The following is a 57,671-nucleotide window of genomic DNA, read 5'->3' as shown; positions in this document are numbered from 1 at the left end:
TGCAAAGCTTAGATTATTATTTCCTAGTGGGTCTTATATGCAAGGAAATATGCCAAATATTAAAGCAATTACTCAAGTTTTAAAAATGAATTCTTTATTAACTTATGCTTATTCAAACGCTACAAATATGCAAATTAAATTTAGCGCAAAGGCAAAAGCAGGGATATTTTTAAAGGCTATTACAAAAGCTTATGAGCAAATAGGAATTAATTATTATTTAGTTAGTGAATATGTAAAAAATAATGATGAAATTAGTGTTGCTTTTACGATTAATTCAAAATTTAGTATAGACCCAGGTGCTTTATACGAAGCTTTAAAAAAGACAGGAGTATATATAATAGACGCTAGAAGAAATCAGAATGAATTTAGTTATGAACTTGATTTTAGTAGAGCAAATATACAAGCTGATTTTGAATTAAATAAAGGCGATTTATTAGAGCTTACTAAACCACTTGATGCGTATTTTATAAAAGTGAATAATATTTCCAAGCTCGTAATTGATAGAAATTTAAATAATATTTGGTATCCAAAGATTGAATTTTTAGATAAGAATTTAAATCTTATTTCAACTTATAAAAGTGAAAATAATTTTAAAGAACTAAATGTAGCAGTTCCTAAAATGTGTGCTTATATGATAGTAGGAGATGCTTTTACGCTAGAAAATATTAGATTAGGATTAAATATAAAGGGAATGTAATGAAAATAGCTTTATTAGGGTATGGAACGGTTGCTAGTGGTGTAGCAAAATTAATCAAAACAAATTCTGAATTAATTCAAAAAAGACTAGGCAAAAAATTAGAAATTTCTTTAGTTTATACAAGAGAGCATAAGGCAAATTGTCCTTATACTCAAACAAGTAATTTTGAAGATATTTTAAATAGCGATTGTGATGTAGTTTGTGAATTAATGGGTGGGACTACATTTGCTTATGAGTGCATTAAAAAAGCTCTTGAAAAAGGAAAACATGTAATAACAGCTAATAAAGCTTTACTTGCTTATTATCGTTATGATATTGAAAATATGCTAAAGCCTAATCAATATTTTGGCTATGAAGCAAGTGTTGCTGGTGGTGTGCCTATTATTAAAATTATCAAAGAAGGTTTAAGTGCGAATAAATTTAATTGTATTAAAGGTATATTAAACGGCACTTCAAATTACATTCTTACAAAAATGCAAAATGAAGGCTTAAGTTATGAAATAGCTTTAAAACAAGCTCAAGAATTAGGCTATGCAGAAGCTGATCCTACATTAGATATTAACGGAATGGACGCAGCACATAAACTAACCATTTTAGCAAGTCTTGCTTATGGAGTTAATATAAAACCTGAAGATATTTTGGTTCAAGGAATTGATAAGATTAGTAATGATGATTTTTATTTTGCTAAAGAATTTGAATTTGGAATTAAGCTTTTAGCAATTGCAAAACAAAATAATGATAAGGTAGAAATTAGAGTTCATCCAACATTAATAGATAAAAATCATATCTTAGCTAGTGTAAATAATTCTATGAATGCTATTTTACTTAATGATAATGCTTTAGGGGAGAGTTTGTATTATGGAGCAGGTGCAGGAAGTCTTGAGACTGCTAGTGCTGTTTTAAGCGATTTAATGCAAATAGCTGATAATAAAACTCGTAAAATGCTAGGATATAATGAATTACCAGTGGTATCTTTAGTATCAACTTGCGATATAACTTCTAAATATTATTTAAGATTAAGTGTAGATGATAAGATAGGTGTTTTAAATAAAATTACAAGTTTAATGAGCAATAATGAAATTAGCATAGATAGTCTAATGCAACGCCCATCAAAAAATCAATCAAGAACGATTTTTATTACAACTCATCTTGCAAATGAAGCAAAAATCAATAAATTATTGCAAGAATTACAAGTTCAAGAATTTGTAAAAGATGAAATTAATTTAATAAGAATAGAAGAATAGTAATTCATTTAATAATTTGGAATATTATTTATAAAAGATAATTTTTATCCCATTTTAAAAAATGGATAAAAAAGCTTTAGGAAAAGGAAAGGTTATGAAAGAAATTTATTTAGACAATAACGCTACTACTATGATAGACCCAAGCGTTTTTGAATTAATGAAGCCGTATTTAGAAAATATATATGGTAATCCAAATTCACTTCATCGCTATGGTCAAGCTACTCATAAAGCATTAAATGATGCTTTAAATAAATTATATAGCGGATTAGGAGCGAGTGATTTAGATGATGTGATTATTACATCTTGTGCTACTGAAAGCATAAACTGGGTTTTAAAAGGAATTTATTTTGATGAGATTTTAAATAAAGATAAAAACGAAATCATTATAAGTGGAGTTGAACACCCAGCAGTTGGTGCAGCCTGTGCTTTTTTAGAAGCTAGATTAGGTGTTAAGGTTAAAACTTTACCTGTAAATAGCGAAGGCACTTGCAATGTTGATGATTTAAAAGCAATGATAAGCGATAAAACAGCACTTGTGAATGTTATGTGGGCAAATAATGAAACAGGAATGATTTTCCCTATTAAAGAATTAGCTCAAGTTGCACATGAGCATGGAGCTTTATTTCACACTGATGCAACCCAAGCAGTTGGTAAAATAAAAGTTGATTTTAGAAGTGCAGGAGTTGATTTTGCGTCATTTTCAGCACACAAATTCCACGGGCCAAAAGGCGTTGGTGGTCTTTATATAAAACAAGGTTTAAAACTTACTTCATTACTTCACGGCGGAGAGCATATGGGTGGTCGTAGAAGTGGGACATTAAATGTAGCTGGAATAGTTGGAATGGCAGAAGCATTAAGACTTGCTAATTTAATGCTTGATTACGAAAACTCTCATATAAGAAGATTAAGAGATAAATTAGAAGATGAGATTTTAACAATTCCTGATGTTAGTGTAGTAGGAATTAGGGCAAATAGAGTTCCTAATACTATTTTAGCAAGTATTAAGGGTGTTGAAGGTGAAGCGATGCTATGGGATTTAAATAAGGCTGGAATTGCAGCAAGTACAGGAAGTGCTTGTGCTTCTGAAACTCTTGAGAGTAATCCTATTATGGAAGCAATAGGAGCTGAAGCTGATTTAGCTCATACGGCTTTAAGATTAAGTCTTAGTCGTTTTAATACAGAAAGTGAAATTGATTACGCAGCAGAACAAATTAAAGCAGCAGCTAAGCGTTTAAGAGCAATTTCTAGCACTTACGCTTATTCTCCAAGCTGGCTTAAAAAGGATAAATAATGGCAAAAAATAATTTAATAAGTGGTTCAATTTGGGATGAATATTCACAAAAGGTTCAAGATTTAATGAATAATCCAATTCATATGGGTGAGCTTACAGAAGAAGACGCAAAAGCTACTAATACAAGATTAATAGTTGCAGATTTTGGAGCTGAAAGTTGTGGCGATGCTGTTAGGCTTTATTGGTTAGTAGATGAAGCTACTAATATTATTAAGGACGCAAAATTTAAAAGCTTTGGCTGTGGGACTGCAATTGCTAGTAGTGATACAATGGCAGGACTTTGTATAGGTAAAAGTGTTGATGAAGCTGTAAAAATTACAAATATAGATGTGGAATTTGCAATGCGTGATAATCCTGATACTCCTGCAGTTCCACCTCAAAAAATGCACTGCAGTGTAATGGCGTATGATGTTATAAAAGCTGCAGCAGCTCAATATAAAGGTATTAACCCTGAAGATTTTGAAGATGAGATTATAGTTTGTGAATGTGCTAGAGTAAGCCTAAAAACTATTAAAGAAGTAATAAAATTAAATGATTTAAAATCAGTTGAGCAAATTACTCAATATACTAAAGCAGGTGGCTTTTGCAAATCTTGTGTAAGACCTGGTGGTCATGAAAAAAGAGAGTATTATTTGGTTGATATATTGGCTGAAACTAGAGCTGAAATGGATAAAGAACGCTTGAAAAAAGCTAATTTAAGTGATAATTTTGATGATTTAACCGTTGTAAAACAAATTAAAGCAGTTGAAGAATTATTAGATACTGAAATTCGCCCAATGCTACATATGGATGGTGGAGATTTAGAAGTAATTGATATTCAAAAAAGTAGCGATGGAATGTGTGATTTATATATTAGATATCTAGGCGCATGTAGTGGCTGTTCTAGTGGAAGCACTGGGACATTATATGCTATTGAAAATATTCTTCAAGAAAATCTTAGTCCAAACATTAGAGTAATTCCAGTGTGATTAAAAAATAGGAAATATTTTTATTTCCTATTTTAATTTTTCTTATTATATATCACTCATAATATTGCTAAAGAATTTAAAATCAAGTATTTTAAGAAGTAGATATATTGCATATAAGTAGCAATTTTTTAAAAATTTACTTGATTATAAAATAGATTAAAGTTTTATATATGGGACTTTAAATAACTTTTAAAAGTATAAAAACTAATATATAAAATTACTTAGAATAACACATATAATTTTTATAAAACTTCATAAAACACACGAAATTAAATTAGCATTGAAAGTAATTTAAGGTTTTAACTAAATAAACTTAAAAAATATATTTTATAAAAACTTCTTATAGCTCTAATATAACGAAGTTTTAAATTAATTTCTAAAAATAATCTTAATTAAAACCTATAGACTAAATCTAATATCATATTTAATTATTAAACAAAAATATTAGATAAACCGAATTTATAAGAAAATAGATTAATTTTGTAATTTATTTTCACTTAATAATCTTGTTAATTCTCCTGCTTTTGCTGGGGTCATTTTTGCTAGTATTGATGATATTTTTTTAGCTTCAAGACTTAAAAATATTTTTATAACTTCTTTTTCATCCATTGTTTCTAAAATAGCCGCCGCCGCTGCATCTTTCATCTTAGCATAAGCATTTGATACCTTACTCATTTTAGTTTCTGTAATTTCATTTTTTAATTGTCTAATTTCGGCTAAAATTTTTGCATTATTGTTTCTAATTTCATCTAATTTATCTTGTTCTTTTTTTATCTCTTCTAACATTGCTAAGTTTTTTTCTTCTTTTTCTTTTTGAATAGCTAAAAAAGCAGCTTTATAGCTTTCTAATGCTTGTTTTGCTTCGTCTAGCTCTTCTATTTTTCTATCCATTTGTAATTGCTGACTATTAAAATAAGCACTGCAATCTTGTGCATAAGTAAAAGAGATTAAACTCATAAGAATTAATAATTTTTTCAAGATTTTTCCTTTTTTAACATTGTTATTAAAATACCAATCATAATTAAAGCAAATCCAATTATTTGAACGATTAATAAGCTTGTCCCTAACCATAAATATCCAATAATTGCAGCAGCTAATGGTTCGTTTGATGATATTAAACTAGCTTTACTTGCTCCTATTTCTTGCAAACCAACCATAAAAAAACCAAAAGCCATAGTAGTTCCAACTACAATTACTCCTAACATAGCAAGTATTAATTCTAAATCAATTTGCACTTCAAATTCCCAAATCTTTTGATATACACAAAAAGCAATTCCTGCAATAATCATAGCAAAACCTAAATTAGGCAAAGGAGAATAAATCATATTAATTTTTCTAGGAATAATTGCATAGCAAACTGCTCCAATTGATGATAAAAAGCATATAATTAAAGCCTTAGTAGAGATTACAAATTTATTAAAATCACCATTAGTTGATAGCAAAAAAGCTCCACATAATACACAAATTAAAGCTAGAATTTCATATATGTTAGGAAATCTTTTTTGTTCAAAACATACGATTAGCACTATAAAAACAGGAGCTGTATATTGAATTACGGTAGCAATTGCAGCATTGCTTAATTCAATTCCGTAAAAGTATGTATATTGACACATAAAAATGCCGAAAAATGAAAATATTAATAATGTAAATAGGTGCTTTGTGTTTTTAAAAATTAAAAAATTAATTTTGATTTTTCTTACTAAACAAAATAAAAGCATTAATATTCCAGCAAATAATAATCTTAATGGCACTAAAAAATCAGCATTTAAGCCTTTTTTTAAGAATATAAATTCTCCACAAACACCACTAAATCCCCAGCAAATTCCACCTAAAAAAACTAAAATTACCCCATAATTTTTATTCATATTAATCCTTTAAGTAATTATAGTTTAATTATTGCTTTATTTTCTTAATTTTTATAATTAATTAATTTATTTTAAAAAATGCTTAAAATACCATAAATTTAAATAAAAATTATAATTTATATAATAATTATTATTAGAATTTAAAATAATTTTTCAGTTTATTTTAAAACTAAATAATTAAAATAAAAATATAATTTTAATTTAAGGAGGATAAAGATGAAAATCTTTAAAAAAGTTTCAAGTTCATTGGTTTTAGCTACTATGCTAATGGGGGGGGGTAATTTATTTGCTTTAAGCGAAGGTAATGAATATATTACATTAAGCACTCCTATTCCAAATGCTCAAAATTCAGTTTATGAAATATGGTCTTATAGATGCACACATTGTTATTCACATCATAAAGCAAAAACTATGGAAAAAATCCAAGTTGCATTTCCTAATGTAAAAGTTGGATATTTATTAGTAAAAACTATGGGAGATTATGGCAAACAAGCTGCTGAAGTTTTAGCTTATGCGCAAAATGAAGATGAAAAAGCAGGAAGAAAAGTTGCTGACGCACATAGCTTACATCATAAAGTAAGTGATGCTTATTTTTCAGCTTATTTTAAGAAAAATCAAAGATGGGGAAATGGTGCTGAGCCAGATAAATTTTATGAAACAGGTCTAAAAGCTTTAGGAATTGATAAAGCAAAATTAGATGAGTTTTTGGCTACTCCTAAGGCTCAAGAAATCATTGCTTCTTATGAAATCGCTGATCCTATTTCAAAGAATTTCGGAACTCCAGGTTTTGTAGTTAATGGGAAATATGAAGTAAATATTTCAAAAATTGGCTCACCTGAAGCTTTAGTTGAGGTTATTAAAGAATTACTTAGTATGTAAGGAGTTTTGCTATGAAGCTTCTTAATAAATTAACAAGCCTACAAGAAGGTAGGCTTTTATGGATATTAATGGTTATTGTTACACTAGGTCTTACTTGTGTAGCACATTATTTCTTTCAAGATTATTTATATATGCAGCCTTGCGAACAATGCGTATATATTAGATATGCAATGATAGTAATGGCAATAGGTGGCATAATAGCAGCTATTTATCCACATCAACTAACTAGAATTATTGGATATACTTTAGGTTTTTATGGTTGTTTAATAGGTTTTGGATTTTGTATAACTTTAAATGAAATTCACGAAGCAGTGCATAATGCAAATGCTTTTGGTGGAGTGCAAGGTTGTAGAGAAATTCCAATATATCCTTTTGCATTGCCTTTACACGAATTAGCACCAGGCTGGTTTTTACCTACTGGAGAATGTGGTCTTGATAATCCTATCGTGCCTGAAGATGCTTATGCTACTTTAAGTTCTTTTCAGCAATTTTTTGTAGGAACTGAAGCGGGTGATTTTGAAGATGGATTTTATTCGCAAGGTTGGTATTTAATACCTAGTTTACATTTTATGAATATGGCAATTGCATGTTTATTATGCTTTGTATGTTGTTTTATTGCACTTTTAGCAATGTTTATAGGTTTTATATCAAAACCTTGCAAATGTGCAAAAATTGGTGCTATTATTGTAATAGCTATTACTTTGATTTTATTTTTTAGTGGAAATGCTATTAAAGCAGCAAAAATTGCTTCAATGGCAGCTGGAATTTGAATATATTAATTTTTTAAAGGAGATTAAAATGAAAAAGGTATTGAGTTTATTTGCAGCGGCTGCAATTCTTTCAACAAGTGCTTATGCTATAGGTGGTGCTAGTGGTGCTAAGACTGATTATCACAAACAAGGCAAAATCGGTGAATTAGTAATGAACCCTTATAAAATCGCTCCCCTTACTGCAGTTATTAAAAATGGTGGTTATAAATTAAGCGATGTTAGCGTTGAAATTGTTCCTAAGGAAAACGGAGTTCCTTTAAAATATAATGTTGCTAATAAATTTTTATTAACTCACGGCGGAATTCCAGTTTTTGGACTATATCCTAATTATTACAATACAGTTAAGGTTAGCTATACAAAAGAAGCAAATGGCAAAAAAGAAAGAGTAGAAAACGAAGTTTATGAAATGTATGCTAGTGCTATTTATGTAGAAGCTAGTGGAATTAAATTTCAAAAAGCTGCATTATTTAGTGAAGCTAAAGTAAGTAAAGTTGACCCAGAATTTAAAGATAGACTTTATTTTGTAAATAATATTGAAGAAAAAAGTGGAGCAGGAACTAAAGTAGTATGGAATAACCCAACAGGTGGGGCATTAGAATGGAATTACTATCCACAAAACTTTATCATTGATACAACAGGAGAAGTTAGATGGTATATGTTAGCTACTCCAATTTATGACCTTGATAGCTCAACTATGGCTGGTGTTATGATGGGCTTTAAACAAGATACTGATGGTGCTTTAGTTTGGGGATATGGTCAAAGATATGCAAAATATGACATAATGGGAAGAGAGATTTTCAATCGTCGCTTACCTGCAAACTATATTGACTATTCACACCAACTTGATGTTGCAGCTAATGGAAATTATTTTTTAAGAGTTGCTAGTGCAAATACACTTCGCCCTGATGGTAAAAATGTAAGAACGGTAAGAGATGTTATCGTAGAAATTGATAGAGATGGTAATGTGGTTGATGATTGGAGATTATACGAAATACTTGACCCATATAGAGATATAGCATTAAAAGTTCTTGACCAAGGTGCAGTATGTTTAAATATTGATGCAAATAAAGCAGGTCAAACTTTAAGTGCTGAAGAATTAGCAAAACTTGATAGTAGTGATAAGTTTGGAGATATTGTTGGAACTGGAGCAGGTCGCAACTGGGCTCATGTAAATAGTGTTAGTTATGATCCAAGTGATGATAGTATTATCATTTCATCTCGCCATCAAAATGCGGTTGTAAAAATTGGTCGTGATAAAAAAATCAAGTGGATTTTAGGTGCTCACAAAGGTTGGAAAGATGAGTTTAAAAAATACTTATTACAACCTGTAGATAATAAAGGTAAAAAAATTGAGTGTGATGATGAATATAGTAAATGTCCAGGATATGAAAATCCTGAAGGTGGATTTGACTTCACTTGGACTCAACACACAGCTTATAGAATTCATGAATTAAGTAAAAAAGGTGTTACTTATATAACCGTATTTGATAACGGAGATAGTCGTGGTATGGAACAACCTGCGTTTCCAACTGATAAATACTCTCGTGCAGTTGTTTATAAAATAGATGAGAAAAAAATGAGCGTTGAACAAGTTTGGGAATACGGCAAACAAAGAGGTCATGAATGGTATAGCCCTGTAACTTCTCTAGCTCAATATAATGCAGATAAAAACTCAATTTTTGCATATTCGGCTACTGCGGGGGCTAATTTTGATTTAGCAAATGGAGCATTCACTTCAGCACCAAATCCATACATTATGGAATTTAAATATGGCTCAACCACTCCTAGCGTTGAAATCCAATTAAAAGATACAACAGGCTATCAAGCGTGGCCGTTTGATTTAGGCAAAGCACTTAGTAAATAAGTAAAAAAGAACTAGAATCATTTCTAGTTCTTTAAATTCTTAATAAAATATATAACAATACCTAAGGCTTTTTTGCAATCTTCTTGCTCTCCTAAGCCGCAAGATTTTTTAAAATATTTAAACGCTTTAAATAAATTATTATGTTTTACATACAAAATAGCTATATTTTTACAAGAAATCGCATTATCCATATTACAAGCTTTTAAATGATTTTCAAAACCTAATTTTTCGTTTTTCATCTTATCATTATATAAATATAATTGCCCTAAATTAAAGCAAGAATTTTGGTCATTTAACTTGCAATAATGTTCAAATATTTTAGCGGTTCTATCTAAGTTAGTATTTGTATTTATATACACAAAAGCTAATTGCATACAAGCATCTTTTATATTTGCTTTACAACCTTTAAATAAATATGGTTCTGCTTTAATATCATCTTTTAAAGTATTAGAATAAAATATACCTAAATTCCCACAAGAAATTCCATCATTGTTATTATACTCACAAGATAATTTATAATAATATTCAGCCTTTTGTAAGCTATCTGGATTGTTTTCTTCATTATAAATAGTTGCTAAATTATTACAAGCTTTATATGATTTTTCATTACAAGAGATTATGTATAGTTCTTTTGCTTTTTCTAAATCACATTCAACGCCTAAGCATTTGTGATATTTTAAAGCTTCTTTATAATAATCTTGCGAAAAAGCAATCACGCTAATTAATGCGATTAATAATATTTTTTTCATTTTTTCTCCTTTTTTTCAAGTGTCTTATTTTATTATAATTAAATATCATTTAGCAATTTAGTATTATTGATAGTAATTTTTAATTTATTTAAAAATAAAAATAATAATTGTTATAAATTTCTTGCTAATATTTCAATACTTTAAAATATTATTTAAGGAGAAAAATTGAAAAAGTTAGCTTTAACAATTCTAGCAAGTAGTGTGCTTTTGGCAAATGGTGTGGTGAATGTCTATACTTCAAGGCATTATGATTCGGATAAAATCGTATTTGACGCATTTACAGCAAAAACAGGTATCAAGGTTAATTTAGTTCAGGATAAAATTGACCCACTTATAACTAAATTAGAGCAAGAAGGCAAAGATACTCAAGCTGATTTGTTTATGACAGTTGGAGCTGGGGATTTATACAAAGCAAAATCAAAAGGCTTATTACAACCTTACTCATCAAAAATAGTTGATGAAAAAGTTCCTGCAAAATTTAGTGATAAAGACAAAACTTGGGCAGGAGTAACCTATAGAGCTAGAGTATTTGTGTATGACCCAAAACAAATTAGTGAAAAAGACCTTAGCACTTATGAAGCATTAGCTGATGAGAAGTTTAAGGGTAAGGTTTTAACTCGCTCTTCAACAGCTTCATATAACCGCCATTTAATCGCATTTATGATAGCAAAAGATGGGCTTAACCAAACTCAAGATTGGGCTAAAAAATTAGTTGCTAATTTTGCAAGAGAGCCAAAAGGCAATGATAGAGACCAAGCAAAAGCAATTGTAAGTGGCACAGGGGCAATTGCTATTATGAATAGCTATTATCTAGGTAGAATGTCTGTATCAAAAGATCCAATTGAACAAGAAGTATTTAAAAATCTTAAAATATTCTTCCCAAATCAAAACGATGGTGGAACGCATATAAATATAAGTGGAGCAGGTATTACAAAATATGCTAAAAATGTAAAAGAAGCAACCGCTTTAATGGAGTTTTTAGTAAGTAAAGAAGCTCAAGAGATTTTAGCTCAAACAAATTATGAATTCCCAGTAAATAGCGAAGCAAGTCCTGCTGATGTGGTTAAATCATGGGGTGAGTTTAAAGCAAGTGAAATTGATTTTAACGAAATAGCAAAAAATCTTGAAACCGCTCAAGTAGTAGCTGATAAGGCTTTATGGAAGTGAGAAGATTAAGCGATTTTTTAGCTTATTTGATATTATTTATAATATTAATTCCTATTTTTTATATTATATTTTTTATAACACAGCCGATGAAAGAAAATACGGCTGTGTTATTTGATAGCTACTTAGTAGAATATCTAAAAAATACAGGAATTATTGTGCTATTTACCCTGATTTTTTCTACGATTATTGGGGTGTTCTTAGCTTATTTTGAGAGTTTTTATGAGTTTAGATTTAGGAAATTTTTTAAGTTTTGCTTGGTTTTACCTTTTGCAATTCCTAGCTATTTGTTTGCCTATGTTTATGCTGATTTTTTCTCTTATTTTTCTTGGTTTAATATATTTTTAAGGGATACATTTAATATTAAAATCCATTTTGATATGATGAATATTTATGGAGTTATTTTTGTATTTTCAATATCGTTTTTTCCTTATACTTACATACTTACAAGGGGATTTTTAGCTAGATTTGCTTCTAGTTTAATTTATAGTGCAAGAAGTCTAGGTAAAAATGAATTTGAGATATTTTTTAAAGTCATTTTGCCTTTATCAAGACCTGTTATTGTAGCTGGTGCAAGTTTGTGTGCTATGGAGACACTTAATGCTTATGGAGCGCCGAATTATTATGGTCTGCATGTATTTAGCACAGGTATTTACAAAGCTTGGATTGGATATGGGGATTTAAATGCTGCTATTAAATTAGCTGTGATTTTATTATTAATAGTATTTTTTATCTTATTTATTGAGAAAATCACTCAAAGACCTTATGAATTAGGCTCAAAACAATACGCATTAACAAGGACAAAACTTAGCAAAAAAGCCGAAATAATTGTGCTTAGCTTGTTTTTTATAATTTTATTTATTAGCTTTATTTTGCCTGTTATTCACATTTTAATATGGTTTAAGAGAAGTTATTTTGATGTTGATTATGCTAATTTATTTGCACTTAGTAAAAATAGCTTTTTTTTAAGTGTAGTTTCTAGTGTGATTATTTTGATAATTGCTTTATTTTTAGCAGCAAATCAACGCTTTAAAAACAATAAATCAAAATTAATAATAAGCTCTTTAGCAAATATGGGCTATAGTATTCCTGGTTCTGTTGTAGCTGTTTGTATGCTTGTTATGTTTATTTTTATAGATAGAAGTTTGGCTTCTTTTTATTCTTACTTAGGAATTAATAAGAGTTTATTTTTAACTTTAAGTCCTGTGATTTTGATATTTGCTTATGTTGTTAGATTTTTATCATTAGGTTTTAATTCAATTAATTCAGGGCTTAATAGACTGCCTAGCTCACTAACTAATGCAAGGCATAGCTTGGGGATAAATCCTTTTAAAGGCTTTTTTAAGATTGAGTTTGTTTTGATAATCCCTAGTTTGCTTAGTTCATTTATATTGATTTTTATTGAAGTGATTAAAGAATTGCCTTTAGCAAGTTTGCTTGCTACGAGTGATTTTAAAACCCTTTCGTTTGAGATGGATAGATATGCAAGTGATGAGCAGCTTGCTATGGTTAGTGCTCCTGCACTTGTGGTTGTATTAACTTGCTTTATATTATTAGTTATATTTAATTTGATTAAGGAAAGAAAATGAATTATTTTGAGTTTAAAAATGTGAGTTTTGGATACGAAAAGCCACTTTTTACAAATCTTAGCTTTAGTCTAAAACAAGGAGAAAAATTAGCCATACTAGGAGAAAGTGGCAGTGGTAAAAGCACAATTTTAAAGCTAATTGCAGGATTTAACGAGCTAAAACAAGGAGAAATCTTTTTAGATAATGAAAATATTAGCAAAATTCCAGCTTATAAAAGAAATATAGGATTTTTATTCCAAGATTATGCTTTATTCCCTCATTTAAATGTATTAGAAAATGTTATGTTTGGTATAAAAGATAAAGATAAAAAACAAATTGCCTTAGATATTTTAAATTCTTTAGATATAAAAAATCTTTTTAATTCTTATCCTAAGACTTTAAGCGGTGGTCAACAACAACGCGTTGCACTTGCAAGGTGTATTGCTCAAAAGCCTAAATTATTGCTTTTAGATGAGCCTTTTTGTGCATTAGATGCTAATTTACGCTCTAGTGTTAGGACATTTGTTTTGGATTTTTTGAATAATTTAAATCTAACTTGCATTATGGTAACTCACGATTTAGCTGATGTGAATGCTTTTAAATCTTCGGTTTTAACATTAAAATGTGTATAAACTACACACTTTTTGAATTTTTTTACAAAAAGTTATTAAAAATGTTAAAAATTATTTTAAAATGAGCTTTTTAAAATTAATCAAAGGATTATTATGAGAACGCAAAACAACTCATTTTCGCTTGTTATTTTAACAGCGTTATTTTTTATGATGGGCTTTTTAACCGTTTTAAACGATATTTTAATCCCACATCTTAAAGAACTTTTTGAATTAACTTATTTTCAATCATCTTTAGTTCAATTTTGCTTTTTTGGAGCGTATTTTATAACTTCTGCATTTTTTGGTAAGCTAATTCAAAAAATTGGCTATCAAAATGGTGTTGTAGGTGGATTTTTATTAGCCACATTAGGTGCTATTTTATTCTATCCTGCAGCAGGAACTCATAGTTATGCTATATTTTTAGGTGCTTTATTTGTTTTAGCTAGTGGGGTAGTGTTACTTCAAGTTACAGGAAATCCGTTCGTTACTTTATTATCACCTAGTGGTAAAGAAGCAAGAAATTTAGCTTTAGTTCAAGCATTTAATTCACTTGGAACAACCGTTGGACCATTTTTTGGTAGCTTATTTATCTTAAGTTCAACTACAAATTTAAGCTTAGAAGAAAAAATAAGCTCAGTTCAATTACCTTATTTAGGAATTGCAGTTGCACTAATTGTTTTAGGAATTTTTGTGAAGTTTTTCATAAAATTACCTGATGTAAGAATTACAGCAGAAGAAATCAGCGAAAACGCACACGATACAAGAACAAGTGCTTGGCAATATAAACACTTGGTTTTAGGTGCTATTGGGATTTTTTGCTATGTTGGTGCTGAAGTTGCTATCGGCTCATTTTTAATTCTTTATTTAATGCCTATTTTAAATATCACTCAAGTAGAAGGTGCTAGTATGATAGCTTATTATTGGGGTGGAGCTATGGTAGGTCGCTTTATTGGAAGTTATATAATGAATTATATTAAACCTGCTTATTGTTTAGCATTCAATGCAGTTATTGCTATGACGCTTTTATTGTGTGCTATTTTAATTGGTGGAGAATTGGGCGCTTACGCAGTTTTAGGTGTTGGATTTTTTAACTCTATTATGTTTCCAACTATTTTTTCACTTGCTACAAATGGACTTGGTCGCTGCACTTCTCAAGCTTCAGGAATTATTTGTATAGCAATCGTTGGTGGAGCTATTATCCCTCCTATTCAAGGAATACTTGCTGATATTGTTAATTTACATATATCTTTCATTATTCCTGCGATTTGCTATTTATATATTTTATTCTTTGCAGTTAAAGGCTATAAATGCAAATAAGAATTTGAATTCAGATTTTTCTGAATTCAAATCTTAAATCTTAACCATAAAAATCCAAGCACAGCAGAACAACAACTAGCACTTAAAACTGCTAATTTTGCACTATTAAAAATTGCTTCATTTCCTTCAAAAACTAATGTATTTATAAAAAAGCTCATTGTAAAGCCAATTCCTGTTAATATACTAGCTCCGTATAAAATCTTTTTGCTAGATGGTAATGTTGCACCTAGTTTATTAGCAAGTAAGCAAAAACTAAATACTCCTAATTGCTTTCCAATAAATAAACCAAAAAATATTCCAAAAAATACACTATTTAAATTGTCTAAATTAAACTCAAGCAATACCCCAGCATTAAATAAAGCAAATATAGGCAATATTGCATAATTTACATAAGGGGTTAAATCGTGCATAATTTGCTCTAAAAATTCTTTATTGTCTTTAGTATGTAAAGGGATAAAAAATGCACAAAGCATTCCAGCTAAAGTAGTATGAACCCCACTTTCTAAAACACAAACCCAAATAAAAGCACCTACTATTAAATAAAACATTTTGTAAGTACAATGGAAAATATTTAATATAAATAATAACCCAACACCAATAGAGCCTAAAACAAGAGAAATATATAAAAGGTCATTTGTATAAAATATCGCAATTATAATAATTGCAGCAATATCATCAAATATTGCAAGGCTTAATAAAAATACTCTTACACTATTTGGAACATAGTTTTTTAGCATTAATAAAATAGCAATAGCAAACGCTGTATCAGTTCCTGTTGGAATTGCAAATCCACTTAATCTATAAGTATCAAAAAAATTAAATATAGAATATATTAAAGCAGGAACCATAATTCCACCTAAAGCACCAGCAAGCGGTAATAATCTTTTGCTATTTGTATTTAGTTCTCCGCATAGAATTTCTTTTTTTACTTCAAGTCCAATCCAAAAGAAAAATATAGCAACCAATCCATCATTTACCCATAAAAACAATGGTTTGCTTAAAGAATAATCTAAAAAGCTAATAGATGCTCTAGCTTCTAAACAAGCATTGTAAAATTCACTAAATGAAGAATTTTTTAAAAATATTGCTAAAAATGTCATAAATAATAATAAAAATGCAGGTAAAAGTTCGTTGTTTTTTATTTTTGATAACATTTCTCTCCTTTTAAATAAATTAAATAAAACATTCTTAGTAAAAAATGCTTGATTTAAAGAATTGTAAAGGTTTTAAAAGCGATATTTACTCTGATAATAATTAAAAAAAATAAATAAAAGTTTATAAAAAATAATAATTTTTATTATTTAATAATTTAAAAATAAAATTAAAATTCCTATTTTAAATTCTTGAATTTAAAATAGGATATTTGAATTATTTTGTTGTATCTGGAAGTTTTTCAATATAAAGGCTAGTTGAAGGGAAAGCAAAACTTAGACCATTTTTCTCAACTATTTTCATAATTTCCATTAATATTTTGCTTTTTTCATCATAATATTGTTTAGCACTAACGCTTTTTATATAAAAGTATAGCTCTACATTGATACTACTTGCAGCAAAATCATCTAGCCAAACATAAATTGATGATTTAAAGCCTTCTAAATCATTGACAGAAATTAAATTTTGTTTGTAATAATTTTTGTTTTTGTGTTGAAATACATCATCGTTTTCGTTAGCAATTATATTATTGCTTGTCAGCAATTCTTTTATATCGTTTATAAAATTTTGTATTTGCTCTGTGCTTGCGTCGTATGTCAAGCCAACGCTCATTCTTACTCTTCTACCATATTTTCTTTTTGAATAATTTTTTATGTTTCCATTTAATATCGTAGAATTTGGGATAAATACTAAGCAGTTATCAAAAGTTCTTATGGTTGTTTTCCTAAGACCTGTTTCAACTATTGTTCCTTCTATTCCGTTAATTTCTACCCAATCACTTTGAGAAAATGAATTATCAAATAACATTAAAACAGAAGCAAAAAAGTTAGCGATAATATCTTTTGCAGCAAGTGCAACTGCTAAACCACCAATACCTAATGAAGCAATAATTGCTGAAATATCAAAACCTAATTTAGCAAGTATGATTAATATAGCTATGAAGACTATTATAAAATATAGTATTTTTAGCATAAGATTTATTATTTCTTTTTTACCGCTTCTTTTAGCAATTTTTGAAATAATTATTACTCCGTATCCATCTAAGATAGTTATTAATAACCAAGTAAATGCCATAGTATTAATAATGCCAAATAGCGTTAGTATAAGTGTCATAATTGGAGCAGGATAGAACGCTATTAGAAAACATAACCATAAACCATATATATAAAATAAAGCAATTAATGGTTTTGTTGATTTTTGCAATAATTGCAATGAATGATCATCATGGTTTTTCTTAAATACTCTTAAAATTATTGTAAAAATTATTTTAAGAACTAATTTTTTTAATAAAAATATAAATAGCATTATAAGAGTGCATATTATCACTTTACCAGGATTTATATAATTATTTACTTCTTCTGGAAAATATGAATTAAATTTACTTAAAAATTTATTAGTATCTAGTTGCTTAAAAATATCATTAGTAGTAAATATATCTGTATTTAGTCTAAGATATGTTAAAAGTTCTACATAAGAATTAATTTTAATTTTTACTTCTTGATTATCACTTGTATAATTACTAATCGTTTTTATGCGTTCATCTATTAGATTTTTTAAATCTGTTTTATGCTCTTCTTTAGAATTTAGATAAGAAATAATTTCTAATAAACATTCATAAAAATTTTGTTCTACTGCTTGTAAAATTTTATCATTATTAGTTTTTTTAATATCTTTTAATATGTTTTTGTCTAAATTCTCTGGTGTAATTAGGGTTGGAAATACTGCTAGTATTTGATTTTTTTCATTTTTTAATTCTTTGATTTCAGAATTTATTTTGAGTTTATTTTGGCTGTTTTCATCTTTTTCATCAGCTAAAAATTTATTTAATTCTTCTATTTTTATGTTTTTAGTAGAAAAATTATCAATATTATTTAATAGCTCATTAGAATATAAAAAAACCCCAAATAATAGTATAAATAAAATTCTCATTTAATATCCTTTAATGGTTTAAAGTGTCCGTCATTAGGGCAGTATTCATAGATTTCTCCTGTTTCTATTAAAAAATACCAAGCTCTAATTTTTAATTTATTCTCATCAATTCTTTTTTGAACTTCAGGATAGCCTAATAAATTTTCATAGCTATTTAAAATATTTGCTTTTTCTATCATCCAAGACCTTAATGCGTATTGACCTTCGTAGTGGTTTAGTTCTAATGTAAAATCAACTTGTTGTTTAATATCATCAATTAAAGAAACCCATTTTTTTACGTTAGGTAAAAGTTCTGCTTTTTTACTAGGAATATCTTTACATCCACCGCAGTTGCTATGCCCACATATTATTACATTTTCAACATTTAACGCATATAAAGCATATTCAATAGCTGAAGTTGTTGCTAAATATTCATCTTTTACACGATATGGTGGGATAATATTTGCTATATTTCTTACAACAAATAATTCTCCTGGAACTGTTGAAGTTATTAGATTAGGAATTACTCTTGAATCAGCACAACCTATAAATAATGTATGTGGATTTTGCTCTTCTTTTAAATCTTTAAATAAGTCTTTATGTTCTAAAAACCCTTCTTGCATAAATTGCAATGCGCCTTTTATTAATTTATCCATTTTTTATCCTTGTTAAAAAGCGAAATTATATAAAAAAATTTCAATGAGATATTAACTAACTTAGTTATAATCAAGTGCATTTAATAATAACAAGGAGACAATTATGAGTTTATACGAAAGAACTCGTGCTAGTTCAGCAATTCGCTCAGATGCTGCTATTTTTGTAAGAGATACATATATGTATTTTGCACTTTCACTAGTTGCAGCTACTTTAGGAGCTTATTTAGGTGCTACTTATTTAGCTAGTTTTTTAGTTGGCAATATTTGGGCTAGTATAGGAACGCTTATAGTAGAAATTGCCTTAATTATGATATTAAATAGAAAAAGTGAGGTAACTAATGGTGCTATTGCTATGTTATTTGCATTTGCATTTATTAGTGGATTAAGCCTTACTGGAATTATTTATATTACTTTACAAAGTCAAGCAGGTGCTACAATTATTGCTCAAGCTTTATTTTTAACAACTTTAGCTTTTGCAGGTCTTAGTGTTTTTGCATTCACAACTAAAAGAGATTTTAGCGTTTTTGCTAAAGGATTTTTTATAGTTTTATTAATTATGATAGGTGCGTCTTTATTAAACCTATTTTTCCAAAGCCACCTTTTACATTTAATAGTTTCTTGTGTTGGAGCAATAGTATTTAGCTTCTTTATCATTTATGATACTCAAATGATAATTCGTGGAGCTTATCAAACACCAATTCAAGGTGCAATTGCTTTATACCTTGACTTTATTAATTTATTTATATCTTTATTAAATATCTTAAGAAGCATTAGAGACTAATTTTTAAGCCTTCAATTTTGAAGGCTTTAACTTATTTTAAATTTTATAACATATAATACAAACTTTATTTTTAAACGAAAGAAGTAATATGAACACAATTTTTATCGCAATTCAATTTATTTTAGTAGTTATTATTTGTGCTTGCGTTCTTATGCAAAAAAGCTCAAGTATAGGCTTAGGTGCTTATAGTGGTTCTAATGAGAGCTTATTTGGAGCTAAAGGTCCTGCTGGTTTTTTAGCAAAATTTACTTTTATTATAGGAGTTTTGCTAGTAGCTAATACTATTTATTTAAGCTATAGTTATAACACTAAAACTGGTGAAAGTCTAGTAAATAAACTAGAAAATGCTAGCAAACAACTTAATGACACTAATCAGCCTAAAGCATTACCAGAATCAATTAAATAAAAGGAATACTAATGTTAAATGATATTTATTCAAAACAAAAAGAACAAAATGAAAAAGCTCATAATTCTTTAAAAAAAGATTTTATGACTTTAAGAACAGGTAAAGTAAATATTTCTATATTAGATAATGTTTTTGTAGATTATTATGGAACTCCAACTCCATTAAATCAAGTTGCAACCGTGTTGGCAACTGATGCAACGACAATTACTATTAGTCCTTGGGAAAAATCTATGATTAAGGCTATAGATACTGCTATAAAAGCAGCAAATATCGGTGTAAATCCTAATGCTGATGCTGATGGAGTTAAATTATTTTTCCCACCAATGACTAAAGAGCAAAGAGAAGAAAATGCTAAAGCTGCAAAAGCAATGGGAGAAAAATGCAAAGTAGCTATTAGAAATATTAGAAAAGACGCTAATGACGCTGTAAAAAAATTAGAAAAAGATAAAGCAGTAAGCGAAGATGAAGCCAAAAAAGCTTACGATGAAGTTCAAAAATTAACAGATGCGGCAATAGCTAAGACTGATGAATTAGTTAAAGAAAAAGAAACACAATTACTTAAAGTTTAAAAATGGCAAAGGCTAAGGTAAGTTTAGCTAGCCTTTATGATAAATTAAAAGCTGGCATTGTTGATATGTTTATGATAATGATGCCAATACAATACTTCACTACCTATATCTTAGTAGGTAGTGCTAGTGAGTATAGACAAAATCAATCTTTTATATTATTTGCAACCATTACTTATCTTTTAGTTTTATTTTTACTTTTATTTTTTAAAGGTCAGAGTTTAGGGTATAAATATTTAGGTTTGCATTTAAGAAATAAAAATGGTAAAAAAGCAAGTTTATTTCAAGTTTTTATTAGATTGGTATTGTTTGTGCTTACATTTTCTTTATTATTTGGTATTTTATTTCCATTTTTTAGAAAAGATAGGCAATATATACACGATTTATTTTCAAACACAATAGTCCTTAAGGAGAACAAATGATGGATAGAAAAAGAATTTATAATCCACAAAGTAATGAAGATTTAACATCAAGAAGAGTATTTGGTGGAAATCCACAAGGTATATTAAATTTTACAAAAGCAAAATATGAGTGGGCTTTAAAATTATGGGATTTAATGGAAGCTAATACTTGGTTTCCTAGAGAAGTTGATACTACAAAAGATGCACTTGATTATAAATGTAATTTAACTTCAAGTGAAAAAAGAATGTATGATTTAGTATGGAGCCAACTAATTTCTATGGATAGTTTTCAAACCAATAACCTTGCCGATAATATCAACCCTTATATAACAGCTCCAGAGATTAATGCAGTATTAGCAAGACAAGCTTACGAAGAAGCAAATCATTCAAAAAGTTATGCGGTAATGGTTGAAGCTATTTGTGATGACACTGATTTAATATATGAAATGGAAAAGCACGACGCTACTTTAAGAAAGAAAAATGATTTTATTTCAAGTTTATATGAAGAACTTGCAGGAGATGTAACTGATGAAAAGTTACTATATGCAATGGTTGCGAATCAAATTCTAGAAGGAATTTATTTTTATAGTGGCTTTACTGCAATTTACGCACTAGCTCGTGCAGGTAAAATGCTAGGTTCTGCTCAAATGGTAAGATTTATTCAAAGAGATGAAATCACTCACTTATTGTTGTTTCAAAATATGATTAATTCAGTTAGAAAAGAAAGACCTGATTTATTTAATGAAAAAACAATTGCTAAAATTTATGAAATGTTTGAAAGAGCTGCAGAGCTTGAAATTGAATGGGGTAAATACATTACTCAAAATCAAATTATGGGCTTTACTGACGATATAATTACTGAATATATTCATTATTTAGTAGATTTAAGACTTAGCTCAATCGGACTTGATAAAAAATATAATGCAAAACATCCTATTAAATGGGTTGATGACTTTTCTAAATTTAACGACCAAAAGAGTAACTTTTTTGAAAGTAAAGTTACAAATTATAGTAAAGGAAGCTTGAGTTTTGATGATTTTTAAGGATATTTACGAACAGCAAAAATGTGCTAGACTTGCTGAGAATATTGCAAATGAAGTTAATATTAGCAATGAGATTAAACAAGCATTTGCTAATACACCAAGAGAAATTTTTATGCCTATGAGTAATTTTGCTTATGAGCTTCACGCAATGCCGCTTAGCTCAAATCAATGGATTAGCTCACCAATAACAGTAGCAAAGATGACAGCAGCACTAGAGCCTGTTGGTGCTGATAGTGTGCTTGAGATTGGTTGTGGTAGCGGGTATCAAGCTGCACTTTTGAGTAATCTTATTAGAAGAGTTTTTTCTCTTGAGAGAATAAAGGAATTATCAAATAAAGCAATAAAAAATCTTGATACAATCAAGGCAAATGTATATGTTCGCCACGCTGATGGAAATAATGGGCTTAAAAATTATGCACCTTATGAGAGAATTTTACTATCTGCATATACAAATAAAGTTCCTGATGTATTATTTACTCAACTTGAAGTTGGTGGAATTTTAGTAGCTCCTGTTGGAAATGAAAATAAACAATATATTACTAAATATATTAAGCATAAAGATAGAATAGAAGAAATCATTCTTGATTCTTGCATTTTTGTTCCTATGTTAAGTGGTGTTGAATAGTAATTTAACATCACTTTTTAATCTTTATTTTTACTCAAAATATTTTTAATCTACATTTATTTGTATAATTAGCTTAATAAGGTAAAAATTATCCTTTGTAAAGAAAAATTAATTTTAAAAATATATAATCGAAACTTTATTTAAAAATTAAGGACAAATTGAGTCAATGAATAAGGTTTTCTTATCATTTGTTGTTAGTGGTAGCTTACTAGCATCAAATTATAAGCTAGTTCCATTGAGTGCTGATGGAGTAGCTTTATCTAGCTCAAATTTAGCAAAGAGTTTTAGTGCCGATGCGGCTTTTATAAATCCAGCAAATATGGGATTTTTAGGACAAAATCCACAATTGCATTTTAGTTCAAATTTTTACAATGCTGCTGGCTCAAGATTTACAAATGAATTGGTAAATGGTTTAGATGGCGAACCATATTATAACGCCACTGATGCACACGGAAAAGAGTTTTCGTTCTTTATACCAACACTTGCATTTGTTTATCCTATTAACGAGCAACATTTTGTTGGATTTGCAGGTTATACTGATTTTGCTGCTGTTTATGGATGGAATAGTGATTATGCAAAAGCACTTGCTAATAATATGGATATTCGTGGTGGAACTGCAGCTATTTCCTATGCTTATAAGCCTATTGATGAATTAAGTTTGGGTGCAAGTTTAACATTAAATCATACTAGAATCAAATTTAATATTTTAAAAGATAATGCAAAAAATCCTAGATATATTCCAGCAGATATTAGTAGTGTAAATAGAGTTTGGGTTGATGAAAAAGGTAATGCACATCCTTATTCTTGGGTATATGAAGGAGATGCTAGGGTAGATAATGGTTATAAATTTGGATACAAATTATCTTTAACTTATGTTCCTAAATATTTTGATGATAAATTAAGATTTTCATTACTTTACAATTCTTCTTATAAAAATAAGTTTGAAGGTAATATTGATTTTAAAATGTCAAAGTTTGGAATGTTTGATTTTGCAAATAATTTATCTCCAAAAAATCAAGAACAATTTAATTCTATGCAAATGTCTATTCAAGAGTTAGCAGCTATGAGTATTGGATTGGCTGGTCTTATGAGTGAAGTATATAAAATAGACCCTAACACTGGTTCTATAGTTGGAACTTTACCTACTCAAGATAGTAAAGTTGGTTATAATGGTTATGTGAGTGCTAATTTCTTATATCCTGCTAATGCTAATTTTGGTATTGCCTATGAATATGGTAAACACGAGTTTATGTTTAATATGGGAAGAACATTTTGGAGTAAAGCAAAAACATTGGATTTAAAAATAAATTCACCAGAAATTCCACAATCATTAAAGCTCGCAACAATGCAATTTATGCAAAAGTGTGCAGCATCTGGTAATGATTGTAATACTATTGAAGGTTTTCAAAAAGTTGCTATGAGTATAGGTGCTACTTTAGACCCTAAAGATAAGCAAGCTATTGAAGAGTATTTTTTATCATCATTTTTACAAAGTAGTTTAGAACAAGGTTGGAGAGATACAACATTACTTAGCTTTGGTTATAGATATAACTATGATAAAGAATTATCGCTTATGCTAGGTTTTTCTACAGAAGATAGTCCAGTAAGACGCGAGAAAATAAGCTTTTTAGCAAAAGATAGTAGAATGTATATGTATTCTTTAGGACTTGAATATAGATTAAACAAAAACTTAAAAGTAACAGGAGCGGGAGCATATCAACACTATGCTGATGTTAAAGTAAATAATGTTACTGATAATATTTTGATACAGACTAAAGGTAAGTTTTCAAATCAATCAAATCAGATTGTAAATGTTGGTATCAATTATGAGTTTTAATTAAAGGATGTAAATGCAAAATTATTATGAATACTTAGAACATTATTCTAATTTAAGTAGAGTTGCTATTTTTGATGCAAATGGAAAAATAAGCTTTAAAGAGTTAAAAACTCATGTAGATAAAATGATAGCTTTTTTGCAAAATCAAGGCGTTAAAAGTGGTGATAATGTAGCTTTTATTATGAGTAATTGTAAAGAATTTATGATTTTATATTTTGCAATAGCATCTTTAAAAGCAGTCGCAGTTCCTATTAATACTATGCTAAAATGTGAAGAATATGAGTATATTATTAAAGACTGCGATGCAAAATTATTAATAGTTTCAAAAGATATTAAAGAAGCTGCTGAATTAGCTAATGAATTTAAAGATATTTTAATATACCATTCTTTTGATGATAATTTAAAAGATGGATATTTAGCGAGTTATTTAGATTATGCACCTGTTTATAATTTTAAGTGTGAAGCTAGTATTGATGATAGCGTTCATATAATTTATACTTCAGGAACAACAGGTCTTCCTAAAGGAGTTTTATTAAGCTATAAAAATATTTTATCAAATATCAAATCAGCTCAACACGATTTTAAAATAAAATCATCAGATAGAGCCATAGCGTATTTGCCTATGTTTCATAGTTTTACTTTAACAGCAGTTTGTTTATTACCTTTACTTTCGGGTTGTTCGCTTGTAATTGAGCGTTCTGTTTTACCTTTTTCAAATGTTATAAAACAAATTCTATTAAAAAGAGTTACGATATTATTTTCAGTTCCTGTGATACTAAATGCTTTATTAAAGGCAAAGTTACCTTGGTATTTTATGTGGTTTCATAAAATTAGAATTATAGTATCAGGCTCTAGTGCCTTAAGTGAAGGAACTCTTAAAGCCTATAAGGAAAAATTTAAAAGAACCGCAGTTTTAGAAGGCTATGGATTAAGCGAATGTTCTCCAGTAGTTGCGGTAAATCGCCTAGATAAGCAAAAGGTTAATTCAGTAGGTTTGCCATTACACGGGTATCAAGTAAAAGTAGTAGATGATGATTTAAAAGAATTACCTATCGGAGAAGTAGGGGAGTTAATCGTAAAGGGTGATTGTGTAATGCAAGGCTATTACAATAAACCTGAATTAACCAATGAAGTAATAGAAGGCGAGTGGCTTAAAACAGGTGATATTGCAAGACTTGATGAAGATGGATTTATTTATATAGTAGATAGGAAAAAAGACATAATAATTGCAAAGGGGATTAATATATATCCAAGAGAAATTGAAGATATTATTATGCAATTAGATGAAATTGATTCTTGTGCTGTTATAGGTGTTAAGGATAGTGATTTAGATGAAAGCGTTGTTGCTTATGTTTGTTTAAAAGAAGGTGCTAAACTAAGTGCTCAAGAAATTCAAAAGTATCTTAAAAAGTATTTAGCAAATTATAAAGTTCCTAAAACTATAATTTTTAAGTGCGAATTACCAAAAAATGCTGCTGGAAAAGTATTGAAAAAAGAATTAAAAAAAGAGTTAGAAATTGGAAAAAATTAAAGAGTTTTTAAGTAATAATTACGAAGAGAGTTTTTTATATTTAAAGTTATTAAATCAAGGTCTATCTAAAGAAGCGTGCATTATATTAAGAACAATGCTAAATAAAACTATAAAATCTCGTTTCGGGATAAAGTTTCATAGTATTGTAGAAGATGCTTTTAATGCTAATACTACCGCTCAAATGGTTTCATATTTACCAAATTTCGTTGAGTTATATGAGAAAAAATTTATTCAAGAAGCAAGCGGAAAGCAGTTTAATTATAAAGATAATGCAGGGCTTATTTTATTTCAATCAATAGCACTTACAAGATATGCTCATGTATTTTTTAACCTTGCTAATGAATTTGATGGGGCAAGATTAATTAGTGATAATGAATTAGAAGAATATAAACATAAGCCTTATACTGATTTAAGCGTTTATTTAAATGATTGCTTTGATATGATTGATGCTAGGATTAAATTAGAGTTTTTAACTTCGGATTTAAGACTTGATTTGATTAATACAAGGCTTAAAAATAGCCCAAAATTTCATAATCCTTTTAATGAAATTATGAAAGATTATGATTTGAGTGCTGAAGAAACTCTTATATTAATGGCTTTATTAAAAGAAGAATTAACAGGCTCTAAAAAACCACTTCATTATGAAGAATTATTAAGCATAATCAACCCTTATCAATTAGAAAAGATTAGAAATTATGAATTGTTAAGTGATGATTCTAAGTTGCTTAGCAATGAATTAATTGAATATGTTGGTAATGATAATAGATTTATTATAAGTGATAATGCGTTAAAATACTTTTTCCCAAATAAAGGCGAAAATATTAAAGCTATTGTAGAAGAATTAAATTTCTTTGAATATTTAGAAATAAATGAAATAGATTTAATAGTTAGTAAAGATATTAGCGATTTGGCAACAAGTCTTAAAAAACGCTCAACCAAAAGTGTGGCAAAAAGATTGAAAGATTGGGGCATAGTAAAAGATGATGTTTTAAGAGCTAATATAATTTTTTATGGACCTCCAGGCACTGGTAAGACTATGAGTGCTAGTTATTTAGCAAAAACTTTAAAAAGAGAAATTATCACACTAGATTGTTCTAAAGTATTAGATAAGTATGTAGGAGAGAGTGAGAAAAATGTTCGTGCTATTTTTGATAATTATAAAATAATTAGCAAAAGCGTTAAAACTCCGCCTATTTTATTATTAAACGAGGCTGATCAATTCTTAAGCACTAGAAGTGTAGCAAGTCACGGAAGTGAATTAATGCATAATCAAATGCAAAATATTTTCTTAGAACAACTAGAAAAATTTGATGGCATTGTAATAGCTACAACTAACTTTTTAGATAGTTTAGACCCAGCATTTTCAAGGAGATTTGAGTATAAAATCAAATTCTCAAATCCAACAGAAATAGAGCGTGAGAAGATTTGGAAATTACACTTACCAAAAAATGCGGAATTTGAATCAGGATTTAAAGTAGAAGATTTAAAAAGTTATGAATTAAGTGGAGCACAGATTAAAATGGTTGTTAAAAATACTGCTATAAAAGTTGCTCAAGGCGATGGAATTTTTAGATTAGATGATTTTAAAGAAAGTATTCAAAAAGAACTAAATAGCGATTTTTCTAAAGAAATTAAAATGGGCTTTAATTAATCAATAGCCCTTATAATAAAATAAACTACGAAAGGAAAATCCAGTGAATATTATTAAAAAAGCTCTAACATTTGAAGATGTATTATTGGTTCCGCAATATTCAGAAGTTTTACCAAAAGAAGTTGATATTAGCACAAAACTTACTAAAAATATTAATTTAAATATGCCTTTAATTTCGGCTGCTATGGATACGGTTACAGAGCATAGGGCTGCAATAATGATGGCAAGGCTTGGTGGAATTGGAATAATTCATAAAAATATGGATATTGAAAGCCAAGTAAGAGAAATAATCAGGGTTAAAAAAAGTGAAAGTGGTATTATATATGACCCTGTTTATGTTAATACTAAAGCAAAGGTAAGTGATGCTTTAGCTATTATGAATGAATATAGTATTTCAGGTGTTCCTGTTGTAGATAATGATAAAAAATTATTAGGAATTTTAACTAATCGTGATTTGAGATTTGAGACTGATTTTTCAAAAATAGTTGATGAAGTAATGACAAAAATGCCTTTAATTACTGCTAAAAAAGGCTGCACCTTAGATGAAGCTGAAGTAATTTTTAGTAAAAATAAAATAGAAAAATTGCCTTTAGTAGATGAGAGTAATACTCTTTGTGGTCTTATTACTATAAAGGATTTAAAAAAGCGTAAAGAATATCCAAATGCAAATAAGGATAAATTAGGAAGATTAGTAGTAGGTGCTGCTATTGGAGTAGGGCAACTTGATAGGGCTAGAGCTTTAGTAAATGCAGGTGTTGATGTCTTGGTTATGGATAGTGCTCACGGACATAGTAAAGGCATAATTGATACTTTAAAAGAAATCAAAAAAGAATTAAATATAGATGTAATAGTAGGCAATATCGCTAATCCTAAGGCGGTTAGGGATTTAGCATTAGCAGGAGCAGATGCTATAAAGGTTGGTATTGGACCAGGTAGTATTTGCACTACTCGTATAGTAAGTGGAGTTGGAGTGCCGCAAATTACTGCTATTAGTGATTGTGCTGAAGCTGCTAAAGAGTTTAATGTGCCTATAATTGCTGATGGTGGGATAAAGTATTCAGGAGATATTGCAAAGGCTCTTGCAGCAGGTGCAAGTAGTGTAATGATAGGCTCGCTTTTAGCAGGGACTGATGAAAGTCCAGGAGAATTTATCACATATCAAGGAAGACAATATAAATCGTATCGCGGTATGGGTAGCTTAGGGGCTATGGCAAAGGGTAGTTCTGATAGATATTTTCAAGAAGGAACAGCAAAAGAAAAGCTAGTGCCAGAAGGAATTGAAGGAAGAGTTCCACATACTGGAAGTATTAAAAATGTAGTGTTTCAATTACTTGGTGGTCTTAGAAGCTCAATGGGTTATAACGGAGCTATAAATATAAAAGATTTTCAAGAAAAAGCCGAGTTTGTAGAAATTACTAGTGCAGGGCTTAAAGAAAGCCATGTTCATGATGTAACAATCACTGCAGAAGCACCAAATTATAAGGTAAATCAATGAAAAAAACTTACGAACAAATCTGTGAAATTTTAGATGAAAAATTAAAAATAATTGAAGATGAGCAAACGCCTTTGTTTGATTTAGTAGATGCGTATAAAGATGGTATGAAACTAATAAATGAAGCTAGAGAATTGTTAGATAAGGCTAGTAAAGATATTGAAGAATTTGAACAAACTAAACAAAATAATTCTTTAAGTATTGATACAGAAAGATTGCCATTTTGAAAATAGCAGCACTTCAACTAAGCACTCAAGCTTTAAGTAATGCAAGGCTTGATTATTATTTAAGAATTTGCGAGCAAAAAGATGTTAGATTAGTAGCGTTAGGCGAGTATGTTTTAAATAATTTTTTTACTGAATTAAAGCAAATGCCAGTTGATTTAGTAAAAGAGCAAAGCAAGGTAAAACTAGAAGCCTTAAAAGAATATAGTGCTAAATATAATTTATGTATAGTTGCTCCTATAATTCTTAGCACTAATAAAGGTTTTAATAAAACTTGCTTAGTAGCAAATAAAGGTAAAATCAAATATATAAATCAGCAAGTTTTTATGCCGTATTCACATTGGAATGAAAAGGATTTTTTTATAAATTCAACAAAAGCTATTAAATTGCATACTTTTAAATGTGATAATTTTAAAATAGGTGTTTTATTTGGCTATGAAATACATTTTGATGAGTTTTTTAAAAAGGCAAATGAATTAGATTTATTGATAATTCCTACGGCAAATACTTATAATTCAAATTCTAGATGGTGCGAACTTATTAAAATGAGAGCATTTTTAAATAATACTAATATTTTAAGAGTAAATCGTATTGGTGTTAGCGAAGTAGATGAATTAGAGTGGAATTTTTATGGTAATAGTTTTTTATGCAATGCTTATGGAGATATAGTTCAAGAATTAAGCGACGCTGAAGAAGTATTAATTTCTGAAATTAGCAAACCTAGTGAAGCTGCTAAATTTTGGCAATTTAAGGAAGTAAGAAATGAAATCAACAAGCGACTTTTATGAAAGACAAACTTTATTATTAAAAGATAAGCAAAAGAATTTAGAAAACAAAGAAATCATAATAATAGGTGCAGGCGGTCTTGGCTCAAGTATAGCATACGCACTTGCTAGTAGTGGTATAAAGAGTATTAGTGTAGTTGATTTTGATATAGTTAGCTTTAGCAATATTCAAAGGCAAATTATGTTTAATTTTAACGATGAAGGTAAAGCTAAGGTTGATTGTTTTAATAAATTAAAAGAGCGTTCATTTTGTGATATAAAAACTTATAAAATGAGTGCGGCAGAATTTTTTGCTACTAAACCTAGTGCTGATTTGATTATGGATGCGACCGATAATTTATCAGTTAGAGCTGAAATTGATAATTACGCTAAAGCTAATAATATTCCTTGGATTTTTGCTAGTGTTGAAGAGTTTTTCATAAGTGCTAGTATTGTAAAAAATAAAAAAATAGCATTCAAAAATGAAATAAAAAGGATAAAACCTCAAGCAACTCCATTTGTTATGTTTAGTGCTACTTTTGCAAGTATTTTGGCATTAAAATATCTAGCAGGTTATGAAGTAAAACTTGATTATTTATATTATTTTGATTTTTCAAAAGATATTTTAAATCTTAATAAGTTTAATTTATGAACCATCAAGAAAAATCATTTTTTTTATTAATATTTGCTGTAGTTATCTGGGGAGCATCGTTTTTACCTACTAAGTGGGTATTAAACTATATAAATAGCTATGAATTATTATTTTATAGATTTTTATTAGCTTCTATTGTGTTTTTTTTCTTGGTTAAAAATGATATTTTAAAACATTACAAAACTACTTATTTATATGGATTAATCACTGGTTTTTGTATGGCGTTTGCCTTTATTTTTCAAACCCAAGCACTAAGCTTTACTCAAAGCTCTAATGTGGCTTTTCTAACTGGTTTAGAAGGAATTATTGCTCCATTTTTATGCTTTTTTATAAGCAAAGCAAAGCTTAGTTTTAAGATATTTTTCCTAGCTTTACTTGCTTGTTTTGGTATGTTTTTATTTAGTGATGCGAATTTTGATAATTTTGGAAAAGGCGAATATTTAGCGATAATTTGTGCTGTGTTTTTTGCACTTTTAGTGGCTTTAAATGATAAATTTTTAAAATCAAATGATTTAAATACCTTTATATTTTTTCAATTTGTAGGTAGCACGATAATGTATTTATTATCGGCTTTAATTTTTGCTGATTTAAGTTTAACTCCTATTTTAAATTCTAAGGTTTTTATACTTATTTTAGTATCAGCATTGGTATTTACAATATTTTGTTTTTTTGCTCAAAATTACGCTCAAAAGCACCTTCATCCAAGTAAAGTCGCATTGATTTTACTACTTGAGCCAATTTCGGCTGGAATTTTAGGAAGTTTTTATGGAGAAGTATTTACAATTTTACAATTATTAGGAGCAGGGTTAATTTTGATTGCTCTAGCATTTTCTTAAAGGATTTTTATGAAAAAAATATTTTTTATTGGTATTGGTGGCATTGGTCTTAGTGCGTTGGCTAGATTTTTAAATGAGCGTGGAATTAGTGTTTTAGGAAGCGATGTTTATGAGAGTGAATTAGTAAAAGAATTAAGAGCAGAAGGAATTGCGGTTTTTATAGGTCATAGTGCATCAAATTTAAGCAACGATATTGATTTGGTAGTGCATTCAGCAGTAATTCGTGAAAACAATCCTGAAATAAAAAAAGCAAAAGAACTAGGCATAAGAGTTCTATCAAGAAAAGAAGCCTTGCCACTTATTTTAGAAAACAAAATGCTTTTTGCAGTTGCAGGTGCACACGGCAAAAGCACTACAAGTAGTATCCTAGCAAATATTTTGCAAAGCTCTTTTATAATCGGTGCAGTGGATAAAAGAGCTGGTAAAAATATGGTGTATAAAACTAGTGAAAAATTAGTTTTTGAAGCTGATGAGAGTGATAGTTCGTTTTTGAATTTAAATCCTGCTTTAAGTATAGTAACTAATGCTGAACCTGAACATTTAGAGCATTATAATCACGATTTAAACGCTTTTTATAAAGCTTATACAGACTTTTTAAAACAAAGCAAAATTAGAGTAATTAATGCTGAAGATGAGTTTTTAGCTACAATTGATTTAGATTGTGAAAGACTAGTGCCTAGCGAAGATATTAAAAACTTAGAATTTGAAGTTAAGGATTATTTGCCTTTTATATCTTTTGATTTAAGAGATTTTGGTCGTTTTAGCGTGCAAGGTCATAGCGAATGTATAGCTATTGATACTGCTTTAGCAATACTTGCTGCTAGGTGTGTTGGACTAAGCCTAAGTGAGATTAAGCAAAATTTAAAAGATTTTTGTGGTATTAAAAAGCGTTTTGATGTTTTATATGCTAGTAAGGATTTTGTAATAATTGATGATTACGCTCATCATCCAACCGAAGTAAGAGAGACTAAAAAAGGCATATTTTCTTATGCAAAAGCACTAAATTTAGATGATACTATAGCGATTTGGCAACCGCATAAATACACAAGATTGCTTGATAATTTAGAAGGTTTTAAAACTTGTTTTGAAGGTTTTTCAAAGCTATTTATTTTGCCTGTTTATAGTGCTAATGAAGATGAAATTAAAATTGATTTAATTAAGCATTTTCCTAATGCTTGTTTTGTTACAGATGCAAAAAGAGTTAATAATTCTTTAAAATTATTTAGTAATTTAGGAGAAATTACTTTAGATAAAGGCGTAGTGGTTGGATTTAACGCAGGTGATTTGACCTATAAATTAAGGGGCTTAAAATGATTAGATTTGCAATATTTTTAATATTGTTTTTTGCATTAATTGGTGTTTGTATTTATTATAAAAATCATTTTAATTCTAAGCTTTATGTGGCTGTTATTTCATTAATAGTTGTTACTTTTATAGTTGGTTTTATATATACTAGCCTAGATAATTCAAGTGGAGCTTTAAAGCAAGAGATTTTAAATATTTATAATTCAGGCAAGGATTTAGATTGTCAAGGTATCAAAATCAATATCAAAACTCACGGATTTAACAACGGAACTTCAGTATTTATAGATAATACTAACAATCAAAAAATAGATATGTTTATTTGCAAATAATTTTAAGAATTTAATTAAAGCCTAAATAATAAAGGCTTTAATTATTTTAACTATCTTTAAAATATATTTTAGCAGCAAAGCTTACTGCTAAAATTATCATTGAACTTATTAATAAAATTGAAACCAACATTTTTTACCCCTTTAAAAATATCTATAAAGCACAGCATTAATTCCACTTGGCATATCGCTTGTGCTTTCTAATTCTTCAATTTCTTCATATTTTTTACGAGCTTTTTGTTGCTCTTGATGATTTGAACCTTCTTTTTTATCTCCAAAATTCATAGCAAGACCCGTAAAGCCCATATTTACAAGGCTATTTTTAAATTCTTGCTGATTTGCTATGAAAAGATTTAGAGTATTTGCATTATTTGAATTAAGATTTATATGCAAGTTGTTTCCCCTTGCAATCATAGTGACATTAACTTCTCCTAATTCTTTAGGATTTAAATTAATGCTAACTTTATGGCTTGGAGCTTTGAATTTTTCTATTTCTTCTTTAAAATCTCTTGTAAAATTATCAATTACTAATTTAGTTTGTTCTTTACTAAGTTCTTTATTAGGATTTAAAAAATCAACTTTAAGATTTTGTGGTAGATTTAGCTTTTCTTTATTATCTTGAGTTTGGCTTGAGTTTTCATCTAAATTATCTTGCAAATTTTCTTCTACTATATTTAATTCAGGTAGAATTTTATTTTCATTTTCTTTTGTTTCTTGGGTTTGAATTTGAGTTTTATTTGCTTGAATTTGTATATCTTTTATATCATTTTTAATTGTGTTCGGAGTGATTTTTGGACTTTGTGTTTCTATATCTTTTGAAACGATTTTAAATGCTTCTTCTTTTATATCTTTAGTTTGTTTTTTATCATCATTTGCAATTTTGCTTAATAACTCATTTAAAGCCCCAGTTTTTAGAGTTTTTTCAGCGTTGATAATAGGTTCGTTTGTATTATTAGATACAATTTTTTCACTTTTTACTGATAATAAACTTTCTAAATTTGGTTTTTTAATTTCAGTATTTTTTAAATTCTCTTCAATTTTTGTATTTTTGTTTAATGCGTGTGAGAAGAAATTTTGCTCATATAATTTAGGATATGGTTTAGCAAAAATTTGCTCGTTATATTCATTATTTTTAATTTTTTCATAAGTTATATTGCTAAGCCCTAATTTATGCTCTTTTGCAAGTTCTACTAATGAATGAACGCTATTTGTATTTGCAAAACTTTCTAAACTAGCTTTATTATTAACAATATTTTTTAAGTTAAAAAAATCATTTAATTTTACATTTTTTTTATCTTGCTTTAATATGTCTAAAAAATCTAAAATCTGAACGAAATTCAAATCATCTAAAAGTTCTTTTCCATATTCAACATCTTCCATAGAAGTCTTAATATCTTGCATAATTTCAGCATCACTTATTTGCAATCTTTTAGGTAAAAATTCATTCATTTCTTTTGCATTTTGCACTATTTTTGATACTTTATCTTGTAGAGTTTTTGGATTTTGTAAAAGACTTGCTAATAAATTTGGCTCTTGTTTGCTTGTTTTTTCATTTAATAAAGTTGAAGCTAGATTTATATTACTAAATTGTTTTACATCTTTATTTTTTATTTCATTTTTTGCTTTAAATACATTTTGCATTACCAATAAATTTTTAGTATCTTTTACATCGGTTTGATTAAATAATAAATCAGCAAAACCTTCTCCGCCAGACTTTTTAGAGCCTTTACCTTTTTTAGAATTTAGATTTTTTACATCTTGTAAAATTAATAAATCTTTCATAATAATCCTTGTTTAAAACTTGATGAGATTTAGCAAAATTCGTTCCAAGTTTTTGTGATTTCATATTTAAAAATTAACCTAAATTAATTAAACTTTTACTTTAAAATCAAGGAGAAAACATTGAGTATTAGAAATATAGCAGTAATCGCACACGTTGATCATGGTAAGACTACAATGGTTGATCAGTTATTAAAACAATCAGGAACATTTAGCGAAAGAGACCAAGTTGATGAACGCGTTATGGATAGTAATGATATTGAAAAAGAGCGTGGAATTACAATTCTTTCAAAAAACACAGCAATTAATTATAAAGGCACAAAAATTAACATAATTGATACTCCAGGCCACGCAGATTTTGGTGGAGAAGTTGAGCGTGTTTTAAAGATGATTGATGGGGTTTTATTAATCGTTGATGCTCAAGAAGGTGTTATGCCACAAACTAAATTCGTTGTTAAAAAAGCATTAGCATTAGGTCTTAGACCAATAGTTGTGGTAAATAAAATAGACAAAGCTGCAGCTGAACCTGATAGAGTAATTAATGAAGTATTTGACCTTTTTGCTGCACTTGATGCAACTGATGAGCAATTAGATTTCCCTGTAATTTATGCAATTGGAAAAGAAGGTATTGCAAAAAATGAATTAGATGATGATAGTAAGGATATGCAACCTTTATTTGACAAGATAATTGAGCATGTTCCAGCACCAAGTGGTAGTAATGAAAATCCTTTACAATTACAAGTATTTACATTAGGTTATGATAACTTCGTTGGTAAAATTGGAATTGCTAGAATTTTTAATGGAACAATTTCAAAAAATCAAAATGTAATGTTAGCTAAGGCTGATGGGACAAAACACACAGGAAGAATTTCAAAACTAATTGGATTTTTAGGTTTAGAAAAAATGGATATTGATAGTGCTAGCACAGGAGATATCGTAGCAATTGCAGGTTTTGATGCTTTAGATGTTGGAGATAGCGTAGTTGATCCTAGCAATCCTATGCCACTTGATCCACTACATATAGAAGAACCTACTTTAAGCGTTGTATTTAGCGTAAATGATGGACCTTTAGCAGGAACTGAAGGAAAGCATGTTACAAGTAATAAAATTGCTGAAAGATTAGAAAGCGAAATGAAGACAAATATCGCTATGAAATATGAAAATATTGGCGAAGGTAAGTTTAAAGTAAGTGGTCGTGGTGAATTACAAATTACGATTTTAGCTGAAAATATGAGAAGAGAAGGTTTTGAGTTTTGTCTTGGACGCCCTGAAGTTATCGTAAAAATTGAAAATGGAGTTAAAACAGAGCCTTTTGAAAATCTAGTTATTGATGTTCCTGATGAGTTTAGTGGAACGGTTATTGAAAAGCTTGGAAGAAGAAGAGCTGAGATGAAAAGTATGGTTCCAACAGGAGATGGACAAACTAGACTTGAGTTTGAAATTCCTGCTCGTGGGCTAATTGGATTTAGAAGTCAGTTTTTAACAGATACAAAAGGTGAAGGTATAATGAATCATAGTTTTATGGAATTTAGACCTTTTGTTGGTAGTGTTGAAAAACGCCAAAATGGAGCATTAGTGAGTATGGAAAATGGTGTTGCATTAGCTTATTCATTATGGAATCTTCAAGATAGGGGTGTTTTATTTATAGACCCTCAAGCAAAAACTTATGTTGGTATGATTATAGGCGAGCATAGTCGTCCGAATGACCTTGATGTAAATCCTATAAAAGGTAAAAACCTAACCAATGTTCGTGCTAGTGGTAGTGATGATGCTATTAAATTAGTTCCACCTAGAAAACCTACTTTAGAGCGTGCTATGGAGTGGATTGAAGAAGATGAATTAGTAGAAGTAACTCCAATTAATATTCGTATTAGAAAGCGTTATTTAGACCCAACTCTAAGACGCCGTATGGAAAAATCTAAATCTTAATTTTTATTCTTTCTATTCTAAATCTTTTAAAGAATTTAGAATAGAAAATTAAAATGTTTGAAAATAAAGCTTTTAAGACTTCTGTTAAGCAAAAACAATTAAAATTAAAAGATTATGAAAAAAGCAAAACCTATTAGAATGTGTATTATTTGCAAGATTAGAAAAAATCAAACTGATTTAAAGCGTTTTCAAGTGTCTTTAAATGAAGTTTTATTTCAATTTAATAGCGGTAGAAGTATGTATTTATGTGATGAATGCCTTAAAAAAGATGATAGTGATTTTTTAAAGTCTTTGCAAAAAGTTATAAAAATTAATATAGATAAAAAAGAACTTGCTAGTAAATTAAAAGAAAGGTTTTTAAATGGCGAATATAAAAATTAGTGAAATAGCAGCGGAATTAGGTTATCAAAATAAAGAAACTTTAGAAAAAATTAATGAATTAGGATTTGATTATAAATCACCTCAAAAAGCTGTAAGTGAAGATGTAGCAGCAGCAATATATGAGTATTTAAAAAATGGAACAATTCAACAAATTTTAAAAGATGAAGTTGCAAAATCAAGTAAAAGTGCCAAAAAATCTAGTACAAAATCAACTACTTCTAAAACAACAAAAAGTAAAACTGAAAAAGCTGAAAAAAGTACAAAGACTGAAAAGATTGAAAAAACAAAAAAAACTGAAAGCAAACAAAAAGAAATTCTTAAAGAAGAAACCAAAGAAGATAAACAAGAAACTAAAGAAGAAAAAATAGTAGAAGAAAAAATCACTAAGGTAGAAGTTAAAGAAGAAATGAAAAGCAAAGAAATAGCAAAAGAAGAATTAGTGCAAGAAGAACCTGTAAGTCTTGCAAGAAGTGGGCTTGAAAAACGCCGTGGCTTAGTAATCATTAAGAAGAAAAATGCAGTAAAAGAAGAAGTTAAAGAAGAGGTTAAGCCTAAAGCTCAATCAAAAGAGCCCGTATCGTTTGCTTCAATATTTAGCACAGATGAAAGCTTAAAAAAGAAAAAAGCTAAAAAAATAGTTCCAGCAGCAAGAAAAGAAAGTTCATCTAAGATGGATTTTGATACTAATTTTGCAGAGATTAATGATGATGAAGATGATGTTGTGGTTATGCCTGATTTTTCATTTAATGAAAGAAAAGAAGATATTGAAAAGCCTGCAAAGGCACAAACTTCATTAAGAAGTGCATTTAATAACCAAATCAATCAATTTACAAATACTTCAATAGCAAGGTCTCGCCGTAAAAAATCAAAAGCATATAAAAAAGAACAAAGTAGCGAAGAAATTACAAGTATTAAAATTCCTAAAGAAATAAGACTTTATGAATTAGCAGAGAAGTTAGGTAAAAAAGATAGTGAATTAATTTCAAAATTATTTATGCAAGGAATGATGACTACTAAAAATGATTTCTTAGATGAAGAAACTATTGAGATTTTAGGACTTGAGTTTGGAATTGAAATAAGCTTTTTTGATGAGACTGCACAATTTGATTATGTTGCTGATTATGAAGAAAATCAAGAAGAATTAAAAGATATTAAAGTTCCTGTTGTAACAATTATGGGTCATGTTGATCATGGTAAGACAAGTTTGCTTGATTATATTAGAAATAGTCGTGTAGCAAGTGGCGAAGCAGGTGGAATTACTCAGCACGTTGGTGCTTATATGGTTAATAAAAATGGTAAAAATATAACCTTTATTGATACTCCAGGTCACGAAGCATTTTCAGCTATGAGAGCTAGGGGTGCTAGTGTTACTGATATAGTAATTATCGTTGTAGCTGCTGATGATGGTGTAAAACCACAAACAAAAGAAGCAATTTCGCATGCAAAAGCAGCGGGTGTTCCAATCATCATCGCTGTTAATAAAATAGATAAAGAAGCAGCAAATCCTGATAGAGTTAAAACTCAATTAGCAGAGCTTGATATTATGCCAACTGAGTGGGGTGGAAGTCATGAATTCGTTCATATTAGTGCTTTAAAGGGAACTGGAATTGAAGATTTACTTGAAATTATCTTATTACAAGCTGAAATTTTAGAGCTTAAAGCAAATAAGAATACAGCTGCAAAAGCAAATATAGTTGAAAGTTCTTTACAAAAAGGTCGTGGTGTAGTAACTACTGTGATTATGGAAAATGGAACGCTAAGAGTAGGAGATACCGTTGTAGCAGGCATTGCTTATGGTAGGGTAAAAAGTATTACAGATAGCAAAGGTAACGCACTAAAAGAGATTTTACCAGGCGAGTGTGGTGTAATTATGGGTCTTAATGAAATTCCTGATGCAGGTGAGACTTTAATTAGTGTTGCAACTGATAAAGAAGCAAGAGATTATGCACAAAAACGCCACGAATATTTAAGACAAAAAGAATTAAGCAAATCAACAAAAGTAAGCCTTGATGAATTAAGTGCAAAAATTAAAGAAGGGAATTTAAAATCATTACCTGTTATTTTAAAAGCCGATGTAGGTGGAACATTAGAAGCTATTAGAGGAAGTCTTGAAAAGCTTTCAAATGATGAGGTAAAAGTTGATATTGTTTTAGGTGGTGTTGGTGGAATATCTCAAGGAGATATTGCTTTAGCACAAGCTAGTGGTGGTGTTATAGTTGGCTTTAATGTTCGTCCAACAGGGGATATTAAGGAAAAAGCAAAAGAAGCTAAGGTTGAGATTAAAACATATAATGTAATTTACAATTTAATTGATGAAATTAAGGCTATTTTAGGTGGTTTAATGAGTCCTATTATTAGCGAAGAGCAACTCGGACAAGCTGAAATTAGACAAGTAATCAATGTGCCAAAAGTAGGACAAATAGCAGGATGTATGGTAACTGATGGAAGTATAGTAAGAGGGGCTAAAATCCGTGTTATTCGTGAAGGTGTTGTAGTGTTTGAAGGAGAGATTAGCTCACTTAAACGCTTTAAAGACGACGCTAGAGAAGTTAGCAAAGGTTATGAATGTGGTGTTGGTATCGTTGGATTTAATGATATGAGAGAAGGCGATTTTATAGAAAGTTATAAAGAAGTTCAAAGTAAGGCTAGTTTATAATGAATGATAAAGCACAAATAAAACGCCTAAGAACACAAAGTTTGCTAAAGGAATTAGTAGGAGAAGCTTTAGCAAACTTAGATGATCCTTTATTAAGTGGTCTATTAGTAAATGATGTAGATTGTAAAAAGGGTCGTTATGATGCTTTTATATATTTAGATAAAATGTCGCTTACAAAAGATGAACAAAATTTAATTCTTTCTAAGCTAAAAAGAGTTAGTAAAGTATTGCAAGCTCATTGCTTAGGAGCGCTTGGTATGTATAGATGTCCAAATTTTCATTTTAGGTTTGACGATAGTTTAGATAAAATTAATAGAATAGAAGAATTATTTAAGCAAATTAATAAGGAAAAGAAATAAATGGAGCTAGAGAATTTAGCTAAACAGCTTAATTTAGTGATTTATGATACTGAATTAGCAAAAGAAGGCAATAACTTTATTTATAGAATTTTCATCTTAAAAGATGGAGAAAATAAATCAGTTAGCCTTGATGATTGCGAGCAATTTAGTAGATTGATTTCTCCTATACTTGATTTAAATCCACCTACAGATGAAAAATACTTTTTAGAAGTAAGCTCTCCTGGACTTGAAAGAAAGCTTACTAAAATAGAGCATTTCAAACTTAGTATAGGTGAGATATTAAAAATTAAAACTAAAGAAAAAGAAGAAATTATCTCAAAATTACTTAGTGCTGATGATGAAAAAATCACTTTAGAAGATGGCACAATTTTAAACTACGCAGATATTAAATCTACAAAAACTTATATCTATTGGTAAGGCAAAGCCTTACCTATATACTCTTACTCAAATTAATAATCATTAACAAAATCAAAATTAGAAATAAAAAAAACAAAGAAATTTAAAGGAATTTAATGAAAACTATTACAAAAAAAGATACAAAAACCTTAGCATTAAGTGCATTAGGTGGGACATTAGAATTTTATGATTTTATTATATTTGCATTATTTACTCCGTATTTTACACATCATTTTTTTCCAAAAGAGCTTGATGAGAGTATAAAATTATTAAATACTTATGGAGCTTTTGCTGCAGGGTATTTAGCTCGTCCATTAGGTGGAGTTATAATGGCACATTTTGGCGATAAGTTTGGTAGGAAAAATATGTTTTTATTAAGCATTATTTTAATGGTAATTCCTACATTTATTTTTGCGATTATGCCTACTTATGAGCAAATTGGCTATTTTGCTATTGCTATTTTATTAGCTATTAGATTAGTTCAAGGCGTTGCAATTGGTGGAGAGTTACCTGGTGCTTGGGCTTTTATATATGAGCATAGTCCTGATAATAAAAAGGCATTATTTTTAGGAGTTTTAACTAGTGGGGTTTGTGGTGGTATTACTTTAGGAGCTTTAAGTGCGTTATTGCTTCAACTAAATTTCACAGAAGATGAAATAAAAGATTATGCGTATAGAATTCCTTTCTTAATCGGTGGTATTTTTGGTCTAATTAGCATTTATCTTAGAAGATTTTTGCAAGAAACTCCTATTTTTAAGCAACTTCAAGCTGAAAAGCAATTAAGCGATTTTCCTATAAAATCAGTCATTAAAGATTATAAAATGGAAATAATTTTATCAATGTTTTTAACTATTGTTCTTACTGCTTGTGTTTTAGTATTTTTAATAATGATGCCTAATTTTATGAAAGGTATTTTAAATATCAATCCTGCTTTAAATACTAGCTTGCAAATTATTGCTAGTGTTAGTATGATGATTGGACTTGTTGTTTGCGGGGCATTGGCTGATAGATTTAAAGCTAGTTTAATTTGCAAAATTTTTGCTATTTTATTAGTTTTTACTAGCACTATGTATTTTTATTCTTTATATGTTTTAAAGGATTTTGCTTCAACTTGTATATTTTATTTTGCTTCGGCGTTTTTTGGTGGTATTGTTAATTTTACATCATTATTTATGTGTAGGCTTTATAAGGCTAGTATTAGATATACAGGCATAGGATTTTCTTATAATTTAGCTTATGCGATAGCAGGATTTTTAACTCCAATTATCGTAGTTCAATCACACGGAAAATTTGATATTGGTAGTGGATATTACATTATTTTCATATGCTTAATGGCTTTTTTAAATTCTGTATTTTTTGACAAAATTATGAAAAATAAAAAATAAAGAATTTGATTTTAAGATAAACTCTAAAAATTTTTAGAAGTTTATCTTATTTTGGAATAAGTTTTGCTTTTATCAAAATATAAAATATTTAAGGAAAGTTATGCAAAACGGATTTTATCAAGCTACAGGAGCAATGGTTACTCAACTAAATCGCTTAAATGTTATCTCTAATAATTTAGCTAATGTAAATACTGCAGGTTATAAAAGAGATAATGTAGTAATCGCTGATTTTAAAAGGCTTTATGATGAAGAAATGCAAAATATGCCAATTGATAATCATACAAAACAAGCTGCAAAATACATAAATCAAACCATAAATAGAGTTCCTAATATTGATATAGAATACACAGATTTTAGCGTAGGTGCAATCCGTCCGACCAACAATCCTTTAGATATTGCAATCAAAAGAAGTGATTGTTTTTTTATGGTTCGCTCATCAGATGGTAGTGTGAAATTTAGCAAAAATGGAGCATTTAGCCTAGATGAAGATGGCTTTATAGTTACAAAAAATGGAGATAGATTATTAAGCTCAAATTATTTTGAAGACCCTGCAAATGATGGCATTCAAGTAGGAGATAATCAAAGATTAACTATTGATTCAGATGGAAATGTCTATTTAGATGGTGAAGTAGCAAATAGGATTTTTGTAGCTAGGATGGATGATACAAGGGATTTAGAAAAGATAGGAGATAATCTTTATAAATTAGATGATTTAACTAAAATGCAAGATTTTGAGGGTTCAAATGCGCTTGCGAGTGGGTTTTTAGAAATGAGTAATGTAAATGCCGTTAATGAAATGGTAGGTCTTATAGAAACTCATCGTTTAGTTGAAATGTATCAAAAAGTAATGACTAGCCATATGGATGAGCTAAATAGCGACGCAATAAATAAATTAGCAAATGTTAAATAGGAGTAAAAATGCTTAGGTCTTTATATACAGCAGCAACAGGAATGATAGCACAGCAAACACAAATTGATACAACATCTCATAATATTGCCAATGTAAATACTATGGGATACAAAAAAAATAGAGCAGAATTTGCTGATTTAATGTATCAAGTAATGGAATACGCAGGCACTAGCACAAGCACAACAACGCAAAGTCCAACAGGTATTGAAGTAGGTCTTGGAGTTCGCCCAACAGCAATTACAAAACAATTTACACAAGGTTATTTTAAAGAAACAGGCAATCAATTAGATATGGTAATAGCAGGTAATGGTTTTTTCCAAGTTCAGTTACCTGATGGCACTACGGCATATACAAGAAATGGTGCTTTTAAGCTAGATAGTGAAGGAACTATCGTAAATAGTGATGGATATAGATTAATCCCTGAAATTACAATTCCTGAAGATGCAGTTGCTATTGGGATAGGAACTGATGGGGTTGTAAGTGTAATTCAAGCGGGTAATCCTGAAGCAGTGCAACTAGGTCAAATTGAATTGGCAAACTTCATAAATCCTAGTGGCTTACACGCATTAGGAGATAATAATTTCCTTGAAACTAGTGCTAGTGGAGCAGTTGTAGTTGGCACGGGTGGGACTAATGGTTTTGGTCAAATTAAGCAAAACTTCGTAGAGATGAGTAACGTGCAATTAGTAGAAGAAATGACTGATTTAATCACAGGTCAAAGAGCTTATGAAGCAAACTCTAAAGCAATCACTACAAGTGATGAAATGCTATCAATCGTAAATGGACTTAAAAGATAAATAATATAGATTGAAATTCTTATAATTTTATAAGAATTTCAAATACGAATTACTTAAAAGTAACTTCTAATGCTTGTTTAATATCAGCTATTAAATCATCAGCATTTTCAATACCAACAGAAAGCCTTACAAGACCTTCGCTAACTCCAGCTTTTATTAATTCAGCTTCATTTAATTGTCTATGAGTATGACTTGCAGGGTGTAAAATACAGCTTCTTGCATCGGCTACATGAGTTGCTATCATTATTAATTTTAAGCTATCTAAAAACTTAACTGCCTTAGCTTTATTTGCTTTTAATGTAAAGCTAATAACCCCACAAACCCCATTAGGCATATATTCTAAAGCTAGATTATAATAAGGACTGCTTTTTAGCATAGGGCAATTTACGCTTTCAATATATTCATTATTTTCTAAAAATTCTGCAATTTTTTTCGCATTTTCGCAGTGTTTTGCCATTCTTAAAGGTAGGCTTTCAATATGAGTTGATAGCATATATGCACTAGTTGCAGGTAAGCAAGCACCTATATCTCTCATTAATTGAACAATCATTTTTACAATATACGCTAATTTGCTAAATTTTTGCGTATAGATTAATCCGTGATATGACTCATCAGGGGTGTTAAAATCTGCAAATTTTTTAGGATACTTACTCCAATCAAAATTACCGCTATCAAGCACAACCCCAGCAATCACACTTGAATGCCCATCAAGATATTTAGTAGCTGAATGAATAACAATATCAGCTCCGTGTTTTATAGGCTGGCAATTAATAGGAGTTGCAAAAGTATTATCAATTACTAATGGAATTTCATTTTCGTGAGCAATATTTGCAAATCTTTTAATATCAAGCACTACTAAAGCAGGATTTGATACGCTTTCAGCGTAAATTAATTTTGTGTTTTCTTTAATAGCTGCTCTTATTTCATCATCTGTGCTATTTGCACTAATAAAGGTGCAATCAATTCCAAATTTTTTAAGCGTTACGCCTATTAGATTTATACTTCCACCATAAATCTCATTTACGCAAACTAAATGATCTCCTGCTTTACAAATATTTGTAATTGCAAAAAATATAGCCGCTTGTCCGCTAGAAGTTAGCACCCCAGCAATTGCTCCTTCTAATTTAGCAATTTTACTAGCTACATAATCATTTGTAGGATTTGCTACTCTTGAGTAAAAATATCCACTTTCTTCTAAGTCAAATAATTTTCCCATAAATTCACAAGAATCGTATTTGTAAGTAGTTGATTGAATGATTGGCACTTGCCTACTTTCGCCATTTTTTGGCTCATAACCTGCGTGAATACATAAAGTATCTTGTTTTAACATTTTCTCTCCTTTAAAAAAACATTAGTTTAACTTTATTTTAAGTCTTTAGCAAGTAAAAAATGGCAAAATTAGTTAAAAAAGGAGAAAAAATGCCCGTTAATATAAAAACTAACCTTCCAGCAAAAGTTTTACTAGAAAATGAAAATATTTTCGTAATGGATGAAGCAAGAGCAAATTCTCAAGATATTCGTCCATTAGAGCTTGTGATTTTAAACCTTATGCCAATAAAAGAAGAAACTGAATTAGAATTACTTAGAATGCTTTCTAATACGCCTTTACAAGTAAAAATCACGCTTTTAAGAATAGCAAGTCACGAGAGCAAAAACACTTGTCAAAGCCACTTAAACGAGCATTATTTGGTATTTGATGAGATAAAGCATAAAAAATTTGATGGAATGATAATAACAGGAGCTCCACTAGAACAATATGAATTTAGCGAAATAACTTATTATGATGAGTTAGTTAGTATTTTAGAATGGAGCAAAAGCAATGTTTTTAGCACTCTTCATATATGCTATGGTGCGATGTTTGGGCTAAATTATCATTACAATATTGCAAAAATTCCTTTACAAAAGAAATTAAGCGGAGTGTTTTATCACGATGTAATTGATAGTAAAGATGAGATTTTAAGGGGAATTGATGATGTGTTTTTAGCTCCACATTCAAGGCATTCAGGAATTGATGAATTAGCCTTAGCAAATCATAAATCTTTAGTGATTTTAGCTAAAAGCGATTTAGCAGGAAGCTATTTGATAAGAAGTTCTGATAGAAGACAAGTTTTTGTCCTAGGTCATCCTGAATACTCTCGCACTACTTTAGATAATGAGTATAAAAGAGATATTAAAAACGGCTTAGATGTTGATATTCCTTATAACTATTATAAAGATGATAATCCAAACAATCCCCCAAAACTTACTTGGAGAGCTCACGCAAATTGCGTTTATATCAACTGGCTAAATTATTATGTATATCAAACTACACCTTTTGAATTAGACAAACTTAATTCAATTAATTAATTAAGATTTAGATTTTCTAAATCTTAATTAGATTTTTTTAACTCCGCTTTCATTCATATAATTTATGAAATCTTGTCTTAATTCTTCTTCTTTTTGTTTTATTTTTGCTAGTTCTAATTCTTGCTCTTTTTTCTTTTCATTTTCTTTTATATCTGTTTTGATTTGTTTTAATGAGTCTAAAAAGTCCATTTTTTCTCCTTTTGATTTTTGTATTATATTATTTAAATAATGTAATAAATAACTTTTAAAAATATAAATTCAATATGTTTTATTTAATAAATTTTTGCATAATGCTAAGTCGTAAAGAGTTAAAAAGAGATAATTTTATTAAATCAAAGGAGAGAATTTGAAAACCATAATCGCATTAGATTTTGACACCTTAGAGCAAAGCCGTGAATTTGTATCAAAACTATCAGCAAAAAATCTTGAAAACTATGCAAAAGAGCATAATTTAAAATTAATTATGCCTTATTTAAAAGTCGGTATGTGGCAATACTACACAGCTGGAAATGACTTTTTAAAAGAGCTAAAAGACTTAGGTTTTAATATATTTTTAGATTTAAAATTAATTGATATCCCAAATACTATTTATAATGCTACTAAGACACTTTTAAAAAATGATATTGATATTTTAAGCCTTCATTCTTTTGCAGGCGAGCAAGCTTTAAAGGCTGCTGTTAATGCTAAAAATGAATTAGGTAGCAAGTGTGAATTATTTGGAATTTCTGTATTAACTTCGTTTGAAGAAGAAGAATTTAAAAATGATTTAGGCTTTAATGGAAGCATTAATGATTGCGTAAAACAACGCTGTTTAATCAGCAAAAAAGCAGGTCTTGATGGCATAGTAAGTAGTGCTTATGAAGCAAAATTTGCTAAAGATTTAGGACTTAAGGCTCTTACGCCTGGCATTAGATTTTTAGGCAATGATGCAAATGACCAAGCAAGGGTTGCTACGCCAAAATTTGCTATAGAAAACAATATTGATTATATTGTAGCTGGTAGAATGATTACAAAGAGTTCTAATCCTATTAGAGCTTATTTTCAATGTATAAAAGGAGAAGAAAATGAATAAAGAAGTTGCAAGTGAAGTTGTAAAAATATTAAAAGATTGTGAAGCAATATTTATTAATACTAAAGAATTTTTCACATATTCAAGTGGTATTAAAAGCCCTATATATTGTGATAACCGTGTGTTAATTAGCTATCCAAAAGAGCGTAAAATCATAGCAAATCATTTAGCGAATTTGATTAAAGAAAAAGCAGGAGATGTTGATTACATAGCAGCAACTGCTACTGGAGCTATTGCTCACGGAGCTTGGGTGGCTGATATATTAAACAAACCATTAGTATATATATTATCAAAAAACAAAACCCACGGAAGAGCAAAGATGATTGAAGGAAGCTTTAAGCACGGAAGCACTTGCGTTGTGCTAGAAGATTTAATCTCAAGTGGCGGTTCAAGTATTGCTGCTGTTGGTGCTGCTAGGTCTCACGGATTAGATGTAAAAGGTGTATTTTCAATATTTAGCTATGAATTAAATCAAGCTAAGAAAAATTATGAGAGTATTGATTGTCCTGCTTATTCGCTTAGTGGATTTTCTGCATTTAGTGGATTTTTAAGCGATGAAGAAGTAAAAGTTCTAAACGAATGGCGTGACGCTCAAGAATAAAATAATTTTAATTTCAAATTCCGATTTTGGAATTTGAATATCTTCAAACCTTCTTTACTTTACAAAAAATAATTTTTATAATATTTACTTAATAGTTAAAATTAAGGAGAAATAATGGCTTTTAAGAACGCAGTAGTTACAAAAGAACTTGATGAAAAATACAAAATGACAGATATTTTTTGCAATTATACAGATAGCTTATACTATAAACAAAATCATATGTTGCCTGATGAGAAAAGAATAGTAATAGATGAAGAATTAGATTGTTTTATAATACAAGCTTATAATTTTTTAGACCCTGAATTAGAGCGTGCAAGACTTAGTAAAGGCTTGTGGGTTTTATATTATAAAGGTAATTTGATTGAAGTTATACTTGATTATGATTTTGATATAACAATAGATGGTGTTTTATACGATAAAGTTTGGAGTATTTTTGATATTAAAAACAATGAATTATTAAGTGAAAAAGAAGTTATAAATCTTCTTAAAGAAATATTAGATGTTTATAATCTTTCTGGTGCTTGGGAAACAATTGACGGCTATAAAGTATATGTAAGAGATGAAATAATAAAAGAATAAATATTTTAAATCCTAATTCAAATTCTTTAAAAATTGCGGAATTTGAAGTAGGAATTTGGTTTAAAAAGGGGTGGGGTAAGCAAATGGCTTTTAAAAACGCAATTATTGATGATAGATTAGATAAAAAATACTCACTTTCTTATATTTACGCAGAACATACTGATGATTGGTATGGCAGACAATATCATAAATTTCCTTATGATTGGGATATTGTAATAGATGAAGAATTAGGCTGCTGGTTTATGAATTGTATGTATTTTGATGACCCTAAGCTAGACTATGCTAAACTTGATAAGTCATTATGGGTATTGTATTACAAAGGTGAAGTAATAAAAATTATTTTAGACCGAGATTTTCGTATAAAAATAAATGGAACTTTATATGATATAGTTTGGAAAATACTATCTATAAAAAACAATAAAATATTAAATGAAAAAGAAATCATAGAATTGCTAAAAGATATTTTAAAAGTCTATGGAGTTAATGGATTTTGGACTGAAAAAGAAGAATGCACAATTTATGTAAGAGATGAAGTGCTAGGAGAATACATATAAACAAAAGGAGATTTTATAATGGAAAAAATTGTGATAAAAATTGTAATTTTAATTGCAATATCGCCTATTTATTGTTTTTTGTTTATGATGGTTATTTTTGGATATTCTGCTAATGATATGTATAATTTATCAATTTTACAAGCACCTTATGGAAGTTTGATTGGCTCAATATTTATTATACCTTTATGTTTTTTAACTCATATAATATATAGCGTTGTATCAAAAGAATTATGTAAAGCGTTTTTATCTATTGTATTTTGTCTTTCTTTTATTCCTGTTTTGACCTTATCAATAGGCGGAATAATAGCTTTGATTTTGCCATTTATGTATTATTATTTATTAGTAATGTTATATAAGAAATTCTTTAAAAGTAAATCAAGTTTTATAGGCAATACGCAGTTTAAATTAGATTTTAAAACTATACAAATTGATAACGAAATTTATGAAAAATATAAAATAAATGAAGCACTTACTAAATATAATACACAAGATACCATATTCAACACAAAAACCATACTACTTAATAAAGAGCTTGATTGTTTTTTTATTGATTGTGATTTAAATTCAAATAGAATATTTTGGATTTTAAAATATAAAACAGATATTATTAAAATACTTCTTGTGCATAAAAAGCGTTTATCAACTGATACTGCTATATTTGTAATCATAGATATTGCGGGTAATAATTTACTTAGCGAAGAAGAAGTGGTTTATTTATTAAAAGAAATCTTAGATATTTATAATCAAGATAAACAAATAAAATACACATTATTAGATAAAAAATATTAAATGATTAAAGAAATTTTAAAATTTATAATTATATTTACTTTAACTCCTATAAATGCTGTTTTTGTATATCTTGCAATTAAATCTTGTTTTATTGAAAATTATTTGTTTTTAATGTTTGTTTATATGTTTGTTCATTATTTTGTTTTATCAATGAAGTATTTTTATGATAAATCAAAACTTTTTGCCATTGTTTTATTTAGTTTAATTTCGCTTATTTTTGTAGTAGAAAATTGGCTATATTTTATGATTTTTATCGCTATTTATATCCTTGTAATTTATATATTAAGAGAAGTTGATACAAGCAATGCGATTTATGTGATTAATCCAAAAAGATTTGATTTAGTCCATATAACTTTTGGATTTTTAATGCTGCTTTCATTTATTAGTATTGTAAGCTTTTTAAAAGATGAATTAATTATTTATAAAATAATCGGCGTAGTAATTATATTATGCACTTTAATTATATTTTGTGGTGTTAAAAGAGTGATTTGCTATGAAGATTGCTTGGTGTTTGTAAAAGGCTTAGGAGTTAGCAAAATAAAATATGATGATATTAAGGAATATTATTTTTTTAAAACAAATTTTAAAAATACTATAAGAATTTTTTTAAAGCGAAAAAGATTTAAGATTTTTTATATTTCTTATGAGCTTTCCTTTAATAAATTTAATAAAAGCGATTTAGAAAAATTAGAAAAATTAATCAATAAAAATGAAAATAAAAATAAAGGAAGTATATTTCAATGGATTTAAAAGCATTAGAGCTGATTTTAAATACTTTTTATTCTATAAAATATCTTAGCTTATGCAATAAAATTACAAAAATTAACACAAAATATTGATTTTTATCAAATTTAATCAAAAAAATTATAAAAAACATAATTTCATTCCATAATAAAAGTCTATATTAAAAAAAGGAGTGATTATGAACGATAAACCAATTTGTTATGTTCCTAGTAGAAGAATTGGCGAAGTTTTTAGTGGTGTTCCATCATTTCTAGGGTTGCCTAAGATTCATAATGATGAAGAACTAAACAATTATGATATTGTAGTAATGGGTGTGCCTTGGGAAGGGGTTTGCACTTATGGTAATTATTCAGGTTGTGAGTTATCTACAAAAAATATTAGAGCTGCTTCTGTTAGATATGGTGGATATTTACCAGAATTTGATTTAGATGTATTTGATTATTTTACTGGTGGAGATTTTGGTGATTGTGCTATAGAAAATGGTAATTATGATTTTTCTTTTAATAGCATAAAAGATAAGTATTCTAAAATAATGAAAGCCAAAAAAATCTCTGTAGTATTTGGAGGCGATCACTCAATATCATTTCCGTTAATTAGTGAGTTTGCTAAGGCACATAATGGAAATATAGGCATTATTCATTTTGACGCACATATGGATAATATGGATAAATTTGGCGAAGAAAAATTAGCTAGATGTTCTCCTTTTCATAGATTATACGAAGACCCTTATATAGACCCTACAAAAATGGTGCATTTTGGAATAAGAGGACCTAGAAACAATCCAAATGGTTTAAAAGAAGCAAAAAAATTTGGAGCTCATGTAATTACTGGAATGCAAGTAAAAGAAATGGGCTGGAAAGCTGCTATAAGTGAAGCAATTAAAATTGCAAGTAATGGCACAGAAGCTATTTATGTAACTATATGCTCTGATGTTTTAGATATAGCATTTAATCCAGCAGGCCCACCTGATCCTTGTGGTCTTAGCACATATGAACTTGCTATGATGTTACACGAATGTGGAAAAGCAGGTGCTAGTGCGTTTGATTTTGTTGAATTATATCCAGGAAAAGACCCGCAAAATACTTCAGGGCATGTAGCGGTGTGGATGAGTATATATTTTTTAACAGGTCTTACTAAGTATAGATTTAATATTAAATAACATATAAAAACATAAAGGGGAATTATGCAAAATAAATATACTTGGAAGGATAAAATTAAAGCAATAGGGCCAGGAGCTGTAGTTACTGGCTCTTTTGTTGGCCCTGGAACAATTACAACTTGCACTAAGGCTGGAGCTGGATTTGGCTTTGCTTTACTTTGGGCTGTTTTATTTTCAATAATAGCTACCATTGTATTGCAAGAAATGTCAGCAAGGCTTGGAATAATTACTCAAAAGGGATTAGGCGAAGCTATATTAAACACTTTTAAAAGTAAGATTGGAAAAATATTAAGTGGAATTTTAGTGGGCGGTTCTGTGGTTTTAGGTTGTGCTGCTTATAATGCAGGGGATTTAACTGGTGCTGCACTAGGTCTATCAACGATAACTGGGATAAATATAAGTTCGCTTACTCCTTATATGGGCTTGTTTGTATTTGTATTATTATGGATGGGTAGTTTTGATATTATCAAAAAAATTTTTATGCTATTAGTTATTATAATGGCTTTGATTTTTATCTTAACAATGTTTGTTGTTAAGCCAGATTTTTCTTTAGTTTTTCAAGGATTATTACCTACTTTTCCTGATGGTAGTTTATTTACTATCATTGCAATTATAGGGACAACTATTGTGCCTTATAATTTTTTTATACATTCAGCAACTGCTAAACGAACTTGGAAAGATGCTAATGAGTTGGAATTATCAAAATGGGATATATATTTTTCTATAACCACAGGTGGAATTATTACAGCAGCTGTTGTAATTACAGCTGGTGTTGCAATGATAGGAATGGAAGTAAAAAATGCTTCTGATATGGCTATACAACTTAGACCATTATTAGGTAATTATGCTGAAATAGTTTTGGGTGTTGGTATATTTGCTGCTGGACTTGCTTGTTCTATCAGTTCTCCTATGGGAGCTGCTTATGTTATGAGTGCTTTTTTAGGTTGGGATTATAAGCATAACGATATTCGTTTTAAATTAACCTGTTCTGCAATATTATTAATTGGAGTAATTGTTTCTTCAACTGGATTTAATCCTATAACTTTAATATTTACAGCTCAAATTCTAAATGGCATAATACTACCTGTAATTGTTGTTTATTTGGTGTATATTACATCAAGCAGTAAGGTTTTAAAAAATCATAAAAATAACAATATTAAAATATTTTTAGGTATTATCATCGCTTTAATTTCTGTGATTTTAGGCGGAAGTAGTTTAATTAGTGCGATAGGAAATATAATTTAAATATGCAAGAGTTGTTAGATAGATTAGTAAAAGATAATATTAAATATACAAAATTAGGAAGATTGGCAAATTATATCCCAGAGCTTAGCAAGGCTAAATTAGACGCTTTGGGAGTTTGCGTGATTGATAAGGATTATAATGTTTTTTGCTCGGGTGATAGTGAGCTAAGGTTTAGTATTCAAAGTGTTTCTAAAATAGTTACTTTAATGTTAGCTTTATTAGATAATGACTATGAGTATGTATTCTCAAAAGTAGGTGTTGAGCCTACAGGAGATGCCTTTAATTCAATTATGAAACTTGAAACATCAAACAATAAAAAGCCATTTAATCCAATGATAAACGCAGGTGCTATTGCTGTTGCTTCTATGATTAAAGGCAAAAATGCTGAAGAGAGATTTAATAGAGTGCTTGAGTTTTTTCGTTTGATTACTGATGATAATGAAGCGTCATTAAGCACTAAAATATACGAAAGCGAAAATAAAACAGGCAATAAAAATAGAGCCTTAGCGTATTTTATGAAAAATGATGGGATTATTAGTGATGATGTTGAGGTGGCTTTAGAAGTTTATTTTAAACAATGCTCAATACTAGCTAACACAAAAAGCTTAGCTAAATTAGGATTATTTTTAGCTAATGATGGGCTTAAAGATGGTAAGCAAATAGTTAGTAAAAAAATAGCTAGAACGATTAAGAGTTTAATGCTAACTTGTGGAACTTACGATTTATCAGGAGAAATAGCTGTAAGGGTAGGACTTCCATGTAAAAGTGGTGTGGGCGGTGGTATGGTATCGCTTGTCCCTAGAGAATTTGGGATAGGGGTTTATGGACCAGCACTTGATAGCAAGGGTAATTCAATAGGTGGTGTTAGGATATTAGAGGGCTTATCTAAAGCTTTAGATTTATCAATTTTTTAAATTAATCTAAAATAATTAAAAGTATCTAGTATTTTTGTGCTTTATATTTTGAGTTTTAAGATTTAAATTCTTATAATTTCACTATATTAATTTGCATATTTTATAAGGGCTAATGTGATAGAATGGATATATAATAAATTAATAAAAGTTTTTGTTGCAACTTGCTTTAAAGTTTTAATATTTATTGTTTTATTGTATGTAATTTCTTGGTCTTTTTTAATGTTATATATGGATACTTTTATACTTACTTTAATACCATTAAGATACTTATTGCCATGGTTTTTTATAGATGACGATGATGCTTATGCTCGAGGTTTTTTGTTAGGCTTGTTGTTGCTTATGATATGGAGTTATTTTAGTATATCTGCGACTAAAATCTATTGTAGAAATATTATTAATTTTTATAAAGGCGAGAAAGATTTAGGCTTTTTATTTTATTTTACCTTATTTAGTATTCTAAATGCGTTTTTTAAATTTTGCTTTTTAAAATTAGGAGATATTCACAATAGCACTTTAACTCTTGCTATTGCTTTAATATCTACGATTTTAATTTATTTTTATATAAATTATACGATTAAGAAAAGAAAATCATATTAAATAATAATAGTAATGATATTACAAGGATAATTAAAAAATAAGAATTTGAAATTCTTATTTCAAATTCTTAAATCTTTTTATGTTTTTTAACATATCAATACCAATTAGGCAATTGCTCTAAACTATCGCAATCTTGAAACATATTATCTATGTAATTAACTTTTGAAGTATCAAAGTTTAATGGTTGATTGAAGTTTTTACAATTAGCAAACATATAGCTCATATCAATTACTTTTGAAGTGTCAAAGTTTAGTAATTGATTAAAGTTATAACATCCCATAAACATACTGTTCATATTTGTAACTCTTGAAGTATTAAAGTTTAATGGTTGATTAAACAGACTACACCAAAGAAACATACCAAACATATTTGTAACTCTTGAAGTATTAAAGTTTAATGGTTGTTTAAAATTTCTACAACCATTAAACATATAGCTCATATTTGTAACCTTTGAAGTATCAAAGTTTAATGGTTGATTGAAGTAATAACAACCTGAAAACATATAACTCATATTTATAACCTTTGAAGTGTCAAAGTTTAATGGTTGGTTGAAGCTACTACAATTACTAAACATATAACTCATATTAGTTACTTTTGAAGTATCAAAATTCAAAGTTTGATTGAAATAGACGCAAAGATTAAACATATAACTCATATTAGTTACTTTTGAAGTATCAAAGTTTAATGGTTGATTGAAACTACGACAATCACTAAACATATAACTCATATTAGTTACTTTTGAAGTATTAAAATTTAAATCTTTATTAAAATAATAACATCTAAAAAACATACCACTCATATTTGTAACTTTTGAAGTATCAAAGTTTAATGGTTGATTGAAATCCAAGCAACCATTGAACATATAACTCATAGTTTCAACTTTGGAAGTATCAAAATTCAAAGCTTGATTAAATCTGAAACAATAATTAAACATATCACTCATGTTGGTTACATTTGAAGTATCAAAGTTTAATGGTTGATTAAAGACAAAACAATTTTCAAACATATGACTCATATCGGTTACATTAGAAGTATTTAAAATTAAAGCTTGGTTAAATTGCTTACAATCAAAAAACATATAGCTCATATCTTTAACTTTTGAAGTATCAAAGCTCAAAGCTTCATTAAAATACTCACAATTACTAAACATAGCACTCATATTAGTTACATTACTTGTATCCCATTCGTTTATACCATTAAAATCTTTTCTCGTGCTGTCTTCAAATAATTCACTCATATCAGTAATTAAACTCGTATCAATATCACCTAGATAAATAGTCTTATTTTTTACTAACTTTTTTAATTCTTCTTTTGTGGTAGGCTTATATTTTTTCATAAAATCTCCTTTAATTTTGCTAAAGCTATATCAAATGCATTAGCTCTTTTTCTATCATAACAAACACTATTTTTACATTTAGGGCATTTAGATGGTGGTAAATCATTTGCACTTAGGCAATCGCTTTTATGAATTATCACCACTGAATACCCACAATCTTTACAAATAAACTTACTTGGCTTTGGTGCTATTGGCATTTATACTCCTTTAAAGAATTTGAAATTCCTATTTCAAATTCTTTTTATTTTTTACTTTTTCTTAGAGCTAGTAAAGAGACTTATAACTTCTTTACCTATGGCAAAAGCAGTAGTAATACCAGCCATAATCTTCTCTTTATTTTCAACAACGAAATCAACTGCTTTTCCTAAACCATCGCATAAGTTATCCCATAAGCTTTTTTCTATCTTTTCATCAGCTAAAGCTTTATAATCTTTTGTGGTGCTTGTTGATTGATTGTTTGATGAATTAAAATTATTTGTATTAGGCTTTACTTTTTCGTTGCTTTTCCAGTTGTTTTTATTTTCGTTTATCTTACCTTTAAATACTGCTCTTTTTTTGCTGGGAGTATAATCAATGATGAAGTCAAGTAATTTTCCTAAATTATATGGGTTTTCTTGAATGCCATTTCTGCTCTTACCTGATGAATAATATATAGGCTCAATCCTTACGCTAGTTGTCTCATATATCCTATCACTAATTATTTTTACACTTTCATCAAGATATTTTATAAGCTCTTCTTCTGGATAAGGACTATCACCCTTCACCCAAAAATCTCCTTCTAAAGCTTGATCACACTTATTAAGCGCTATTAATATTCTATCTTTTGCGTTTTCTCCTAAGGCAGGGATTATTACATTAGTAATTAGATGATAGGTAGTGCCTAAATCACGAGTCTTTGCATCTACAATAACTAAAACTAAATCTATTAAAGCATTTCCTTTACTATCTTTTTCGTGAAGCTTTTTATTGATTTTTGCAATATGCTCACTATCTTTTATCCCATCTCCTAAACCTGGACTATCCCATAAAACAAGGTTTCTTCCTATTTCGTATTTTTTAATCTCCATTGTTTGTGGTTTGCTAGTAGTTCCGATTTCACTAAATTCTTGTTTGTATTCATCGCCCATATTAAAAAGCGAATTAATAGTAGAGCTTTTGCCAACTCCTGTTCCGCCTGTAATTAATATATTTAGCTTTGTGTTTGCTAGTTTTTTGATATTTAGCTTTAGCTTATTTTTATCTTCTTCATCTAAATCTGATTTGTTTAACAACTCATCTAATTCTGTATACTCTTCTTTAGATTCTTCTTGTTCTTTATAGTATTTCATAACTTCTGTTATGTTAGATATATCAGGTATTAATGCTGTTGAAGTTGGTTTTTGATAGTTTAAAATATCTTTTGATTTAAAGCTGATATGATATGCTTCTTCAATCAAAGCAGCTAATTTCATTCTGTTTTCTAAATCAAAATCTAAATCTTTTAATAAAATATCTAAATATTCCTTAGGGCATGTAGATAGCATTAAATTAGCAAAAATTGTTGGTTTGCTTTTTTCTTTAACAAAATTTAAAATGTTTTCTTTTAATATTTCTTTTTTAATTTCTTCTAGGTCTGTAAATTCTTTTAGTATTCTTTTGATTTCCATTTTTTATCCTTTTTATTTTTAATTTTTAAATATTTGTGATTAGATAAAAAATGCTTTCTAAGTTCCTTTAAAAATAGATGAAGGTTTTTGAGTATATCCTAAAGAGTTATACCCCCCCCCCATATAAAAGAAAAAATAACTTTCATTTATTCTCCTTTCTTGATTTTTCTTGATTATAACACATTGAATGTCAAAATTCTGTCCATATAAAATTTTTTAAAAATATTTTTTAAATTTCATTAATTTTTACAAGAATTTGAATTAATAATTTAAAAAAACTATGATTTAGATTTAAGTATTTTATATAAATAAAAGGAATTTCAATTAAGAAATTCCTTGTGGGGTGTTTATTAGAAT

General features: G+C 28.7%; 58 protein-coding genes (1 of these 58 running past the window's edge). 46 read left to right on the top strand and 12 right to left on the bottom strand.

Annotation, left to right across the window (positions count from 1 at the left end; genetic code table 11):
* The 4 genes from AVBRAN9334_RS00290 to AVBRAN9334_RS00275 all read left to right on the top strand — a co-directional run.
* Window positions 1–697 carry the 3' portion of a hypothetical protein gene (locus tag AVBRAN9334_RS00290; RefSeq protein WP_214116895.1) on the top strand. The gene continues 98 nt to the left of window position 1, outside the view, so 697 of the gene's 795 nt are visible here — the last part of the coding sequence; the start codon falls outside the window, past its left edge; it ends in the stop codon at window positions 695–697.
* Entirely contained in the window at window positions 697–1,941 is a 1,245-nt protein-coding gene (locus tag AVBRAN9334_RS00285) for a homoserine dehydrogenase (protein WP_214116893.1), read from the top strand. The genes AVBRAN9334_RS00290 and AVBRAN9334_RS00285 overlap by 1 nt, the downstream gene beginning before the upstream one ends.
* A gap of 94 nt (window positions 1,942–2,035) precedes the next feature.
* On the top strand, window positions 2,036–3,232 hold the full coding sequence (locus tag AVBRAN9334_RS00280) for a NifS family cysteine desulfurase (protein ID WP_336606705.1): 1,197 nt from the start codon (window positions 2,036–2,038) through the stop codon (window positions 3,230–3,232).
* The gene (locus tag AVBRAN9334_RS00275; RefSeq protein ID WP_214116889.1) at window positions 3,232–4,200 is read left to right on the top strand and encodes an iron-sulfur cluster assembly scaffold protein; all 969 of its coding nucleotides are present in this window, start codon (window positions 3,232–3,234) and stop codon (window positions 4,198–4,200) included. Before AVBRAN9334_RS00280 ends, AVBRAN9334_RS00275 begins: the two co-directional genes overlap by 1 nt.
* Window positions 4,201–4,674: 474 nt before the next feature.
* Here the strand turns inward: AVBRAN9334_RS00275 and AVBRAN9334_RS00270 are convergent, their stop codons facing one another.
* Together AVBRAN9334_RS00270 and AVBRAN9334_RS00265 are read right to left on the bottom strand one after the other, a co-directional pair.
* Window positions 4,675–5,178 (bottom strand): nucleosidase, encoded by a 504-nt coding sequence (locus AVBRAN9334_RS00270; RefSeq protein WP_336606704.1) that lies wholly within the window; start codon window positions 5,176–5,178, stop codon window positions 4,675–4,677.
* The gene (locus AVBRAN9334_RS00265; RefSeq protein WP_336606703.1) at window positions 5,175–6,065 is read right to left on the bottom strand and encodes a DMT family transporter; all 891 of its coding nucleotides are present in this window, start codon (window positions 6,063–6,065) and stop codon (window positions 5,175–5,177) included. The genes AVBRAN9334_RS00270 and AVBRAN9334_RS00265 overlap by 4 nt, the downstream gene beginning before the upstream one ends.
* Before the next feature lie 216 nt (window positions 6,066–6,281).
* Between AVBRAN9334_RS00265 and AVBRAN9334_RS00260 the strand changes: the two genes are divergently transcribed.
* Genes AVBRAN9334_RS00260 through AVBRAN9334_RS00250 form a run of 3 tightly spaced genes read left to right on the top strand, consistent with a single transcriptional unit; the run spans window position 6,282 to window position 9,578 of the window.
* Entirely contained in the window at window positions 6,282–6,944 is a 663-nt protein-coding gene (locus AVBRAN9334_RS00260; RefSeq protein ID WP_336606702.1) for a thiol:disulfide interchange protein DsbA/DsbL, read from the top strand.
* 11 nt (window positions 6,945–6,955) lie between these two features.
* Window positions 6,956–7,714, top strand: coding sequence for a protein-disulfide oxidoreductase DsbI (dsbI, locus tag AVBRAN9334_RS00255; protein ID WP_336606701.1), 759 nt, complete (start codon window positions 6,956–6,958; stop codon window positions 7,712–7,714).
* Between the two features lie 28 nt (window positions 7,715–7,742).
* The gene (locus tag AVBRAN9334_RS00250) at window positions 7,743–9,578 is read left to right on the top strand and encodes an aryl-sulfate sulfotransferase (RefSeq protein WP_336606700.1); all 1,836 of its coding nucleotides are present in this window, start codon (window positions 7,743–7,745) and stop codon (window positions 9,576–9,578) included.
* 23 nt (window positions 9,579–9,601) lie between these two features.
* On the opposite strand, the gene AVBRAN9334_RS00245 is transcribed toward AVBRAN9334_RS00250, so the two are convergent.
* Window positions 9,602–10,327 carry a tetratricopeptide repeat protein gene (locus tag AVBRAN9334_RS00245; RefSeq protein ID WP_214116874.1) on the bottom strand — a complete coding sequence of 242 codons (726 nt, stop codon included), beginning with the start codon at window positions 10,325–10,327 and terminating at the stop codon, window positions 9,602–9,604.
* A 165-nt stretch (window positions 10,328–10,492) separates the two neighbouring features.
* Between AVBRAN9334_RS00245 and AVBRAN9334_RS00240 the strand changes: the two genes are divergently transcribed.
* The 4 genes from AVBRAN9334_RS00240 (at window position 10,493) to AVBRAN9334_RS00225 (ending at window position 14,987) form a co-directional block, all read left to right on the top strand.
* A complete protein-coding gene (locus AVBRAN9334_RS00240) occupies window positions 10,493–11,494 on the top strand; it encodes a Fe(3+) ABC transporter substrate-binding protein (protein WP_214119796.1) in 1,002 nt (333 codons plus the stop codon).
* Between the two features lie 86 nt (window positions 11,495–11,580).
* Entirely contained in the window at window positions 11,581–13,080 is a 1,500-nt protein-coding gene (locus AVBRAN9334_RS00235) for an ABC transporter permease (RefSeq protein WP_336606699.1), read from the top strand.
* Window positions 13,077–13,691, top strand: a complete 615-nt coding sequence (locus tag AVBRAN9334_RS00230; protein ID WP_214149893.1) for an ABC transporter ATP-binding protein — start codon at window positions 13,077–13,079, stop codon at window positions 13,689–13,691. The genes AVBRAN9334_RS00235 and AVBRAN9334_RS00230 overlap by 4 nt, the downstream gene beginning before the upstream one ends.
* 93 nt (window positions 13,692–13,784) lie before the next feature.
* On the top strand, window positions 13,785–14,987 hold the full coding sequence (locus tag AVBRAN9334_RS00225) for a sugar MFS transporter (RefSeq protein WP_336606698.1): 1,203 nt from the start codon (window positions 13,785–13,787) through the stop codon (window positions 14,985–14,987).
* A gap of 26 nt (window positions 14,988–15,013) precedes the next feature.
* Here AVBRAN9334_RS00225 and nhaA read toward each other — a convergent pair whose 3' ends face one another.
* From nhaA to AVBRAN9334_RS00210, 3 genes are all read right to left on the bottom strand, one after another.
* Window positions 15,014–16,141, bottom strand: coding sequence for a Na+/H+ antiporter NhaA (nhaA, locus tag AVBRAN9334_RS00220; RefSeq protein ID WP_214116864.1), 1,128 nt, complete (start codon window positions 16,139–16,141; stop codon window positions 15,014–15,016).
* 214 nt (window positions 16,142–16,355) lie between these two features.
* Window positions 16,356–18,068 carry a mechanosensitive ion channel family protein gene (locus AVBRAN9334_RS00215; RefSeq protein WP_336606697.1) on the bottom strand — a complete coding sequence of 571 codons (1,713 nt, stop codon included), beginning with the start codon at window positions 18,066–18,068 and terminating at the stop codon, window positions 16,356–16,358.
* The gene (locus AVBRAN9334_RS00210; RefSeq protein ID WP_214116860.1) at window positions 18,065–18,703 is read right to left on the bottom strand and encodes a carbonic anhydrase; all 639 of its coding nucleotides are present in this window, start codon (window positions 18,701–18,703) and stop codon (window positions 18,065–18,067) included. The genes AVBRAN9334_RS00215 and AVBRAN9334_RS00210 overlap by 4 nt, the downstream gene beginning before the upstream one ends.
* Before the next feature lie 103 nt (window positions 18,704–18,806).
* Between AVBRAN9334_RS00210 and AVBRAN9334_RS00205 the strand changes: the two genes are divergently transcribed.
* From AVBRAN9334_RS00205 to AVBRAN9334_RS00130, 16 genes are all read left to right on the top strand, one after another.
* Window positions 18,807–19,484 (top strand): Bax inhibitor-1/YccA family protein, encoded by a 678-nt coding sequence (locus AVBRAN9334_RS00205; RefSeq protein WP_214116858.1) that lies wholly within the window; start codon window positions 18,807–18,809, stop codon window positions 19,482–19,484.
* Window positions 19,485–19,572: 88 nt separating this feature from the next.
* Window positions 19,573–19,890: a preprotein translocase subunit SecG gene (gene secG / locus AVBRAN9334_RS00200; protein WP_214116856.1), complete on the top strand. Its 318-nt coding sequence runs from the start codon at window positions 19,573–19,575 to the stop codon at window positions 19,888–19,890.
* 11 nt (window positions 19,891–19,901) lie between these two features.
* Window positions 19,902–20,459: a ribosome recycling factor gene (gene frr, locus AVBRAN9334_RS00195; protein WP_214116854.1), complete on the top strand. Its 558-nt coding sequence runs from the start codon at window positions 19,902–19,904 to the stop codon at window positions 20,457–20,459.
* Between the two features lie 2 nt (window positions 20,460–20,461).
* A complete protein-coding gene (locus AVBRAN9334_RS00190) occupies window positions 20,462–20,878 on the top strand; it encodes an RDD family protein (protein WP_214116851.1) in 417 nt (138 codons plus the stop codon).
* Window positions 20,878–21,900, top strand: a complete 1,023-nt coding sequence (locus tag AVBRAN9334_RS00185; RefSeq protein WP_214117055.1) for a ribonucleotide-diphosphate reductase subunit beta — start codon at window positions 20,878–20,880, stop codon at window positions 21,898–21,900. The genes AVBRAN9334_RS00190 and AVBRAN9334_RS00185 overlap by 1 nt, the downstream gene beginning before the upstream one ends.
* Window positions 21,890–22,525 carry a protein-L-isoaspartate(D-aspartate) O-methyltransferase gene (locus AVBRAN9334_RS00180; protein WP_336606696.1) on the top strand — a complete coding sequence of 212 codons (636 nt, stop codon included), beginning with the start codon at window positions 21,890–21,892 and terminating at the stop codon, window positions 22,523–22,525. The genes AVBRAN9334_RS00185 and AVBRAN9334_RS00180 overlap by 11 nt, the downstream gene beginning before the upstream one ends.
* Before the next feature lie 166 nt (window positions 22,526–22,691).
* Complete coding sequence (locus AVBRAN9334_RS00175) at window positions 22,692–24,362, top strand: OmpP1/FadL family transporter (RefSeq protein ID WP_336606695.1); 1,671 nt, start codon at window positions 22,692–22,694, stop codon at window positions 24,360–24,362.
* 13 nt (window positions 24,363–24,375) lie between these two features.
* On the top strand, window positions 24,376–25,893 hold the full coding sequence (locus AVBRAN9334_RS00170) for a long-chain-fatty-acid--CoA ligase (RefSeq protein WP_336606694.1): 1,518 nt from the start codon (window positions 24,376–24,378) through the stop codon (window positions 25,891–25,893).
* Window positions 25,880–27,544 (top strand): AAA family ATPase, encoded by a 1,665-nt coding sequence (locus tag AVBRAN9334_RS00165; protein WP_239803048.1) that lies wholly within the window; start codon window positions 25,880–25,882, stop codon window positions 27,542–27,544. Before AVBRAN9334_RS00170 ends, AVBRAN9334_RS00165 begins: the two co-directional genes overlap by 14 nt.
* Window positions 27,545–27,587: 43 nt before the next feature.
* Complete coding sequence (gene guaB / locus AVBRAN9334_RS00160; RefSeq protein WP_336606693.1) at window positions 27,588–29,039, top strand: IMP dehydrogenase; 1,452 nt, start codon at window positions 27,588–27,590, stop codon at window positions 29,037–29,039.
* The gene (locus AVBRAN9334_RS00155; RefSeq protein ID WP_214116840.1) at window positions 29,036–29,263 is read left to right on the top strand and encodes an exodeoxyribonuclease VII small subunit; all 228 of its coding nucleotides are present in this window, start codon (window positions 29,036–29,038) and stop codon (window positions 29,261–29,263) included. Before guaB ends, AVBRAN9334_RS00155 begins: the two co-directional genes overlap by 4 nt.
* The gene (locus AVBRAN9334_RS00150; RefSeq protein WP_214119803.1) at window positions 29,257–30,048 is read left to right on the top strand and encodes a carbon-nitrogen hydrolase family protein; all 792 of its coding nucleotides are present in this window, start codon (window positions 29,257–29,259) and stop codon (window positions 30,046–30,048) included. The genes AVBRAN9334_RS00155 and AVBRAN9334_RS00150 overlap by 7 nt, the downstream gene beginning before the upstream one ends.
* Window positions 30,023–30,676 carry a HesA/MoeB/ThiF family protein gene (locus tag AVBRAN9334_RS00145; protein ID WP_214116838.1) on the top strand — a complete coding sequence of 218 codons (654 nt, stop codon included), beginning with the start codon at window positions 30,023–30,025 and terminating at the stop codon, window positions 30,674–30,676. Before AVBRAN9334_RS00150 ends, AVBRAN9334_RS00145 begins: the two co-directional genes overlap by 26 nt.
* Window positions 30,673–31,512 carry a DMT family transporter gene (locus AVBRAN9334_RS00140; protein ID WP_336606692.1) on the top strand — a complete coding sequence of 280 codons (840 nt, stop codon included), beginning with the start codon at window positions 30,673–30,675 and terminating at the stop codon, window positions 31,510–31,512. The genes AVBRAN9334_RS00145 and AVBRAN9334_RS00140 overlap by 4 nt, the downstream gene beginning before the upstream one ends.
* 9 nt (window positions 31,513–31,521) lie before the next feature.
* On the top strand, window positions 31,522–32,826 hold the full coding sequence (murC, locus tag AVBRAN9334_RS00135) for a UDP-N-acetylmuramate--L-alanine ligase (RefSeq protein WP_336606691.1): 1,305 nt from the start codon (window positions 31,522–31,524) through the stop codon (window positions 32,824–32,826).
* Window positions 32,823–33,146, top strand: coding sequence for a hypothetical protein (locus AVBRAN9334_RS00130; protein WP_214116831.1), 324 nt, complete (start codon window positions 32,823–32,825; stop codon window positions 33,144–33,146). The genes murC and AVBRAN9334_RS00130 overlap by 4 nt, the downstream gene beginning before the upstream one ends.
* Before the next feature lie 141 nt (window positions 33,147–33,287).
* Here AVBRAN9334_RS00130 and fliK read toward each other — a convergent pair whose 3' ends face one another.
* Window positions 33,288–34,925, bottom strand: a complete 1,638-nt coding sequence (fliK, locus tag AVBRAN9334_RS00125; protein ID WP_336606690.1) for a flagellar hook-length control protein FliK — start codon at window positions 34,923–34,925, stop codon at window positions 33,288–33,290.
* Window positions 34,926–35,045: 120 nt separating this feature from the next.
* Here fliK and typA point away from each other — a divergent pair, with 120 nt between their 5' ends.
* The 8 genes from typA (at window position 35,046) to flgG (ending at window position 43,735) form a co-directional block, all read left to right on the top strand.
* Window positions 35,046–36,851 (top strand): translational GTPase TypA, encoded by a 1,806-nt coding sequence (gene typA / locus AVBRAN9334_RS00120; protein WP_214116827.1) that lies wholly within the window; start codon window positions 35,046–35,048, stop codon window positions 36,849–36,851.
* Window positions 36,852–36,965: 114 nt separating this feature from the next.
* A complete protein-coding gene (locus tag AVBRAN9334_RS00115) occupies window positions 36,966–37,232 on the top strand; it encodes a DUF448 domain-containing protein (protein ID WP_214116825.1) in 267 nt (88 codons plus the stop codon).
* On the top strand, window positions 37,213–39,888 hold the full coding sequence (infB, locus tag AVBRAN9334_RS00110; RefSeq protein ID WP_336606689.1) for a translation initiation factor IF-2: 2,676 nt from the start codon (window positions 37,213–37,215) through the stop codon (window positions 39,886–39,888). Before AVBRAN9334_RS00115 ends, infB begins: the two co-directional genes overlap by 20 nt.
* Window positions 39,888–40,247 carry a 30S ribosome-binding factor RbfA gene (gene rbfA, locus AVBRAN9334_RS00105; protein WP_336606688.1) on the top strand — a complete coding sequence of 120 codons (360 nt, stop codon included), beginning with the start codon at window positions 39,888–39,890 and terminating at the stop codon, window positions 40,245–40,247. Before infB ends, rbfA begins: the two co-directional genes overlap by 1 nt.
* A complete protein-coding gene (locus tag AVBRAN9334_RS00100) occupies window positions 40,248–40,664 on the top strand; it encodes a ribosome maturation factor (RefSeq protein WP_214116819.1) in 417 nt (138 codons plus the stop codon).
* Between the two features lie 95 nt (window positions 40,665–40,759).
* A complete protein-coding gene (locus AVBRAN9334_RS00095) occupies window positions 40,760–42,028 on the top strand; it encodes an MFS transporter (RefSeq protein WP_336606687.1) in 1,269 nt (422 codons plus the stop codon).
* 100 nt (window positions 42,029–42,128) lie between these two features.
* Window positions 42,129–42,938: a flagellar hook-basal body protein gene (locus tag AVBRAN9334_RS00090; RefSeq protein ID WP_214116815.1), complete on the top strand. Its 810-nt coding sequence runs from the start codon at window positions 42,129–42,131 to the stop codon at window positions 42,936–42,938.
* A gap of 8 nt (window positions 42,939–42,946) precedes the next feature.
* Complete coding sequence (gene flgG, locus AVBRAN9334_RS00085) at window positions 42,947–43,735, top strand: flagellar basal-body rod protein FlgG (RefSeq protein ID WP_214116814.1); 789 nt, start codon at window positions 42,947–42,949, stop codon at window positions 43,733–43,735.
* A 49-nt stretch (window positions 43,736–43,784) separates the two neighbouring features.
* Here the strand turns inward: flgG and AVBRAN9334_RS00080 are convergent, their stop codons facing one another.
* Window positions 43,785–45,065, bottom strand: a complete 1,281-nt coding sequence (locus AVBRAN9334_RS00080) for an O-acetylhomoserine aminocarboxypropyltransferase/cysteine synthase family protein (protein ID WP_336606686.1) — start codon at window positions 45,063–45,065, stop codon at window positions 43,785–43,787.
* Between the two features lie 89 nt (window positions 45,066–45,154).
* Here AVBRAN9334_RS00080 and AVBRAN9334_RS00075 point away from each other — a divergent pair, with 89 nt between their 5' ends.
* Window positions 45,155–46,081: a homoserine O-succinyltransferase gene (locus AVBRAN9334_RS00075; protein ID WP_336606685.1), complete on the top strand. Its 927-nt coding sequence runs from the start codon at window positions 45,155–45,157 to the stop codon at window positions 46,079–46,081.
* A 27-nt stretch (window positions 46,082–46,108) separates the two neighbouring features.
* Here AVBRAN9334_RS00075 and AVBRAN9334_RS00070 read toward each other — a convergent pair whose 3' ends face one another.
* Complete coding sequence (locus AVBRAN9334_RS00070; protein WP_214116808.1) at window positions 46,109–46,270, bottom strand: hypothetical protein; 162 nt, start codon at window positions 46,268–46,270, stop codon at window positions 46,109–46,111.
* Between the two features lie 157 nt (window positions 46,271–46,427).
* On the opposite strand from AVBRAN9334_RS00070, the gene pyrF reads away from it, so the two are divergent.
* The 10 genes from pyrF (at window position 46,428) to AVBRAN9334_RS00020 (ending at window position 54,332) form a co-directional block, all read left to right on the top strand.
* A complete protein-coding gene (gene pyrF, locus AVBRAN9334_RS00065) occupies window positions 46,428–47,153 on the top strand; it encodes an orotidine-5'-phosphate decarboxylase (protein WP_214116806.1) in 726 nt (241 codons plus the stop codon).
* Window positions 47,146–47,751, top strand: a complete 606-nt coding sequence (pyrE, locus tag AVBRAN9334_RS00060; protein WP_214116805.1) for an orotate phosphoribosyltransferase — start codon at window positions 47,146–47,148, stop codon at window positions 47,749–47,751. Before pyrF ends, pyrE begins: the two co-directional genes overlap by 8 nt.
* Window positions 47,752–47,865: 114 nt before the next feature.
* Window positions 47,866–48,330 carry a hypothetical protein gene (locus AVBRAN9334_RS00055; protein WP_214119773.1) on the top strand — a complete coding sequence of 155 codons (465 nt, stop codon included), beginning with the start codon at window positions 47,866–47,868 and terminating at the stop codon, window positions 48,328–48,330.
* An 83-nt stretch (window positions 48,331–48,413) separates the two neighbouring features.
* Window positions 48,414–48,884, top strand: coding sequence for a hypothetical protein (locus tag AVBRAN9334_RS00050; protein ID WP_336606684.1), 471 nt, complete (start codon window positions 48,414–48,416; stop codon window positions 48,882–48,884).
* A gap of 18 nt (window positions 48,885–48,902) precedes the next feature.
* A complete protein-coding gene (locus AVBRAN9334_RS00045) occupies window positions 48,903–49,673 on the top strand; it encodes a hypothetical protein (protein WP_336606683.1) in 771 nt (256 codons plus the stop codon).
* Window positions 49,674–50,423: a hypothetical protein gene (locus AVBRAN9334_RS00040; protein ID WP_336606682.1), complete on the top strand. Its 750-nt coding sequence runs from the start codon at window positions 49,674–49,676 to the stop codon at window positions 50,421–50,423. It abuts the gene before it with no gap.
* Between the two features lie 172 nt (window positions 50,424–50,595).
* Window positions 50,596–51,576 (top strand): agmatinase family protein, encoded by a 981-nt coding sequence (locus AVBRAN9334_RS00035; protein WP_239803038.1) that lies wholly within the window; start codon window positions 50,596–50,598, stop codon window positions 51,574–51,576.
* A gap of 24 nt (window positions 51,577–51,600) precedes the next feature.
* Window positions 51,601–52,821 carry an Nramp family divalent metal transporter gene (locus AVBRAN9334_RS00030; protein ID WP_336606681.1) on the top strand — a complete coding sequence of 407 codons (1,221 nt, stop codon included), beginning with the start codon at window positions 51,601–51,603 and terminating at the stop codon, window positions 52,819–52,821.
* A 2-nt stretch (window positions 52,822–52,823) separates the two neighbouring features.
* The gene (gene glsA / locus AVBRAN9334_RS00025; RefSeq protein WP_214150556.1) at window positions 52,824–53,735 is read left to right on the top strand and encodes a glutaminase A; all 912 of its coding nucleotides are present in this window, start codon (window positions 52,824–52,826) and stop codon (window positions 53,733–53,735) included.
* 114 nt (window positions 53,736–53,849) lie between these two features.
* The gene (locus AVBRAN9334_RS00020) at window positions 53,850–54,332 is read left to right on the top strand and encodes a hypothetical protein (RefSeq protein WP_336606680.1); all 483 of its coding nucleotides are present in this window, start codon (window positions 53,850–53,852) and stop codon (window positions 54,330–54,332) included.
* A gap of 94 nt (window positions 54,333–54,426) precedes the next feature.
* On the opposite strand, the gene AVBRAN9334_RS00015 is transcribed toward AVBRAN9334_RS00020, so the two are convergent.
* Genes AVBRAN9334_RS00015 through AVBRAN9334_RS00005 form a run of 3 tightly spaced genes read right to left on the bottom strand, consistent with a single transcriptional unit; the run spans window position 54,427 to window position 57,314 of the window.
* Window positions 54,427–55,668: a BspA family leucine-rich repeat surface protein gene (locus tag AVBRAN9334_RS00015; RefSeq protein ID WP_336606679.1), complete on the bottom strand. Its 1,242-nt coding sequence runs from the start codon at window positions 55,666–55,668 to the stop codon at window positions 54,427–54,429.
* Window positions 55,665–55,865, bottom strand: coding sequence for a hypothetical protein (locus AVBRAN9334_RS00010; RefSeq protein WP_239817031.1), 201 nt, complete (start codon window positions 55,863–55,865; stop codon window positions 55,665–55,667). The genes AVBRAN9334_RS00015 and AVBRAN9334_RS00010 overlap by 4 nt, the downstream gene beginning before the upstream one ends.
* 51 nt (window positions 55,866–55,916) lie before the next feature.
* Window positions 55,917–57,314, bottom strand: a complete 1,398-nt coding sequence (locus tag AVBRAN9334_RS00005; protein WP_336606678.1) for a GTPase family protein — start codon at window positions 57,312–57,314, stop codon at window positions 55,917–55,919.
* Window positions 57,315–57,671 lie beyond the last annotated feature (357 nt).

This window comes from Campylobacter sp. RM9334 (assembly GCF_020138145.1).
Lineage (GTDB): Bacteria > Campylobacterota > Campylobacteria > Campylobacterales > Campylobacteraceae > Campylobacter_E.
This window is presented reverse-complemented; position numbering and strand designations above follow the sequence as displayed.

Bases quoted from the DNA above. Each gene is read 5' to 3' on its own strand.
- AVBRAN9334_RS00285 (WP_214116893.1), top strand. From the start codon at position 697: ATGAAAATAGCTTTATTAGGGTATGGAACGGTTGCTAGTGGTGTAGCA.
- AVBRAN9334_RS00280 (WP_336606705.1), top strand. From the start codon at position 2,036: ATGAAAGAAATTTATTTAGACAATAACGCTACTACTATGATAGACCCA.
- AVBRAN9334_RS00275 (WP_214116889.1), top strand. From the start codon at position 3,232: ATGGCAAAAAATAATTTAATAAGTGGTTCAATTTGGGATGAATATTCA.
- AVBRAN9334_RS00265 (WP_336606703.1), bottom strand. From the start codon at position 6,065: ATGAATAAAAATTATGGGGTAATTTTAGTTTTTTTAGGTGGAATTTGC.
- AVBRAN9334_RS00260 (WP_336606702.1), top strand. From the start codon at position 6,282: ATGAAAATCTTTAAAAAAGTTTCAAGTTCATTGGTTTTAGCTACTATG.
- dsbI (WP_336606701.1), top strand. From the start codon at position 6,956: ATGAAGCTTCTTAATAAATTAACAAGCCTACAAGAAGGTAGGCTTTTA.
- AVBRAN9334_RS00250 (WP_336606700.1), top strand. From the start codon at position 7,743: ATGAAAAAGGTATTGAGTTTATTTGCAGCGGCTGCAATTCTTTCAACA.
- AVBRAN9334_RS00245 (WP_214116874.1), bottom strand. From the start codon at position 10,327: ATGAAAAAAATATTATTAATCGCATTAATTAGCGTGATTGCTTTTTCG.
- AVBRAN9334_RS00235 (WP_336606699.1), top strand. From the start codon at position 11,581: ATGAAAGAAAATACGGCTGTGTTATTTGATAGCTACTTAGTAGAATAT.
- AVBRAN9334_RS00230 (WP_214149893.1), top strand. From the start codon at position 13,077: ATGAATTATTTTGAGTTTAAAAATGTGAGTTTTGGATACGAAAAGCCA.
- AVBRAN9334_RS00225 (WP_336606698.1), top strand. From the start codon at position 13,785: ATGAGAACGCAAAACAACTCATTTTCGCTTGTTATTTTAACAGCGTTA.
- nhaA (WP_214116864.1), bottom strand. From the start codon at position 16,141: ATGTTATCAAAAATAAAAAACAACGAACTTTTACCTGCATTTTTATTA.
- AVBRAN9334_RS00215 (WP_336606697.1), bottom strand. From the start codon at position 18,068: ATGAGAATTTTATTTATACTATTATTTGGGGTTTTTTTATATTCTAAT.
- AVBRAN9334_RS00210 (WP_214116860.1), bottom strand. From the start codon at position 18,703: ATGGATAAATTAATAAAAGGCGCATTGCAATTTATGCAAGAAGGGTTT.
- AVBRAN9334_RS00205 (WP_214116858.1), top strand. From the start codon at position 18,807: ATGAGTTTATACGAAAGAACTCGTGCTAGTTCAGCAATTCGCTCAGAT.
- secG (WP_214116856.1), top strand. From the start codon at position 19,573: ATGAACACAATTTTTATCGCAATTCAATTTATTTTAGTAGTTATTATT.
- frr (WP_214116854.1), top strand. From the start codon at position 19,902: ATGTTAAATGATATTTATTCAAAACAAAAAGAACAAAATGAAAAAGCT.
- AVBRAN9334_RS00190 (WP_214116851.1), top strand. From the start codon at position 20,462: ATGGCAAAGGCTAAGGTAAGTTTAGCTAGCCTTTATGATAAATTAAAA.
- AVBRAN9334_RS00185 (WP_214117055.1), top strand. From the start codon at position 20,878: ATGGATAGAAAAAGAATTTATAATCCACAAAGTAATGAAGATTTAACA.
- AVBRAN9334_RS00180 (WP_336606696.1), top strand. From the start codon at position 21,890: ATGATTTTTAAGGATATTTACGAACAGCAAAAATGTGCTAGACTTGCT.
- AVBRAN9334_RS00175 (WP_336606695.1), top strand. From the start codon at position 22,692: ATGAATAAGGTTTTCTTATCATTTGTTGTTAGTGGTAGCTTACTAGCA.
- AVBRAN9334_RS00170 (WP_336606694.1), top strand. From the start codon at position 24,376: ATGCAAAATTATTATGAATACTTAGAACATTATTCTAATTTAAGTAGA.
- AVBRAN9334_RS00155 (WP_214116840.1), top strand. From the start codon at position 29,036: ATGAAAAAAACTTACGAACAAATCTGTGAAATTTTAGATGAAAAATTA.
- AVBRAN9334_RS00145 (WP_214116838.1), top strand. From the start codon at position 30,023: ATGAAATCAACAAGCGACTTTTATGAAAGACAAACTTTATTATTAAAA.
- AVBRAN9334_RS00140 (WP_336606692.1), top strand. From the start codon at position 30,673: ATGAACCATCAAGAAAAATCATTTTTTTTATTAATATTTGCTGTAGTT.
- murC (WP_336606691.1), top strand. From the start codon at position 31,522: ATGAAAAAAATATTTTTTATTGGTATTGGTGGCATTGGTCTTAGTGCG.
- AVBRAN9334_RS00130 (WP_214116831.1), top strand. From the start codon at position 32,823: ATGATTAGATTTGCAATATTTTTAATATTGTTTTTTGCATTAATTGGT.
- fliK (WP_336606690.1), bottom strand. From the start codon at position 34,925: ATGAAAGATTTATTAATTTTACAAGATGTAAAAAATCTAAATTCTAAA.
- AVBRAN9334_RS00115 (WP_214116825.1), top strand. From the start codon at position 36,966: ATGAAAAAAGCAAAACCTATTAGAATGTGTATTATTTGCAAGATTAGA.
- infB (WP_336606689.1), top strand. From the start codon at position 37,213: ATGGCGAATATAAAAATTAGTGAAATAGCAGCGGAATTAGGTTATCAA.
- rbfA (WP_336606688.1), top strand. From the start codon at position 39,888: ATGAATGATAAAGCACAAATAAAACGCCTAAGAACACAAAGTTTGCTA.
- AVBRAN9334_RS00100 (WP_214116819.1), top strand. From the start codon at position 40,248: ATGGAGCTAGAGAATTTAGCTAAACAGCTTAATTTAGTGATTTATGAT.
- AVBRAN9334_RS00095 (WP_336606687.1), top strand. From the start codon at position 40,760: ATGAAAACTATTACAAAAAAAGATACAAAAACCTTAGCATTAAGTGCA.
- AVBRAN9334_RS00090 (WP_214116815.1), top strand. From the start codon at position 42,129: ATGCAAAACGGATTTTATCAAGCTACAGGAGCAATGGTTACTCAACTA.
- flgG (WP_214116814.1), top strand. From the start codon at position 42,947: ATGCTTAGGTCTTTATATACAGCAGCAACAGGAATGATAGCACAGCAA.
- AVBRAN9334_RS00080 (WP_336606686.1), bottom strand. From the start codon at position 45,065: ATGTTAAAACAAGATACTTTATGTATTCACGCAGGTTATGAGCCAAAA.
- AVBRAN9334_RS00075 (WP_336606685.1), top strand. From the start codon at position 45,155: ATGCCCGTTAATATAAAAACTAACCTTCCAGCAAAAGTTTTACTAGAA.
- AVBRAN9334_RS00070 (WP_214116808.1), bottom strand. From the start codon at position 46,270: ATGGACTTTTTAGACTCATTAAAACAAATCAAAACAGATATAAAAGAA.
- pyrE (WP_214116805.1), top strand. From the start codon at position 47,146: ATGAATAAAGAAGTTGCAAGTGAAGTTGTAAAAATATTAAAAGATTGT.
- AVBRAN9334_RS00055 (WP_214119773.1), top strand. From the start codon at position 47,866: ATGGCTTTTAAGAACGCAGTAGTTACAAAAGAACTTGATGAAAAATAC.
- AVBRAN9334_RS00050 (WP_336606684.1), top strand. From the start codon at position 48,414: ATGGCTTTTAAAAACGCAATTATTGATGATAGATTAGATAAAAAATAC.
- AVBRAN9334_RS00045 (WP_336606683.1), top strand. From the start codon at position 48,903: ATGGAAAAAATTGTGATAAAAATTGTAATTTTAATTGCAATATCGCCT.
- AVBRAN9334_RS00040 (WP_336606682.1), top strand. From the start codon at position 49,674: ATGATTAAAGAAATTTTAAAATTTATAATTATATTTACTTTAACTCCT.
- AVBRAN9334_RS00035 (WP_239803038.1), top strand. From the start codon at position 50,596: ATGAACGATAAACCAATTTGTTATGTTCCTAGTAGAAGAATTGGCGAA.
- AVBRAN9334_RS00030 (WP_336606681.1), top strand. From the start codon at position 51,601: ATGCAAAATAAATATACTTGGAAGGATAAAATTAAAGCAATAGGGCCA.
- glsA (WP_214150556.1), top strand. From the start codon at position 52,824: ATGCAAGAGTTGTTAGATAGATTAGTAAAAGATAATATTAAATATACA.
- AVBRAN9334_RS00015 (WP_336606679.1), bottom strand. From the start codon at position 55,668: ATGAAAAAATATAAGCCTACCACAAAAGAAGAATTAAAAAAGTTAGTA.
- AVBRAN9334_RS00010 (WP_239817031.1), bottom strand. From the start codon at position 55,865: ATGCCAATAGCACCAAAGCCAAGTAAGTTTATTTGTAAAGATTGTGGG.
- AVBRAN9334_RS00005 (WP_336606678.1), bottom strand. From the start codon at position 57,314: ATGGAAATCAAAAGAATACTAAAAGAATTTACAGACCTAGAAGAAATT.